The 54,923-nt window shown below is 56.0% G+C and carries 59 protein-coding genes and 5 pseudogenes (1 of these 64 cut by a window edge); 10 read left to right on the plus strand and 54 right to left on the minus strand.

The window, feature by feature from the left end; genetic code table 11:
- Nucleotides 1-308: 308 nt before the first annotated feature.
- The 4 genes from HMPREF1546_RS04370 to HMPREF1546_RS04385 all read right to left on the minus strand — a co-directional run bounded on the left by HMPREF1546_RS04370 (nt 309) and on the right by HMPREF1546_RS04385 (nt 2,376).
- The gene (locus HMPREF1546_RS04370; protein ID WP_021747642.1) at nt 309-767 is read right to left on the minus strand and encodes a metallophosphoesterase family protein; all 459 of its coding nucleotides are present in this window, start codon (nt 765-767) and stop codon (nt 309-311) included.
- Nucleotides 768-783: 16 nt separating this feature from the next.
- The gene (locus HMPREF1546_RS04375; protein WP_021747643.1) at nt 784-1,194 is read right to left on the minus strand and encodes a peptide deformylase; all 411 of its coding nucleotides are present in this window, start codon (nt 1,192-1,194) and stop codon (nt 784-786) included.
- Nucleotides 1,191-1,763 carry an SGNH/GDSL hydrolase family protein gene (locus HMPREF1546_RS04380; RefSeq protein ID WP_036629443.1) on the minus strand — a complete coding sequence of 191 codons (573 nt, stop codon included), beginning with the start codon at nt 1,761-1,763 and terminating at the stop codon, nt 1,191-1,193. Before HMPREF1546_RS04380 ends, HMPREF1546_RS04375 begins: the two co-directional genes overlap by 4 nt.
- A gap of 205 nt (nt 1,764-1,968) precedes the next feature.
- On the minus strand, nt 1,969-2,376 hold the full coding sequence (locus HMPREF1546_RS04385) for an SGNH/GDSL hydrolase family protein (RefSeq protein ID WP_021747645.1): 408 nt from the start codon (nt 2,374-2,376) through the stop codon (nt 1,969-1,971).
- A gap of 258 nt (nt 2,377-2,634) precedes the next feature.
- On the opposite strand from HMPREF1546_RS04385, the gene HMPREF1546_RS04390 reads away from it, so the two are divergent.
- Complete coding sequence (locus tag HMPREF1546_RS04390) at nt 2,635-2,844, plus strand: ATP-binding protein (RefSeq protein WP_025543941.1); 210 nt, start codon at nt 2,635-2,637, stop codon at nt 2,842-2,844.
- Complete coding sequence (locus HMPREF1546_RS04395) at nt 2,841-3,416, plus strand: hypothetical protein (protein ID WP_021747647.1); 576 nt, start codon at nt 2,841-2,843, stop codon at nt 3,414-3,416. Before HMPREF1546_RS04390 ends, HMPREF1546_RS04395 begins: the two co-directional genes overlap by 4 nt.
- A 19-nt stretch (nt 3,417-3,435) precedes the next feature.
- On the opposite strand, the gene HMPREF1546_RS04400 is transcribed toward HMPREF1546_RS04395, so the two are convergent.
- Entirely contained in the window at nt 3,436-4,092 is a 657-nt protein-coding gene (locus HMPREF1546_RS04400; protein WP_021747648.1) for a Crp/Fnr family transcriptional regulator, read from the minus strand.
- 160 nt (nt 4,093-4,252) lie between these two features.
- Between HMPREF1546_RS04400 and trxA the strand changes: the two genes are divergently transcribed.
- Together trxA and trxB are read left to right on the plus strand one after the other, a co-directional pair.
- Nucleotides 4,253-4,576, plus strand: a complete 324-nt coding sequence (gene trxA / locus HMPREF1546_RS04405; RefSeq protein ID WP_025543938.1) for a thioredoxin — start codon at nt 4,253-4,255, stop codon at nt 4,574-4,576.
- A gap of 13 nt (nt 4,577-4,589) precedes the next feature.
- Nucleotides 4,590-5,519 (plus strand): thioredoxin-disulfide reductase, encoded by a 930-nt coding sequence (gene trxB, locus HMPREF1546_RS04410; RefSeq protein ID WP_021747650.1) that lies wholly within the window; start codon nt 4,590-4,592, stop codon nt 5,517-5,519.
- 237 nt (nt 5,520-5,756) lie between these two features.
- Here the strand turns inward: trxB and HMPREF1546_RS04415 are convergent, their stop codons facing one another.
- Complete coding sequence (locus tag HMPREF1546_RS04415; protein WP_021747652.1) at nt 5,757-7,754, minus strand: thioredoxin domain-containing protein; 1,998 nt, start codon at nt 7,752-7,754, stop codon at nt 5,757-5,759.
- A gap of 857 nt (nt 7,755-8,611) precedes the next feature.
- On the opposite strand from HMPREF1546_RS04415, the pseudogene HMPREF1546_RS19520 reads away from it, so the two are divergent.
- Nucleotides 8,612-8,770, plus strand: a pseudogene (locus HMPREF1546_RS19520) (DUF2200 family protein); the annotation flags it as partial.
- A 115-nt stretch (nt 8,771-8,885) separates the two neighbouring features.
- Here HMPREF1546_RS19520 and HMPREF1546_RS04425 read toward each other — a convergent pair.
- The 45 genes and pseudogenes from HMPREF1546_RS04425 to HMPREF1546_RS04650 form a co-directional block, all read right to left on the minus strand.
- Entirely contained in the window at nt 8,886-9,623 is a 738-nt protein-coding gene (locus HMPREF1546_RS04425; RefSeq protein WP_021747655.1) for a DUF5714 domain-containing protein, read from the minus strand.
- 244 nt (nt 9,624-9,867) lie between these two features.
- Nucleotides 9,868-10,746, minus strand: coding sequence for a DUF4261 domain-containing protein (locus HMPREF1546_RS04430; RefSeq protein ID WP_021747656.1), 879 nt, complete (start codon nt 10,744-10,746; stop codon nt 9,868-9,870).
- Nucleotides 10,747-10,928: 182 nt separating this feature from the next.
- Nucleotides 10,929-11,804 (minus strand): hypothetical protein, encoded by an 876-nt coding sequence (locus HMPREF1546_RS04435; RefSeq protein ID WP_021747658.1) that lies wholly within the window; start codon nt 11,802-11,804, stop codon nt 10,929-10,931.
- Nucleotides 11,805-11,821: 17 nt separating this feature from the next.
- Nucleotides 11,822-12,535, minus strand: coding sequence for a hypothetical protein (locus HMPREF1546_RS04440; RefSeq protein WP_021747659.1), 714 nt, complete (start codon nt 12,533-12,535; stop codon nt 11,822-11,824).
- Nucleotides 12,536-12,546: 11 nt separating this feature from the next.
- Nucleotides 12,547-13,326: a hypothetical protein gene (locus HMPREF1546_RS04445; protein WP_021747660.1), complete on the minus strand. Its 780-nt coding sequence runs from the start codon at nt 13,324-13,326 to the stop codon at nt 12,547-12,549.
- 28 nt (nt 13,327-13,354) lie between these two features.
- Nucleotides 13,355-14,014, minus strand: coding sequence for a DUF3885 domain-containing protein (locus HMPREF1546_RS04450; protein ID WP_021747661.1), 660 nt, complete (start codon nt 14,012-14,014; stop codon nt 13,355-13,357).
- Nucleotides 14,015-14,026: 12 nt separating this feature from the next.
- Nucleotides 14,027-14,380, minus strand: coding sequence for a hypothetical protein (locus tag HMPREF1546_RS04455; protein WP_021747662.1), 354 nt, complete (start codon nt 14,378-14,380; stop codon nt 14,027-14,029).
- Between the two features lie 51 nt (nt 14,381-14,431).
- Complete coding sequence (locus HMPREF1546_RS04460) at nt 14,432-14,791, minus strand: hypothetical protein (protein WP_021747663.1); 360 nt, start codon at nt 14,789-14,791, stop codon at nt 14,432-14,434.
- Between the two features lie 18 nt (nt 14,792-14,809).
- Nucleotides 14,810-15,322: a hypothetical protein gene (locus HMPREF1546_RS04465; protein ID WP_036629432.1), complete on the minus strand. Its 513-nt coding sequence runs from the start codon at nt 15,320-15,322 to the stop codon at nt 14,810-14,812.
- 66 nt (nt 15,323-15,388) lie between these two features.
- Nucleotides 15,389-15,739 (minus strand): hypothetical protein, encoded by a 351-nt coding sequence (locus HMPREF1546_RS04470; protein WP_036629434.1) that lies wholly within the window; start codon nt 15,737-15,739, stop codon nt 15,389-15,391.
- Between the two features lie 73 nt (nt 15,740-15,812).
- A complete protein-coding gene (locus HMPREF1546_RS04475; protein ID WP_021747666.1) occupies nt 15,813-16,562 on the minus strand; it encodes an SMI1/KNR4 family protein in 750 nt (249 codons plus the stop codon).
- 37 nt (nt 16,563-16,599) lie between these two features.
- Entirely contained in the window at nt 16,600-22,809 is a 6,210-nt protein-coding gene (locus HMPREF1546_RS04480; protein ID WP_021747667.1) for a DUF2185 domain-containing protein, read from the minus strand.
- Nucleotides 22,810-22,824: 15 nt separating this feature from the next.
- Complete coding sequence (locus tag HMPREF1546_RS04485; protein WP_021747668.1) at nt 22,825-23,175, minus strand: DUF6547 family protein; 351 nt, start codon at nt 23,173-23,175, stop codon at nt 22,825-22,827.
- 2 nt (nt 23,176-23,177) lie between these two features.
- Nucleotides 23,178-23,480 carry a hypothetical protein gene (locus tag HMPREF1546_RS04490; RefSeq protein ID WP_021747669.1) on the minus strand — a complete coding sequence of 101 codons (303 nt, stop codon included), beginning with the start codon at nt 23,478-23,480 and terminating at the stop codon, nt 23,178-23,180.
- Between the two features lie 10 nt (nt 23,481-23,490).
- Nucleotides 23,491-23,754, minus strand: coding sequence for a hypothetical protein (locus tag HMPREF1546_RS04495; RefSeq protein WP_021747670.1), 264 nt, complete (start codon nt 23,752-23,754; stop codon nt 23,491-23,493).
- Nucleotides 23,751-24,191, minus strand: coding sequence for an immunity 51 family protein (locus tag HMPREF1546_RS04500; RefSeq protein ID WP_021747671.1), 441 nt, complete (start codon nt 24,189-24,191; stop codon nt 23,751-23,753). The genes HMPREF1546_RS04495 and HMPREF1546_RS04500 overlap by 4 nt, the downstream gene beginning before the upstream one ends.
- The gene (locus tag HMPREF1546_RS04505) at nt 24,188-24,502 is read right to left on the minus strand and encodes a hypothetical protein (protein ID WP_021747672.1); all 315 of its coding nucleotides are present in this window, start codon (nt 24,500-24,502) and stop codon (nt 24,188-24,190) included. Before HMPREF1546_RS04505 ends, HMPREF1546_RS04500 begins: the two co-directional genes overlap by 4 nt.
- 23 nt (nt 24,503-24,525) lie before the next feature.
- Nucleotides 24,526-24,984 carry a C-GCAxxG-C-C family protein gene (locus tag HMPREF1546_RS04510; RefSeq protein ID WP_301546131.1) on the minus strand — a complete coding sequence of 153 codons (459 nt, stop codon included), beginning with the start codon at nt 24,982-24,984 and terminating at the stop codon, nt 24,526-24,528.
- The gene (locus HMPREF1546_RS04515; RefSeq protein ID WP_036629448.1) at nt 24,972-25,841 is read right to left on the minus strand and encodes an NADAR family protein; all 870 of its coding nucleotides are present in this window, start codon (nt 25,839-25,841) and stop codon (nt 24,972-24,974) included. The genes HMPREF1546_RS04510 and HMPREF1546_RS04515 overlap by 13 nt, the downstream gene beginning before the upstream one ends.
- A 33-nt stretch (nt 25,842-25,874) precedes the next feature.
- Nucleotides 25,875-26,100: pseudogene (locus HMPREF1546_RS04520) on the minus strand (hypothetical protein); the annotation flags it as partial.
- Between the two features lie 2 nt (nt 26,101-26,102).
- A complete protein-coding gene (locus HMPREF1546_RS04525; protein ID WP_021747676.1) occupies nt 26,103-26,702 on the minus strand; it encodes a hypothetical protein in 600 nt (199 codons plus the stop codon).
- A 22-nt stretch (nt 26,703-26,724) separates the two neighbouring features.
- Entirely contained in the window at nt 26,725-27,276 is a 552-nt protein-coding gene (locus HMPREF1546_RS04530; protein ID WP_025543923.1) for a hypothetical protein, read from the minus strand.
- Nucleotides 27,277-27,290: 14 nt separating this feature from the next.
- Nucleotides 27,291-28,778 carry a hypothetical protein gene (locus HMPREF1546_RS04535; protein ID WP_021747678.1) on the minus strand — a complete coding sequence of 496 codons (1,488 nt, stop codon included), beginning with the start codon at nt 28,776-28,778 and terminating at the stop codon, nt 27,291-27,293.
- 22 nt (nt 28,779-28,800) lie between these two features.
- The gene (locus tag HMPREF1546_RS04540) at nt 28,801-29,760 is read right to left on the minus strand and encodes an NTF2 fold immunity protein (protein ID WP_021747679.1); all 960 of its coding nucleotides are present in this window, start codon (nt 29,758-29,760) and stop codon (nt 28,801-28,803) included.
- A 14-nt stretch (nt 29,761-29,774) separates the two neighbouring features.
- On the minus strand, nt 29,775-30,575 hold the full coding sequence (locus HMPREF1546_RS19525) for a DUF4241 domain-containing protein (protein ID WP_301546134.1): 801 nt from the start codon (nt 30,573-30,575) through the stop codon (nt 29,775-29,777).
- Between the two features lie 2,443 nt (nt 30,576-33,018).
- Nucleotides 33,019-33,573, minus strand: a complete 555-nt coding sequence (locus HMPREF1546_RS04555; protein WP_025543919.1) for an SUKH-3 domain-containing protein — start codon at nt 33,571-33,573, stop codon at nt 33,019-33,021.
- Nucleotides 33,574-33,599: 26 nt separating this feature from the next.
- Nucleotides 33,600-34,235, minus strand: coding sequence for a hypothetical protein (locus HMPREF1546_RS04560; protein ID WP_021747682.1), 636 nt, complete (start codon nt 34,233-34,235; stop codon nt 33,600-33,602).
- Between the two features lie 22 nt (nt 34,236-34,257).
- Nucleotides 34,258-34,854, minus strand: a complete 597-nt coding sequence (locus tag HMPREF1546_RS04565) for a hypothetical protein (protein WP_036629453.1) — start codon at nt 34,852-34,854, stop codon at nt 34,258-34,260.
- A 55-nt stretch (nt 34,855-34,909) separates the two neighbouring features.
- The gene (locus tag HMPREF1546_RS04570; protein ID WP_021747684.1) at nt 34,910-35,311 is read right to left on the minus strand and encodes a hypothetical protein; all 402 of its coding nucleotides are present in this window, start codon (nt 35,309-35,311) and stop codon (nt 34,910-34,912) included.
- 14 nt (nt 35,312-35,325) lie between these two features.
- A complete protein-coding gene (locus tag HMPREF1546_RS04575; protein WP_021747685.1) occupies nt 35,326-35,829 on the minus strand; it encodes a DUF2004 domain-containing protein in 504 nt (167 codons plus the stop codon).
- 12 nt (nt 35,830-35,841) lie between these two features.
- Complete coding sequence (locus HMPREF1546_RS04580) at nt 35,842-36,204, minus strand: hypothetical protein (protein ID WP_021747686.1); 363 nt, start codon at nt 36,202-36,204, stop codon at nt 35,842-35,844.
- Nucleotides 36,205-36,214: 10 nt separating this feature from the next.
- Nucleotides 36,215-37,054: a DUF2262 domain-containing protein gene (locus HMPREF1546_RS04585; protein WP_021747687.1), complete on the minus strand. Its 840-nt coding sequence runs from the start codon at nt 37,052-37,054 to the stop codon at nt 36,215-36,217.
- Between the two features lie 14 nt (nt 37,055-37,068).
- Nucleotides 37,069-37,659: a hypothetical protein gene (locus HMPREF1546_RS04590; protein WP_021747688.1), complete on the minus strand. Its 591-nt coding sequence runs from the start codon at nt 37,657-37,659 to the stop codon at nt 37,069-37,071.
- 13 nt (nt 37,660-37,672) lie between these two features.
- Complete coding sequence (locus HMPREF1546_RS04595; RefSeq protein ID WP_036629437.1) at nt 37,673-38,293, minus strand: hypothetical protein; 621 nt, start codon at nt 38,291-38,293, stop codon at nt 37,673-37,675.
- A 4-nt stretch (nt 38,294-38,297) separates the two neighbouring features.
- Nucleotides 38,298-39,377 (minus strand): ankyrin repeat domain-containing protein, encoded by a 1,080-nt coding sequence (locus HMPREF1546_RS04600; protein WP_021747690.1) that lies wholly within the window; start codon nt 39,375-39,377, stop codon nt 38,298-38,300.
- A 7-nt stretch (nt 39,378-39,384) separates the two neighbouring features.
- Nucleotides 39,385-39,729 (minus strand): hypothetical protein, encoded by a 345-nt coding sequence (locus HMPREF1546_RS04605; protein WP_021747691.1) that lies wholly within the window; start codon nt 39,727-39,729, stop codon nt 39,385-39,387.
- 37 nt (nt 39,730-39,766) lie between these two features.
- Complete coding sequence (locus HMPREF1546_RS04610; protein ID WP_021747692.1) at nt 39,767-40,906, minus strand: hypothetical protein; 1,140 nt, start codon at nt 40,904-40,906, stop codon at nt 39,767-39,769.
- A gap of 10 nt (nt 40,907-40,916) precedes the next feature.
- Nucleotides 40,917-41,504 carry a hypothetical protein gene (locus tag HMPREF1546_RS04615; RefSeq protein WP_021747693.1) on the minus strand — a complete coding sequence of 196 codons (588 nt, stop codon included), beginning with the start codon at nt 41,502-41,504 and terminating at the stop codon, nt 40,917-40,919.
- On the minus strand, nt 41,495-41,890 hold the full coding sequence (locus tag HMPREF1546_RS04620) for a hypothetical protein (RefSeq protein WP_021747694.1): 396 nt from the start codon (nt 41,888-41,890) through the stop codon (nt 41,495-41,497). Before HMPREF1546_RS04620 ends, HMPREF1546_RS04615 begins: the two co-directional genes overlap by 10 nt.
- Nucleotides 41,887-42,429, minus strand: coding sequence for a hypothetical protein (locus HMPREF1546_RS04625; RefSeq protein WP_025543908.1), 543 nt, complete (start codon nt 42,427-42,429; stop codon nt 41,887-41,889). The genes HMPREF1546_RS04620 and HMPREF1546_RS04625 overlap by 4 nt, the downstream gene beginning before the upstream one ends.
- Nucleotides 42,430-42,442: 13 nt before the next feature.
- Complete coding sequence (locus HMPREF1546_RS04630; RefSeq protein WP_021747696.1) at nt 42,443-42,676, minus strand: Imm17 family immunity protein; 234 nt, start codon at nt 42,674-42,676, stop codon at nt 42,443-42,445.
- The gene (locus HMPREF1546_RS04635) at nt 42,673-43,182 is read right to left on the minus strand and encodes a hypothetical protein (protein WP_021747697.1); all 510 of its coding nucleotides are present in this window, start codon (nt 43,180-43,182) and stop codon (nt 42,673-42,675) included. Before HMPREF1546_RS04635 ends, HMPREF1546_RS04630 begins: the two co-directional genes overlap by 4 nt.
- A gap of 21 nt (nt 43,183-43,203) precedes the next feature.
- Complete coding sequence (locus HMPREF1546_RS04640; protein WP_025543907.1) at nt 43,204-44,046, minus strand: DUF2262 domain-containing protein; 843 nt, start codon at nt 44,044-44,046, stop codon at nt 43,204-43,206.
- A gap of 10 nt (nt 44,047-44,056) precedes the next feature.
- A complete protein-coding gene (locus tag HMPREF1546_RS04645; RefSeq protein WP_021747699.1) occupies nt 44,057-45,439 on the minus strand; it encodes a DUF6138 family protein in 1,383 nt (460 codons plus the stop codon).
- A gap of 13 nt (nt 45,440-45,452) precedes the next feature.
- Nucleotides 45,453-46,568 (minus strand): hypothetical protein, encoded by a 1,116-nt coding sequence (locus tag HMPREF1546_RS04650; protein WP_021747700.1) that lies wholly within the window; start codon nt 46,566-46,568, stop codon nt 45,453-45,455.
- A 598-nt stretch (nt 46,569-47,166) separates the two neighbouring features.
- On the opposite strand from HMPREF1546_RS04650, the pseudogene HMPREF1546_RS04655 reads away from it, so the two are divergent.
- Nucleotides 47,167-48,037, plus strand: a pseudogene (locus HMPREF1546_RS04655) (DUF6017 domain-containing protein); the annotation flags it as partial.
- Between the two features lie 652 nt (nt 48,038-48,689).
- Here HMPREF1546_RS04655 and HMPREF1546_RS04660 read toward each other — a convergent pair.
- From HMPREF1546_RS04660 to HMPREF1546_RS04670, 3 genes are read right to left on the minus strand one after another with little or no spacing between them, the layout of a single operon-like run.
- The gene (locus tag HMPREF1546_RS04660) at nt 48,690-50,549 is read right to left on the minus strand and encodes a DNA/RNA helicase domain-containing protein (protein WP_036629455.1); all 1,860 of its coding nucleotides are present in this window, start codon (nt 50,547-50,549) and stop codon (nt 48,690-48,692) included.
- 24 nt (nt 50,550-50,573) lie between these two features.
- Entirely contained in the window at nt 50,574-51,383 is an 810-nt protein-coding gene (locus HMPREF1546_RS04665; RefSeq protein WP_036629438.1) for an HNH endonuclease, read from the minus strand.
- Nucleotides 51,380-51,763 carry a (deoxy)nucleoside triphosphate pyrophosphohydrolase gene (locus HMPREF1546_RS04670; protein ID WP_021747709.1) on the minus strand — a complete coding sequence of 128 codons (384 nt, stop codon included), beginning with the start codon at nt 51,761-51,763 and terminating at the stop codon, nt 51,380-51,382. Before HMPREF1546_RS04670 ends, HMPREF1546_RS04665 begins: the two co-directional genes overlap by 4 nt.
- Before the next feature lie 203 nt (nt 51,764-51,966).
- On the opposite strand from HMPREF1546_RS04670, the pseudogene HMPREF1546_RS18155 reads away from it, so the two are divergent.
- The 4 genes and pseudogenes from HMPREF1546_RS18155 to HMPREF1546_RS04695 all read left to right on the plus strand — a co-directional run.
- A pseudogene (locus HMPREF1546_RS18155) lies at nt 51,967-52,725 on the plus strand (macro domain-containing protein); the annotation flags it as partial.
- Nucleotides 52,726-53,526: 801 nt separating this feature from the next.
- Entirely contained in the window at nt 53,527-53,967 is a 441-nt protein-coding gene (locus HMPREF1546_RS19860) for an EVE domain-containing protein (protein WP_021747713.1), read from the plus strand.
- A gap of 409 nt (nt 53,968-54,376) precedes the next feature.
- Nucleotides 54,377-54,588: pseudogene (locus HMPREF1546_RS04690) on the plus strand (helix-turn-helix transcriptional regulator).
- Nucleotides 54,589-54,728: 140 nt separating this feature from the next.
- Nucleotides 54,729-54,923, plus strand: the start of a protein-coding gene (locus HMPREF1546_RS04695; RefSeq protein ID WP_021747717.1) for a helix-turn-helix domain-containing protein. Its footprint extends 255 nt past the window's final position; the window shows 195 of its 450 coding nt (coding positions 1-195); its start codon is at nt 54,729-54,731; its stop codon lies off the right edge, out of view.

A 54,923-nucleotide genomic window follows, 5' to 3' on the forward strand; every position in this document is an offset into this window, starting at 1 on the left:
AAATCAAGTGATTTCAGGCCGCGCCGGCTTGTGTGCAGCTGTGAGGTCTGCAAGAATTCGAATACACTGCCGGTTCCCCGGCTTTCAGCAAGCGGGCCGCCGCAGCGGCACGCTCCGGAACTCCGGCCCGGCGGAGTCTGTTTGAGCCGCCGCATCCCCGGTGCGCCGCCAAAGCCGGCCCCCATCTCAGGGCAGAACTGCCTGTGCCAGGCGGTTGTCAATGCCCTGTCCCCTCCCCCGCCCGGGGTGCGCCGCCCCGCCTCCGCAGACGGCGGAACCGCCGGTGAGAAGCAGTCTTCCCGCCGTTCTCACGCCGTCCCGTGGGGGATGATGACCTTCTCCACCCGGATCTTCCCATCCTCCGCCTCCGCCGTCATCATGGTGATCTCCTGATGGAACCGCCGAGGGCCGCAGGAGCCCGGGTTGAGCCAGAGGACGCCGCCTTTCTCCTCCTGCACGTACTTGTGGGAGTGGCCGAACACCACCGCGTCCACACCGGCCAGGTCCGCCGGGACCTCCTTTCTGTTGTGGACCATGAAAAAGGTCACGCCGCCCAGGGTAACGGTGAGATCGTGCGGGATGGCCTCCGCCCAGTCCTTGTCGTTGTTGCCCCGGACGATGTACAGCGGCGCATACTGCCGCAGCTCATCCACGATGCTCTGCCTGTTGATATCTCCGCCATGGAGGATGGCGTCGGCGGTCTTTAGATGCTCCGTGACCTCCGGCCGCAGCAGGCCGTGGGTGTCGGAGAGAATGGCAAGTTTCATAGGTTTCCCCTCCCCCTCAGATGATAATGCCCTCGCAGTGGTCGATCTCGTGCTGGATAATCTGGGCCGTCCAGCCGGTGAAGGTCTTGATCCGCTCCTGGAATTTTTCGTTCTGCCAGCGGACCTTGATGGACTCCCACCGCCGGGCTCTGCGGGTGCCGGAGAGGGACAGGCACCCCTCCTCCGCCTCATAGGGGCCGGCCCTTTTCACGATCTCCGGATTGAACATGACCATATAGCCGCCCTGGTTGTCGAAGGCGATGATGCGCTTGTTCACGCCGATCATGTTGGCCGCCATACCTACGCAGCCGTCCCTGTGGAATTCCAGCGTCTCCAGCAGGTCCGCCGCCACCGGCAGATCCTCCGGAGCGGCGGGCTCGGCCTTTTGGGCCAGGAAGGCCTGGTCTTTGCAGATGTCCCGAATCATGATGGGTCCTCCTTGTGTCGTTGAATCGCCGCCGCTATGGTCTCCGCCGCAATGCGGGCCCCCTGCCCGCTGGGGTGGACGCCATCGGCGGCGTAGAGGTCCTGCGTGCCGGGCAGCTGGTAAAACCGCCGCCCCACGTCGGCAAGCAGGGCGCGGTTTTCCTCCGCCGCCCTGCGGTACGCCGCGGACAGGTTCCGGGCCATCCCGCCATAGTCCCATCCCTTGGCCGACAGCCGGGCCCCACCCTTCTGATAGGCCCAGGTGGCATAGAGCACCGGGATGGCCCCGTTCTCCCGGATCTGCCGGCAGAGCCGCTCCACGCTGGCGAAAAAGCTCCCGGGAGCGGTGATGGGGCCGTGGCTCATTTCCTGCAGCACCACATAGTCCCACTGCTCCTTTGCAAGCGCCGCCTGCGTTCGGGCGCCCAGCCGGGTGTTCGGGTTCAGATGCTCGGACAGCCGGGCCCCGCCCCGGGTATGGCAGACCACTTCCGCCCCGGTCAGTTCCGCCAGAATGTCCGGCATATCTTGGGCAGAGGTGAGGCTGTTGCCCAGCATCAGAATCCGCATGGTGCTCCTCCTTGTCTCGTTTCCGTGCGCGTCTGCGCGAAAGGCTCCCGCCGTCAATGCTCGGGGCAGCGCTCCATAAGCCCCCTGCCGGATTTGCTGATATCCCCATATCCCGCCGGAGCCGCAGCGGCCCGCTCTGGGCGGCACCGGTTCTCCCATTGATGGTTCCCTCCAGCAGGCGCACGGTGCCGGGGAATGATGCGTTTCATGGGGCGAAATCCCGGCGGCAAGGGCCCTGTGCCCCTGCTCCGCGAAGTGGCACACCGTCATAGGCCGGGGAGACGTTCCACCGCCCGGCAAGGGTCCGGCAGCACCCGGCGAAGGTCCGGGAAGCGGCAATGAGCATTTGGCCCGGCACCCATTCCCCCAGGGACCCGGACGGCAACGCGAACAGAGGGATCTTCCCCCGTGCCAGCTCCAGGCCGGTCAGGAATCGCTCCATCCGCTCCGCCGTGGCCTTGGGCCTGCGGCCCTGCAAAAGGTCATTGGTACCCAGCATCACGATCAGCAGGTCGGTGTCCGCCGGAATGTCAGGTGCCGCGTCGGGGAGCTCCCGGCCGTTGGCGCCCCAGTTGCCCAACACCCATCCGGTTTCGGCCGCCAGGATGTCCACCCATCAGCTGCCCGGGGCACAGCGCCCGCCCAGCCGGGACCGGGGATCGTAGCCCCAGGTGCTGGAATCGGCGAAACAGATGATCTTCCTCACAGCTGTCCCTCCAAGGCACAAGCCCCGGACGTGCGCTCACCTTCCCCGCATCCCGTTTAGGCCGGTGCGTGCGGTGCTATTCTGCCTGCGGCATTTGTGATTTCATCACGGTGCAATTCATAGATATGCGGTATGATGAACCCACTCAATTTAGGGAGGCATGCTATGAATTCCGTGAAAAAGCGGCGCAGAGCCGTGGTGGACCCGTCAGCCTGTGTGGCCTGCGGCTGCTGTGTGAAGGTCTGTCCCCTGCAGGCCATTGAGATCGTGCGGGGCGTTATGGCCCAGGTCCGGCAGGACAAATGCGTGGGCTGCGGCAAGTGCGCCAGGGAGTGTCCGGCCAGCGTCATCAAAATCCGGGAGGTAGAGGCATGAAGAAGCACTGGTACGACTATCTGTGGATCGCTTCGCTCCTGTACCTCCTGCTGGGATTTTTCAACATTCTGTTTGCCTGGCTGGGCCTGCTGTGCTTCTTCATCCCCCTCATCATCTCCGTGGTCAGCGGGACCAAGAGCTACTGCAACCGCTACTGCGGCCGGGGCCAGCTGTTTGGGCTGCTGGGCGGGCGCTTCGGGCTGTCCCGCAGGAAAGACATCCCCAAATGGATGAAAAGCAAGGCGTTCCGATACGGATTTCTCGCCTTTTTCTTCGCCATGTTCTTTCTGATGCTGTGGAACACCTATTTGGTGTTCGCCGGTGTGCGGGATCTGGGGCAGGCGGTCACCCTGCTGTGGACCTTCAAGCTGCCCTGGAACTGGGCCTACCACGGCACCCTTTTCCATCCCGGCGTGGCGCAGTTCGCCTTCGGCTTCTACGGCGTCATGCTCACATCCACAGTCTTGGGGCTAATCACCATGGTGCTGTTCAAGCCCCGCAGCTGGTGTGTCTACTGCCCCATGGGCACCATAACACAGCTGATCTGCAAAGCAAAGAGCAGCCGCACATGACCGTGCCGTATCACGCCGCTCAATCCTGCAGCTGCCGCAGCCTGTCCTCATCAAGGAGCCGGACCATGCCCCGGGAGAGCCGCACCATGCCCTCGCTCTGAAAATAGCGCAGCATCCTGGTAATCACCTCCCGGTGGGTGCCCAGGTGATTGGCAATGGCCTCATGGGTGATCTTCAGCACGCTGCTCCCCTCGATGGAAGCCTCCTCCAGCAGAAAGGCCGCCACCCGCTTGTCCAGGCTCTTCCACATGACCTGCTCCATCAGCCACATGACCTCGGAGAACCGGCTGGCCATCAGCTCGTTGGTGTAGTTGGCCACAGGCGCCGACGTCTCCATGATGTCCTGGTAGACCTCCGCGGGAATGACCCAGAGGTCCGTGTCCTTCTCCGCCTGGATGGTGACCTCAAACTGGATGGAGCGCATGATGCAGGACGCAGAGAACAGGCACAGATCCCGGTCGAACAGGCGGTAAATGGTGATCTCCCGCCCCTCGTCAGAGAGGATATAGGCCCGGAGCTGCCCCGCCTTCACCAGGAGGAGTCCGGTGCAGTCCATGTCCCCGTTGTGCAGGATCGTCCCCTTCTTCACGGTTCGGAAATTCAGATTGCTGCGGATCCGGTCCTGCTGGTCTGTTTGGAGCTTGTTCCAGATGGGAAAATAGTCCTGAAAGGTCATTCCGTGTCCCTCCTCATCGTGTTCTCAGTATAGTTGACAGGAGCTTTGCTGTCAACCGGCCCGCTTTTCGGAAAATCCCGTGTTTTGGGTGATGTCGTCACAGAAAAATCGCGGACTTTCGGTTATACTAGGACCAAACCAAGGAAAGGAGCTGACCAGCATGGCGGCTATCAATCTAAACAAGGAACAATTCCAGCAGATGGCAGAGGGCGGCAAGCCCATCCTGGTGGATTTCTGGGCTCCCTGGTGCGGCTACTGCCGCCGGATCGGGCCCGCGTATGAGAAGATCGCGGACGAATACGGCGACCGTCTCACCGTGGCGAAGGTAAACATCGACGAGGAGGCCGCGCTGGCCGAGGCGGCGCAGATCGAGGTCATTCCTACGCTGGTCCTGTATCGGGACGGGAAAGCCGTGGATTCTATCGTCAACCCCGGGTCCAAAGCGGCCATCGACCAGTTCATCCAGGAGGCTATGGCGAAGTAAGGAGGCGGAATCCATGGGCGAAACTCGTGTCTACGACATGATCGTGGTGGGCGGCGGGCCGGGCGGCTATACGGCGGCGCTCTATGCAGCCAGGGCCGGGCTGGATACACTGGTGCTGGAGAAACTCTCGGCAGGCGGGCAGATGGCCCTGACGGAGGAGATCGACAACTATCCCGGCTATGAGGACGGGATCGACGGCTTCACCCTGGCGGAGAAGATGCAGCGGCAGGCAGAGCGGTTCGGTGCGCAGACAGCGTACGCACAGGTGGAGCGCATGGAGCTGACCGCTGCCCCCAAGGCGCTGAAGACCAGCGAGGGGACCTTTTATGCCAGGACGGTAATCCTTGCCACCGGAGCCAATCCCAGGGAGCTGGGCCTTGCAGGCGAGGAGGCCCTGGTGGGCCGGGGTGTGGCCTACTGTGCCGCCTGCGACGGGATGCGTTACAAGGGCAAAACGGTCGCCGTGGTGGGCGGCGGGAATTCCGCCGCCGGCGACGCCCTGCTTTTGAGCCGTATCGCCGAAAGGGTGGTCCTGGTGCACCGCAGGGACCAGCTGCGGGCCACGAAGATCTACCACGAGCCACTGATACAGGCAGAGAACGTGGAATTCCGCTGGAACAGCACTGTTACGGAGCTGCTGCACGAAGAGAAGCTGACCGGCATCCGGCTGCGGGATGTGCAGACCGGGGCGGAATCCGTCCTTCCCTGCGACGGGCTCTTCATCAGCGTCGGCAGAAAGCCGGCCACGGAGCTGGTGAAAGGCCAGCTGGAGCTGGATGCCGGCGGCTATGTGACGGCGGACGAAACCACAAGGACCAATCTCCCCGGCGTCTATGCCGTGGGCGATGTACGGACGAAGCCGCTGCGCCAGGTAGTGACGGCCGTGGCCGATGGGGCCATGGCGGTCCACATGGCGGAAGAATATCTGGCAGGCGGCGCCTGATCGAAGAAATGCGGCAGAGAACGGCTGAAGTCCTCCCGCATATATGCCCATCCCGTTCAAAATGCAGGCATCCGGGATGCAGGCGGCCTGAAAAGAACACAGCTGCCCGGAGTATCTGATGGAACAGATTCCTCCGGGCAGTTTTTGTATCCTTGTTTTGCAGAGCGGCAGGCCACGGAAAAGGAACCCGTCATGCGGCAAACCGCGCGGTCCGGCGGAGCCCTTTGGGCAGGATCCTCAGTTCTGTTCCAGCAGCCGTCTGACTTCTGAAATACTGTCCACCGGCCGGGCACAGGCGCCGTTCCGGCATAGATAGTACCGGACGCCTGTCTCCGGAATCGGATAGGCCTCCGTGAAGGGGGCAAGCTCCTCCAGCGGCTTTGCCGTCTCCGGCGTTTTCACCAGCACCGTCAGTTCGGGCCTGGAGGCCTCCCGCAGAAAAGCCGCCAACTCCTCCGGCATGGTCCGGGCCGCGCAGACCAGCTCCGCCGAGGGCCACAGCTCCTCCAGAAACACCAGCATGGCAAAACCGTGTCCGGCGGGATAGGTCCGGGTGGCCCCAGCCAGATAGCCCAGCTGCAGATCGGCGGCGGTCCGCCAGCGGGCCTCCCCGGTGAGGCGGGCCAGGCGGGAGAGAACCAGCGCCGCTGCCGCATTGCCCGACGGCATGGCCCCGTCATAGGTCTCCTTTGTCCGGGTGATGAGCTGTTCCCCATCCGCCGCGTAGGGGTAAAAACCGCCGTTTTTCCCGTCAAAAAACTGCTCCAGCAGCCGTGCCGTCAGGTCCCCGGCCTCCGCCAGATAGGCGGTCCGGAAGGTCACGCCGTAGAGTTCCAGCAAGCCCCAGGCGCAGAAGGCGTAATCATCCAGCTTTCCGGGGTGGGCCGCCTGCCCCGCCCGCCATCTGGCCAGCAGACGACCGTTTTCCTCTGTGAGGCTCCGCTTCAAAAATGCCGCGGCTCCCACGGCGGCGTCCCGATAGCGGGGCTCATCCAGGGCCAGTCCCGCCCGGGCCAGGGCCGCAATCATCAGTCCATTCCATGCGGCAAGCACCTTGTCGTCCCTGTGGAGGCAGGTCCGTTCCAAGCGGTAGGCATACACCCTCTCCCGCAGGGGCCTGATGCGCACCGGCTCCCGCTGGACCTGTTCCCGGCCGATTAGGTTGAGGATATTTTTCCCCGCAAAGTTCCCCGTCTCGGTGACGCCGTACCAGCCGCAGAACGCCTCTGCGTCCTCCGGTCCCAGCAGGTCTCTCAGCTCGCCTGCGGTGAATACATAGTATTTCCCCTCCTCGCCCTCGCTGTCCGCGTCCTGTCCGCAGTAGAATCCGCCCTGAAAATCACGCAGCTCCCGCAGGACGTAATCCAGCGTGCGGCGGACGATCTCCCCATAGAGCGGGCGCCGGGTCTGCTGATAGGCCTCCGTATAGGCCAGTGCCAGCAGGGCGTTGTCATAGAGCATCTTTTCAAAGTGGGGCACCAGCCACATTTCATCGGTAGAGTACCGGGCAAAGCCGCCGCCCACATGGTCGAACAGGCCGCCTCGGTACATGCTCTCCAGCGTCTGCTCCGCCATGGCCCCGGCCTGGGCCTCCCCTGTGCGCCGGGCGTACCGGAGCAGGAAGATCAGATTATGAGGCGTGGGGAATTTTGGCGCGTGCCCGAAGCCGCCCCAGCGGGTGTCAAAACTCCGGGCGTAAAGGCCCGCCGCCATGCCTGCCAGTGCCCGGTCTGGAAAGCCGGTGCCTGCGCCCTCCGCTTCCCTGAGCCGGTCGGTCAGCGCCTCTCCGGCGGTCAGCAGACTGCCCCTATCTTCCCGCCACAGGCGCGCCGCCTGCTGCAGCAGGGACAGCAGCGCCTGTCTGGGGAGGTACGTCCCCGCCCAGAAGGGCTTCTGCTCCGGCGTGAGCAGCACCGTCAGCGGCCATCCGCCGGAGCCTGTCATAGCCACGCAGGCGGCCATATAGACCGCGTCCACATCCGGGCGCTCCTCCCGGTCGACTTTGATCGGGATAAAATCCCGGTTGATCGCCTCCGCCACCGTCTCGTCCTCAAAGGACTCATGGGCCATGACGTGGCACCAGTGGCAGGTGGAGTAGCCGATGCTGAGGAACACCGGCTTGTCCTCCTCCCGTGCGGTCTGGAATGCCTCGCTCCCCCAGGGCCGCCAGTCCACGGGATTTTCCCGGTGCTGGAGCAGATACGGGGATTGTTCAAATTGCAGCCGGTTGGGCATGGGTCGTCCTCCTTTGACCGGGCGGCGCACTGCCGCCCGCATGGTTCCGCAGGTTTTCCGTCCAGTGCCGCGCTTGCCCCCTGCTTATACAAGGCGTTTTCCCCATCCGGCACGGGCCGGGGGCCGCAGTTTGTTCCGCGGACTTCCGCCTCAGCGGGCCAGATCCGGCGGGAGCGGCCGGGCAAAGCGCGCCCCTGGTGTCGGACCGGGCAGGTAGATTCCGGCAAGTAGCGCCCTGGCCCGCCAAGGTATCCAGGTCGTCATGCCTTCCCCCGCCAAAAAGTCTTGCAGTGGGCCTTTTCGGTGCGGTTGAAGGCGATCATCCGGCGCAGCAGCGTGTAATCCACGTCCCTCTCCCACGGGATGCGGAACAGCATTTTGCCCCGGCATAGCCGCCCCGGGCGATTTCCCGGGAAAATCCCTCCAAGCCCGCCCCGGAGAAACGGCCAGATGCCCGGCGGAGACGCTGATCCCGATGATGAACGTCCCATGATCTGTGAACACGGGCTGGTTCCATGCAACCCTGGGCTCCAGGCCGGAAAACGTCCGTTCCGCCCACTCCACAGCACCTCCGCCATACGGACGCGGCGCTGCGGCGCTTTCGCCTGCGCCAGATAATCTGCTAAGGTCTCCAATCCACCCGCCCCTTCACATCCAAAGAGCAGAAATAGTCTGTGCATTTCAGGAGGGATTATCACCCCTCGCCTCAAGCAGCGGCGCCCCGGGCGGCCGCTCTTCCGTCAGGACCTGCAGCCTGTTCCGGAAACGAGGGCCCCCTTCAGGTTCATTTCCTGCCCTCCTTGCCCAGGCTGATCTTGTATCCATCATAAGTGAAAAAGGGCCGCACCCGGGCGGAGGTGGACCAGGTAACTGCCTGTCTCACCGGGTACACGCTGGCGGACCTCGCCCGGCTGGAGCGGTCCAGCGTCACCTGCGCTCACTTTTTTCAACGTGCCCCCGCCATGAATCCTGACCGTGCCCTCATCACCGACAAGGTCTGCGGTGTCCGGGTATGGGACCTGCTGATACGGGATATCCGGTATCTGGGCAAGCTGGTGGACGAGCTGCCCAAGGGACCCCTATGGAGCAGATTCTCCGGAAAAACAAGTATGTCCCGGAGCTTCTGGCCTTTCAGAAACTCGGGGCTGTTTTCGCCTCGAGAGCCCTTTGCTTTGCCGCCGAGAAGGGGCAGCGTTTTCCGATGCACTGGCTGTTTCGGGCACTGTAAGAGCAGACGGGCACGCTGTGCTGCATCTCCACCCCCAGGTGCTCCCGGACAAAGTCCACGGCGGCCTGGACGGCCAGCCAGGAATCCCGTTTGCAGCACCGGGGGCCACCCACCTTGCCGATGCTATCCAGGGCCCGGGCGGTCATCTGGTTGCTCAATCCCCAGGGCTCCCGGGCCAGGGGCGTGGATGCCGTGGCGATGGCCAGGAACTGCCCCGCGCTGATCCCCGCCCCGCAGGCGCCCCAGAAGCCGCAGGCCCCGCCGGGGACAGCTTTGCCCCGGCTGTACATCTCCCGGAGAGCGCTCTCCAGGTCCAACTTGCCCCCGGCATTTTTATAGGCGGTGAGCAGCGCCGCTCCCACCATCACATGGTGCTCTGGCCCGTGCATATGGCAGAAGGACAGGTCCATCATCCGGCGGAGGATAGCGGCGGGGTCGGCGGAAGTCTCCGCCAGGCACAGGCCGAAGATGGTGTCCATGCCCTGGGTATGGCAGTCATTGCAAACATAATGGCCGTTGACGCACCGGGTCTTGCTGGATTCCTTTTTATGGCAGATGGCGCACTCCATGTCCTCGTCCCGGACCAGATATTCCAGCGGTGCCTTGCAGATCAGGCATTCTTCTGGATGCAAATCGATCACTCCTCCCTTATCCGCAGCGCAGGAAGTCACGCGGCTGCGCAGTCCCGACGCCCCCCACAATATGCTGTGGGGAAATGTTCTTTCTCATAAATCGGCTCCCCCCGATGCGTTCATCCACACATCAGCTGTGTACTCTCTCCTGTTATTTTCTATCATACAATAGCCAAGATAACCCGCTGAATGTAAAATCCGCTTAAGGGGAGCAAACATTTTCTCCGGCTGTACATGCAGTCATTCTATCCGTTCAGCGTTTTCCGGAAGCATAGTCGCCCATATGGATGTCCACCACTCCCCTGGGCGGCTGGATCAGGGCATCCTCGTACTGGCACTTCCACTGAATCTCCCGGCTCATCCGGCCATTCTCTATGCCGTCAATCGTTTCCCCATCCCCAATGGGGTTATCATGCTCCAGTATGTACGACGCCGCATTATAGGCGTGGTTCACTACCCAGTTGGGATCCATGCTATGGAAGTGGTACTGGAGGTCCGGCAGGAACAGGGTGTTCATGCCCACTGTGTCGATGAGCATATCCTCGGTGCCCTCAATGTTGAAGAAGCGGACATTGACACCAAATCGGATGAAGCGGTCCGAGCCCTCGATCTGGTGGGAACGCACATCTTCCGCCAGCAAGAGCTTGCCGCAGTTCTGGAAATAGAACGCCTCACAGGTGGGGTACAGCTCTGCCAGGGCCTCCACGAAGTCGGCGTCCAGGTTGGCCCTCTCCAGGGCCGGAAGCGCCGCCGCCAGCATATCAGTGGCCACGACCTGATACCGGCACTCCCGAAAGATTCGCTCTCGGTCCTCCCGGCAGTCCCACATCTGGCTCATAAGGAACGCATCGAAGCCCTTGCCCTTGAATTTCTCACATCCCATCACCATCAGCTGCACCGGGCATTTGCCGTCCTGAAATTCCGCGATATGATCCAGGGCAGCAAAGCCTGCCATCTTTTTATCACGGCAGAAACACTCTACCGCGCCGATGTGCTTTTTCATCCCAGCGGTCATCTCATCCTTGTCCGGCATGTCTACCGGCTCTTTGAACAGCATTTGAATGAGATAGGGGCCGCCGGGCTGGGGCCCTTTTTTGTCATCCAGGTTTTGCTGGAACACTTGATTGCTCATTTTTGTCCTCCTTATAGCAGCAGACCATGTAACAACGGGCGATCGCTACTTTGTATGCGGGGTTACTCCAAAAATCAAAAAAAGAGCCACACTAAATAGAACCAATCCGATGAAGTTGCGCTCTATCAGCAGTTTTATGGCCAAGAGAAGCAGCAGACCACAAACCAGAATAATAATACCATTCATTTCTTTTTATCCATTTTGTCAGGGAACAGCTTGAACCGAAACGCCAGTTCCTGATTAACGATTTCCTTGGGCAGCTTTCGGGGATTGGCGATTAGATACCAAGCCCGATAAGTCCGCTTTTCCATGTCCTGCTCCTGAAGGTAGATCTGATAGCCCGCTTCGTCCTCCTCCGTCCAAGTGTCATACTGCTTCTTGGCCTGGACATGGTTTCCCACGACCACGTCCAATTCCTCCACGGAGCGGCTGGCGGCCCAAGCATGGTCCACATCGCCAGCATGGGAGAAATAGAAGATTTGCATCCCCATCCACCGGCGCACCTTGCTTTCCGGCGTTCCACGCAATTCCGCCTGACGGCGGTACTCCGCCAGCTGCTCTGGTGTTCCGTATCTTTCCACCGCCTGCTCCTCCACATGAATACGCCAACTGTAATCCTCCGGCTGGGTAAAGGGGGCGCAGACCGGCTGTAACGCCTCTGCCGGGTCCTCCTCAAAGCGGTCGATAAAGTCAAGGTAGCGGGCTTTGATTAAGGGCAGAAAAGTGTCCAGCAACCCGGTATCCAACCGCAGGTCCTCTGTCAGCATCCGGAAGAACGAACCGCCTGTTATCGGTTCTATTTTGAAAGAGTAGAGAAAGTCATCCCCCTGCTTAATGAAGCAGCTGAATCCCACCTCCACATTTCCATGGCCGATTTCGTAGTCTATGTAGTTGTAGCGGCTCCGTTCAAACCAGATCAGGTATGTCAGGCCGTTTTTCGTTCTCTTTTTGAAGGCGCCCTTTTTCAGACGCTTCCAGCCCTTTTCCTCCAGCCCCAGCCCGTTCCACAGGTAGTCCAGAAGCTCCTGAAATATATCTGCCGGGCGTTTTTGTTCCATAAAATTCTCCCAACCGCTTATGCTTGTTCCTCACTTTTTCCAATCACATCCGCTAATTGAGTACTGACAGTATCTATGTAGAGATACACCCCATCCCGATCACAGTGGTACAGGTTTGAGTAGCTTGTACTCTCATTAGGGCGGATAGGGTTAGGCTCCACCACCTCGGTAGCTTCCAGCAGACCGACACCCAGTTCCGCCGCGGCAGTGAGAGCCTTTTTCAGCACGGCAAGCTGTCCGTTACTCCAAAGTCCCTCCAAATCCTCCAGCACCTTTGGGTCCTGCTCCAGATCCCGGAGAAGCTGTGTAACCTGCTTTGGAGACAGGTACACGCCGGAACAGTAGTTTTCAATGATCTGATTTTCTGCCGGATTTGGAAAAGCTGTTGGTGTCACCTGTGCCCATGGGGTGAAATACCGGGCATATTCCGGCTTTTCTTCCACCAGGAAAGAAAAGGCACTGCCTCTGGTGTAATAGTAATCCCGGAAAAAGCCCTGGATCACCGCAATATAAAAGCCGTGGCTCTTATCAAACAATTCATCCGGCTCTGCCCCCGCACCGACCCGCAGAGTATCCAGATATTTTTCCGCATAGAAGTCCTCCATTCCGTGCTGTGCGGCAAGGGCCAGCACCTTTTCCTCCTGCCCCTGCTGTACCCAGGAAAGCGGGGTAAAATACCATTCCCGCATTTCTTCCGGCGAAATCGGGTGAAAACTGACATCGTATCCCATAAAGCTCCTCCTTAATAATCCAGTAAAATGGGCACCTGCTGTTCCTCGGCAAACCGCATGGCCCGCCAGAACATGGAGAAGGCGAACTTGGCAAGGGACTGGGTATCATACTGGGTATGCTCCGGGATGTCCGCCTTGCTGTACTGTCCATCCGGGCCTACGGTTCCGTCTGCCGGGTATCCCTCCGTGTCTGCCCAATCAAGGATGGTATCCTCATCGGCCTGCCACGCCAGCTGGTTCAGCTTCTCCAGCTCCTTCCGCAGTCCGCCCACCGTGCCGATGGCGGCGGTGTCGTCGGTAGGCAGAGGTGCTTGGAAGAAGAAGGCGTCCGGCAGAGGCAGCCACCAGGTAGCCCCACGGAACAGGGACCATACCCGCTCCTGGTCCGCCGCAAGGCGGGCGACCAGGGGATGCTCCCCGAAGTTCCAGTCCTTCTCCACAGTGGGAGGCACCGGTTCCTCGTATGTATGGCAGGCGGCCGCCAGCAGCATGGCGCCGAAGGCATCCCAATCCGGCTTGTCGGTGTAGTAGGGGCTCTCGTTATTCTCCGGCCAGGGAGCGTAGGGGGGCTGGCCCGGCTGAGAAATGGCGTTCAGAATCTGATCCCGCCAGTTCTCCACCGCCGCCTGGACCTCGGCCGGGGACAGTTCCTCCTCGTTGTCAGCGGGTTCCCCGTCCGGGGTGATGCGGTTGAAGGCGTATCCGTTTTCCTCCGCCCACTGCTGAACAACGGTTTTCCAGTTGTGAGAATAGTACCGGGTCAATGTTCCGGCGTAGATATCAAGTCCCATTATGATGCCTCCTTTTTTGTCTGTACGGTCATTCTTTTGCCGGAGCGAACAGTCGGTCAATCTTCTCCAGATTGTATTCCAAGATCCAGTCATTGAATTGATGATAGAGCGGCAGTAGCAGCTCCCGTGAGCCGCCCAGTATATCCAACCCACGGTCATCGTACAGATGGTAGAGGAATGGCCCCGGCCCGGTCAGATAGACGCTGGACACAAAGCCGTTCCAGCCGCCGATGTCTCCCAGAATGATCTCCTGGAGAAGCCGCTCCGGTTGAAAGCTGATTTTGCTGAGATCCCAGTAAAACTGTACTTGTGCATATGTATCCCCGTCCTCGTCCATCATGGTCGCTGTGACCTGCTCATGCGGGGCAGGAAGTGCGGCCCTCTGCTGGATGGCCTTCAGCAGGGACTCGACAGGTTTTTCTTCGGGATACCCGTCAATCCGCAGAATACCCGGCGGCGCTGGAAGGTTCCGGTAGATCATAATCGCCCGCTCCAGTGCGCCTTGAACATAGGCGGGGTTTGGAGTTGGTTTCTCGGTGTTCTCGTCCAAATAGGTGCATTCCACATAGACTGGTTCATCTCCGCCGATTTCAAACCGGATGGCGACCGGGGCATGATGGAACAGCGGATGTTCCAGCCACGCCATACCAAGATTATGTAAGATGGTGTCAAAATCCTCCGCCAGCATTGCACACCTCCACTATTTCCACTCAAAGGGCTCCTTTAAGTGGTATTTCTCCATAATTTTCTTTTCCAAAGCTTCATAGGCATCCATATCCTCTGGCTGCGCTGGAATACCCTTTTCCCACCAATAACCGTTCCCATAGCAGAAAAACATGGCCCAGTAATAAGGCCGGTCATGGCTGAATATCGCCACTCCCACGGCATCGGCCACTGGCTCTGCCAGCGGTGAGCGTTCCACTGTCTGAGAGGCTTCCTCATAGGAGATCCCCACCAGCTCCACCAGCAGGTGCTTCACCAGTTCGCAGAAGCTATACTGGTTGAAGATGACCTGACCATTCTCATCTTTGAACACAAGTCCATCTCTCACCATAGTATTTCTCTCCGTTTCTTAACCTGCATCCTTGGCATGGGCATAGTCCCGTCAAGTCATCTCATACAGCAGGGCAGCGTCGCTCTGCACCAGCTCCAGATGGGAGCGCAGCGTTTCAAGTCCGCTTTGCACCGCCTCGGTGGGCAGCTCCCAGTCTGCGGCAATTTCGGCGGCCAGCTCCGGGAGGCTCTGCTCCCGCAGAGTTGCCAGCAGTTCAGACGCCAGCTCTCCCTCCAGCAGAGCGCAGTCCAGAGTGTTCTCCGTCTGGGGAGCGGGAAATCGGACATCCAGATCCAGCTCGCTCTCACACCAGTCCCAGATGGCCATGTAGACCGCGCCGGAGCAGTCACCGTTGGACAGCTCCTGCCGCTGACCGTCTTTGAGCAGATAAAAGGATGCGATCTGTGACATGGCAGTTCCTCCTGAATGTTATTCTTTCTCCATCAGCCCTTCGGCCTGCATCCGGATCACATAGAAAGCCCGTACCCAGTCCAGTTCCTGCTCCATGGATTCCTCCAAAGCCAGCAGGCGGCGCTTTCCCAGCCTGCGGTCCAGAAGGGCGAGGATGCGGACAAGGGGATTCTTGCTGACAAGGCTTTTCTCAATGCTCTGGTTGTCAAATTCATGAAATGCCTCATAGAAAAAACCGTTGTCAAAACAGCCATCGTTCAGTGTCCCTTCATGGGCCAGCCGAAAAGGGGCCGTTCGATCGTCCTGGCCGATGCCCTCCCGCCGCAGGGCCTGATATCTGTTCCAGTAGTTCTGTTCATAGGCATAGTAGTTACTTCGCAGCACCTCCACGCCGTCCAGTCGAATGGCTGCCCGGCCTGTTTGGTCATGGCTTTCCCAGTAGCTGGCGGCAAAATACTGGATGTGCCCACGGAGCGTCGGGCACAGGTAGTCATTCTCCAGCTTGTTTCGGATTCCGCTCCAAGTTGACACAGGTACCGCCTCCTTTCTGATGCCACTGCGGGTAAGGTGGATTCCCAATAAATTGAAATTTGAAAATTACATATAATCCTCGATATATGATCGTTCTATAAATTCTTTTACTGCAAATAGATCTGCAAACTCCTCATACTGGGGAAATCCGTCCGCATTATGTGCTGAGTAAGTTAAATGGAACAGATAGTAGATGTCTCTTCCTGTTCCGTTTCTGAGAACATATAACACATCATCATTGGATTCACACTTCGCAACCGCCAAGATTTTTTTGCCGTATAAGAAGTGGTCTTGTCCTATTTCTTTGTTTAGTTCTGCAACAAATGCCCCGTCCGCCTGTGCGAAGGGGATCATATACCAGTTAAAATCGTTACCATATTTATCATAGAGATCACGGAACATTTCTTCTAATGTCATTTTCATTCTTCCTTCGCTGATTTACAGTTCAGCCATCAACCGCCGCGCTATTTTCTTTTTATAGGCGATATTTTCATTGCTCATTGAGATACCTCGCCAATTTCTTCTCCAGCAGTTCTGTCATATCATTGCAGAGTCGCTTGACCTTGTCCTGCTCATGGGCGTAGTACCAGATGGTTTCCTCTCCGGGGCGGAGCAGGAGCTGGTCGCCATCCGCTTCTTTCCAGAACTCGCCCAGCACACAATACCGCTCTCCATGGATGGTTAGATCAAACATCCCGGAAAGTGAAAGGATCACGCCTGTGGATACCTGGATGCCAGCGGTCAGCAGGAAGAACTCTCGCACCTGGGCCGGGAGCGTGAAGTCCAGCACGCTTTCTTGACTTGCGATCTGCTCCTCCGTGGCGGCAGGCTGGATCTCGTCAGATGGCTCCAGCGCCTTTGCCAGCGCCTTGGAGAACTTGGGGTAACGGCAAAACAGCTCAGGATTGTTGGCCTTGAATTCCTTTTGCTTTTTCCGCTGTACTCGCTCCTGCTCCTTGCAGAAAGCGTCCAGCTCCGCCAGATACCGCTCCTGGTAGAGATTGCTGACCTCAAATGCTGTGCCGCTCTTTTCCAGAATGGCGATGGCTCCCTTTTGGCTGGTCAGCACCGGGACCCATCGGAAGTCATGCCGGCAAGGTTTCAGTTTCAAAAATTCGCCTCGGCTCAGCAGGTTTTCCAGCTCCGGCTCATGCTCGTCCCACCAGCTCCGCCAGCTTTCGGGAGTTTCCCGTCCCTCGGCCAGGTCCAGGAGTTTTATTGCCAATACTTCACTATTCATAGGTCAATTCTCCGTTTCAAAGGGTGCAGGAATCCCGTCAATCCCACCAGAAGTACCAGACAGTGGACTGCCGCAGGACATCCGCCAGATTGCCCACGGTGGGATCATCCTGCTCCTGATCCACGATGTCCGGGCAGAAGCCATATTGCTCCACAGCCAACTCCACAGCTCTTTCCTTGGGGACAGGAACCGGAAGTTCAAACTCCATCTCATCGTGGCTCATGGCGGCAGGGATGGCGCCGTACTGCTCAAACCAGTATTTTGCCACTGCCATCAGTTCCGGCGTGTTGGGGCACTCATTCCAGTTGCCGAAGGGCAGGTAGGCGAAGATCTCCCAGGGTTTTTTCACCGGGATCCTGGCCAAAACGAGGGGGTGGGTCATGTGGCTGTCCGAATCCCAGTAGCAGGAGAAACGGTCATTGTCATAGCCGCCAGCCATCTCGCCCAGAATCTCCTCCTCCCAGTCCATATCGTCATCTTCGGCCTCTGCTTTGCGCTGGCCGATCAGTTCCTCCAGAACCGCCTTGCTGTCCTTGATGGGGGCGGAGAGCATCTTCTTCCGGTACTCCGTTACCGCTTTGAGGTCAAATTCGTAGCAGTCCGCGTCATGCTCCGGGTCAGCGTTCATCACCAGACACTCCAGCAGTGTTTCGTCATCCGCCTTGATGAGCACCGGTACAAATCCCTCTTTGACACTTTCCCGTTTGGCATAGCTGTACGCCGACATGATGGGGTCATCATCTGCCATGGATGGGAAATAGGTGCACTCGCAGTCCAGATACTCCATCAAAGCATCCGCCACCTCGGAGGGCTCCAGCGTGTCTTCGTCAAAGTCCTGTCCCTGCCAGTTTTCAAAGCGTTCCCCGATCACCTTTGCCATAGCCTGATAATAATCCTCGTCAAAGGGAATGAACAGGTAGGCTTCGTCCCGGAACTCCTCGGAGTGATACCGCTCCGGGCCGAAGAAACGGAGTGCGTTATCGTCAACATCGGCAGGATAGTAGGGGCTGTCGCCCTCTCCGTAGTAATAGCCTGCAAAGGCACGGCCTTGCTGATTGAACAGCACAGAGAACAGACAGCCGTCCAGCTCATCCCGGATAAACTCCCGCAGATCCACACTGGCAGGATCAACTTTGACCTGTTTGGCCACTTCGCTGTATTCTTTTAAGAAGTCCTCGCCCATCAGGTCGTGTTCTATGCACCAGCGCAGGTAGATGGCCATGTGGTTATAGGCATTGATGGGGTCAATAGGCAGTTCCTTTTCCTCAATGCTCTCAAGGTGATAGGAAGCGTCATCCATCTCACCGTCAAAATCATCATTGGAAAGGGTGCCACGAGTGACAGCATCCTGACGGGTGGGATTTACGACAAAACTGATCCCCCTCATCCTGTTCAGCAGAGCGTCAGCGTCATGTTCCAGTTTATAGTCCAATTCATCCGCATAAAGAGGAATGACCTGATAGAAGTTGACCTCCTCGCCGCCCGGCAGAGTGCAGACCTCACTGCCGTCCTCCGTACCCTGGGGATCGATCAGGGTCGCAGTGCACAGTTTCGTGTTTTCCGCAAAGGGTTCCCGGTTCTCCACTGTATGACCATGACCCAACCAGCTGTCACAGTTGATGGGCAGACGGGCCAGGGACTTCAGCAGGCGGATGGGCCAGTACCACCGCTCATCTTTCATGGACTCCTGATCCAGCTTCCAATCCGCAGGCAGTGCAATGGCCAGCTCCGCCCGCTCCAGCTTGTATTCCGCCAGTTCCTCCGGAACATTCATCCGGTGGGCGCCCATGCCCATAGTGACCAGCGTGTAGTAGTCCCGCTCCCGGGAGGGCGGTATCACGCAGATGTCCACATGGATGTCCGGGGAGACCAGCTCATGGAACACATTCTCGAACGGGCCGAAATACTGCTGGATGTGCCCCTCGACGGCTTCCATCTCCTCCTCGGTGTAGACCTCCGGTTCACTGGATTTCTCGTCTTGAAAGCATTCCTCGTCCGGGCAGTTATCCCCGCCGCCATTCGGGTCTTCACCGCCTCCGTCCGGTCCATCCCCGCCGGATTCCCAGGAGATTTTCAGCGTCATCTGCTCCTCCGGCAGAGAGACACCGGGACTACGGATGATGGCATGCTTATCGTCCGCAGAAAAGCCGATAGTCTCCCCATCCTTCAGCGTAACATCACACGCCAGCACATAGGAGGCAAGGCTTGCCAAAAAGTCCCGCAGCTTCTCCGGCTCGGCGTCAGCGTTCAGCACCTCCATCTCCTCCTTGCCGAACACATCCATGCCGTAGGTATAGCCGTTCAAGCCGCCCCCGCTCCGGTACAGGCCGAACCAGATCCAGTTGAAGATGGGCAGTTCGTCCTCTTTCATCATATCAGCAAAGCCCTCGTAGAAGCGGGGCTCAAACACCACGCCGCTGGTGTAGATACCGGTGGCGTATTGTTGGCGGCAGCAGGCAGCCGCCAGCTTGGCGAAGAGCTTGCCCTTCTCCAGAACCTTTTTCTCCTTGCCCAGCACCGCCACCATGATATGGGCGCGGTGCTCCCGTGCGACTTGGACGGCATCCTCCCACATGTAGTTGTTCTCTGCGTTTATTTCCGCTTCGCCGTCGGGGATGGGATAGGTTGCCAGACTGACAGCAGCGAGCATATCACCCACCTCGAACACCAGCGCATCGTCATCCTTCTCCTCACTGGCGTCGTACTCCTCCACAGAGATGTCCCATTTTTCCTTCATGTCCCGGATGAACTGGTCCTTGTCCCATTCTCCCTTGGACAGGAGAACAAAGCCGGTGAAGACGCCTGTGCGGTCGGTTTCCTCCCCGTCAGCATCATCCTCCTCGAAATCGCCCTCATTTTCATCCGGATCGTAGAGGGCTTCATGCTCCAGTCCACGGACAAATTCCTCAAAGCTGTCTGCCAGATGGGTGATCTTGTAGTCGTTTTCCTGATCCACATGGACTACCGCAGGCTCTCCCTGGGGGCCGCAAGCCCGGTAGTCCAGAAAGATCATATCATGTCCGGCGCTGGGACAGTCACAGATGGCCACGCCGATGGCAGGATACGCCCACTCGTCGATCATGAACTGGCTGCCCAGCTTTCCGCAGAGGGAGCAGCTTTTTTCCCGTCCGATGCCGAACATACCGGTGATGGCCACATGGTCCTCTGCCCAGCAGGTGGGCTCATCGCAGGGATAGCAGGTGTTCACCGGAATGCCGCCGTTGTGCTGCTTCATCAGCCAGATGTAGGAGGCGGGAAGTTTGTAGCCCAGTTCCTCCTCCACGCTGGCGATCAGCTCATCGGAAGGCGGATCACTGACGTACTCTTTCAGCGCATACATACTGTCGTCCCAGAAATTGGTGAGGTCGAAGCCCTCAAAGGGGGTATCACCCGGCACGAATTTGTCCTTCTTATTCCGGCTGCTCCGGCGTTTCCGGATCTCCGCCTTGCACTCCCGGATCACCACCGGAGCGTCCTCGTCCTCCGGGTCCAGCTCCGCCCACCGCCGGGCATAGGGGATGGCCTCTTCCTCCTGACCGTGGAGATACTGATATCCGTAGGCCATCCGCATATTCCACTCCGCCTTGTCCCGGCCTTCCTCCCGGACGGACTCCAGCACCTCGATGGCTCGAAGCAGAGCCTTGTCCCCCTTGTAGCTGGGGGTTCCCTCATTGTGGTCGCCCAGAATTGCGTAGTTCTCCAGCGCCCGGGCCAGGGCGTAGGCGGTGCGGTAGTTCCGCCAGTCCTCCGGGATGGCATTCAATGCCTGAATACAGCGGGTGTACTCGTCCTCGTCGTTCCACTGCTGGATCTGTGCGAAGAATGCCTCTGCATTCTGCGGGGTATAAGGGATATAGTCCATGCCCGTCGGCGTCTCGTCCAACTCGGCGGCCTGCGCCTCACCGTCCGGCTCCTCATCGGGCGGATTTTTCAGACTCACAGTGCCCGCTTCACGGCGGAAGGTATGGAAGCTGGCCCAGGGGATGTCGCTGTCCTTGAAGAATTCCTTTGCCATCTGGAGTGCCGCCCGGATGTCCCAGGCGATGAAGTCCACATAGCCGCAGTAGAGTCCGGTGGCTCCGCCGGTGAGGGTGACCACCTCCGGGCCGTCCCCGGTGGTGAACACTTCTTCCAGTTTGTTCCGGAAGTCAAAAATCTTCTCCGTTCCTTCCTCCTCCCGCAGGGTATCCAGGGGATAGCAGAAGAAGCCCGCCGCTGCGCCGTCGGCATGGAGCTCGTCCATAAAGTCATTGTCGGCATTCAGATAGCCGTTGATGAGCGGCACACAGTTGGTGGAGCCAGCCATCACATCCAGCCGCCAGTCGGCGTCCGGGTCCTTGTTGGGTTCCATTTTGTAGCCAAGGTAGCTCTCCAGATAGGCTTCCGGATCGGTGGAAAGTTCCAAGCCCCGCTCCTTCAACGCGTCAGGAAGCTGGGACATAAGAATGGACGGCTCTGCCTTGGGCTCCTCCAGCACATCGAAGCTGTCTATGTATCTCATGTGGGGGATCTCGCCCAGCACCTGGTCGGTGAGGGTGGTGAGCATCCACCAGACCCGGCCTTCCTCCTCCCGGAGCATGGGCAGCAGCTTTTCGCAGTAGGCGGAGATGGCGAAGCTGTTTTCGCCCTGTTCCTCCAGCCAGATCTGCACATCTTCCCCGGAGATATCCCAGCCGTCGTCGGTCCGCAGGCCGATGTTTTGGCTGGGCTGGCGGCCCACCAGGATGTTCCAGTGCTCCAGCACCTCCTTGGGGGCGTGCTTCCGGAAGTAGACCAGCTCAAACAGCTTGACCTCGTCGCCCTCCGGGGTGAGGATCAGCTCATGCTTTTCGCCATTGAAGCCCATCTCGAAGGAAATCTCGTCAAAGACCAGGTTCAAAGTATCTTCCATTTGGGCCACGATCTCCGCGCCGCGGGTGTGATCCTTGTCGTCGTCCATCATCTGGCGCAGCTGGGCTTCCATTTCGGCAAAGGTTTCCCACCAGTCCACTGTCCGCTCCCGGAAGCACTGTGAAAACTGAGGCAGAGAAATGCTCTTCTTGCACCAGTCGATCAGCTCTATGGTGTCCTCGTCACCAGGGCGAGCCTCCAATGCCTTTTCAAAGTATCGCAGAGCCCGGCCCTCCTGATCCAGATAAAAGTAAGAGTAACCCATGCGGAAGTTCCAGCAGTGGTCTCCCTCGAAGTATTCCCCATGGGGGCTCAAGAGAGCGATGGCCTTTTTGAGCAGCGCACGGTTGGAAGGTGCCCCCAGATTGTTGTAGGCCCGGGCCAGCTCGCTGTCCATCTCCGGGGTGCGCTCCTGGGCTGGAATGGTCTCCAGCGCGTCAATGATCTTCTGGTACTCGCTCTTTTCATTCCACTTCTGGCACTGCCTTAAAATGTCCATATCTGGGTCCTCCTCGTCCTCATCCGTTTTCCAGTCTTTGATCTGCTGGAACACGCCATTCTCATCCCGCTCAAAGGCGCAGGGGGCGGGCGTATGTAGCAGGGGAATAATGTCGGGATCGTCGTTGCAGATGGAGTTGAGGCCGTAGATCCCGGCGTTGTTGGGGTCGTCCATGTACTCGTCGCTCTCATCACCGGCGGTAAAGCGCCAGCCGCTGTCCCAGTCGCCGTCCGGCTCCTCCCGGTAGCAGTAGCCAACCTTGCAGCCCTCCACCGTAATGCGGCTCGTGGCGATGCAGCCATTGGCTTCCTCCCAGTCTGGGAGCAGATTCTGCATGTCCTCTGCCTTTACATAGTAGTCCCGGTTGCGACCGGCGGCCTCATACAGCTCCTTCCGCAGCGCCTCTATATCCCGAGCCATCTCCCGGATCTCCTCGTCATCCATCATTTCGTGGAGATCATAGGACAGAGGATTTTGGGCAAAATCCGCCAGGGCCTTGTTCATTGCGTCATGCTCCTCTGGCGTGGCGGTGATGCGGATACGGCGGTGGGGGGTGTTATACTCGTCCAGGTCGTGGAGGTCCACGCCGCCGCTGACGCTGCACTCCAGCAGGATGGCGGCCAGATCGGTGACCACATCCATGGCGAAGTGGAAGTCCATCTCCACGCCATTGGAGTGGGTGAATTCCAGATACCCCACAGTCTGGCGGAAGTTCCAGTTCTGCTTGTCCAGCCCGATCTTAGCGAAGATCTCGCTGAGGGGCATCTCCTCTTTCTTCTGGTCTTCTAAAAAGGCCACAAGGTTCAGGCTGTCATCGGAACCTCCGATAAAGTTGCCCCAGTATTTTTTGATATACATTTGTCACGCCTCCTGTTATTCCGGCCACTCATCGCCGTCACACCGGCTGATGAAGTCATAGTGCAGGCTCTCAAAGTAATCGTTGGGAATGGATTCCCCGTCCTGACGAAGCTCCAGCCCATCCAGATCCATCATCTCATTGATATATGCCAGGGTATCGTGGATACCCGCGATATGCTCGTCCTGGAGCATCTCGGCCAGTACACCTTTCTGCTCCGGGGTCAGTGTGGCGAGAAGCTCGTTTTTCGCCTTGTTGTCCTCTGTCTTGGGAAAACCATCGCCCTTGACCCACCGGGCCGTTATGCTGTCTTTCCGCTCCACAAGGCCGTCAATAAATGCTTGATATAGTTCCAGTTCCTTACTCATGTTCAATCCTCCATTCCCAAGCAATAAAATTGGCTCTCCCAGATGGCCTCAAATTCCGCTTTCTCTATGGCGCAGGCGCGGAACTCCTCGCCCCAGATATGGGCGTTCAATTCCTCCACGGTTGGGATCGGCGTGATCTCGATAGCGCCTTCATAAAGGTCAAGGATATTGCGGGTGCGTCCATCTGCAAAGATGTCGATGGAGCGGAGGACCAGCCGCTCATTTTCGGTATCCACTTCATAGAGGATGACCGGTGGTTCTCCCTCTGGTGCGCTCTCCCAAAAGAGCTTGATGTACTCGATCATTCCATTGTCCTCATTTGAACCAATGCCACCCCGTCATGGTGCCGGTTACCTCATCTATCTGTATTGCAATATCATCATTGCCGCGACAGCCCAGCAAGGCCGCGAGATGATCGTTTTCCAGAATCAAATCATAAAACTCAACCGCTATACCTTGGAATTCCTTTGGAATCTTCAGCGCAGAAAAGGAATCCGCTGACTGAGCATTTTGGAAAAATTCAATGGCCGTTTTCCTGCATTTTACTATGATTCCTGTTTGAGTGGTCAACTCTTTCATGTTTTCTCTGCCTCGCTCATGTTCAGATACATCCCCATCGTTTTTTCATCGGCACAGGCCGCCCGGATCAGTTTGGCCAGCATCATCAAATCGTCGATGTATTGGGAGTACACGCAGAACACATCCTCGTCGGAGTCGAAGTGAAACAGATCCCTGCCGCTGTTGTTTTTCTCGAACTCCCGGATCACGCCCCGGACCAGCCGCTCCCAGTCTTTGCTGCTGCCAGTCCGTCCCAGCCGGCAGAATTCCTCCACCTGGAACCCGTCGCTGATCTTCAGCAGGAGGGAGATCGCATAAGGGTGGTGGGGAATGAGAAAAAAGGGCGCGATCTGATCCGGTTTGACCCAGATCTTGAAGGGCGGGCGCGGGTCGGGGATCCAGGGCAGGATCTCCCATTCCTCCTCCCGCCGATTTCCGTATTGAAAAAGGTCCTTCACGGCTTCACCTCCTGTTCCAGCTTTTTTCTGCATTTCTCAATGTGGGCCCGCTTGGCGGCCAGAATCTCCCGCACCGTCTCCGCCTCCATCCGCAGCAGTAGGGCAATTTTCTCCGGGGGCATCCCGTCCGCCGCCAGCATACAGAGAATCTCCTTCTGCGCGGAGGCTTTGCCGGCCGCGAAGCCGGTATCATAGTCGTAAGACAGCAGGGCAAGGAATTGCTCCGGCGTCAGAGTGGAAATTAGTCCCTGCTCTCCGTGGCAGATCCTGCTACGAAGTGATTGTACTTCTTCCTGGGATAGTTTAGACATGGACTCCCCCCCTTTCCAGCATATCAGGAACCAATCTGTCCCGCATTTACCGGGCGGAAGATCCTGCGGCCCGCCAGCAGCTCCTCCAGCTTTTTGGCCAACGCCTCCACAATGGTGTGGCAGGGATTCTCACCCCCCACGATCTCCAGCTTTTGCAGCTCGACACAGTGGAGCGTTCCATAGACGCCCAGCGTGAAGTCTGTCAAGTCAGCAATCATTTGGTAGCCCTCCATGTTGCTCACATCGGTCTGGCCCTCTTTGGCGGTCATCAGCCCAATGATCCCCACCGCCACAGTGAAAGCACCGCAGCAGGACTGCTCGGTCTGCATGCCCAGGCCCATGACAGAGAACATCTTCCGGGTCTCCTCGGACAAATTCAGATGGTAATACTCATTGCAGGCCATGAACACGGCCTCGGCGCAGGTCAGTTCCGTGCCGATGTGGTAGTGGTTGACCAGTTCATAGAGTTTCATTGTTGCCATACCATACTCCAATCGCAAAGCATTTCATTCTGTGTCACTCTGCGCAGCTCGTCCCGCACCTCCATCAGCGCAAAGCCAAGTAGGTTCCGTCCCCGCCACTTCATCGGGTCCTGGGCCTCCGGCGAACTGGCCGCGAGGCGGATGCCCCAGATGGCATCGTAGGGGCTGGCCTCCACCAGCACGCTGTCCCCGGTGGAAAGGAGAAACTCCCGCAGTTCGCGGTTCTGGCTGAATTTGTGCCAGTTGCCAAGTAGCACAATGGCGTACTTGAACTTGTCCCATACCTTCTGCTCAAAGCCCCGCACCTTGCGGCCCAGGGCCTTGATCTGCTTTTGGTCGCTGCATTTCAAAATCTGGTCCCGGATTTCTTTGTCGCCGAACAGCTCGGCCTTGGCAGCCATCATGTATTGCTCCATGCAGAGGTAGGGGGCAGCCGTCGTATAGAAGTCCTCCATCCACCACTGGCTGAGGTAGCTTTTTGTCAGCTGGCCGTCCTGGGAAGGCTGATGGCCCCAGAACAGGCACAGTTCCCGCTTTCGCCCGGCGGCAAACTCCTGCTGGAGCCACTGGCGGGTGTACTTTGGCCGGCCTTCCGGCTGCCACGCCTCCACCAGGAAGTCACCGTGTACCAGCACTTCGCCGCTGTCCTCGTCCTCCCACCAGCCCTTCCAGGTTACCGGCTCGGGAAAGAGGGCGCGGTATTCCGTCCGCTCCTCCGGGGAGAGGGTGTCCAGCCAATCGCCAAATCGGTATATGTAATCCTCCCCATAGCCCATGTGCCAGCCAATGGAGTATCGCTCGATCTCCGGGAAGGCCATCCAAGGGGGAGGCATGATTTTCTTATCTTGTAGTGCCATAGGGTTGTCCTTTCCTGTTAGAAACTGTCGAAGTTCTTCTCTCACATCCAGCGGAGCGCCGTCCAGGGATGTGATCTGTGCCAACTCTGTTTCCGTCAGATTTTTCAGGAAAATGCAGTATTCATCTGGGGGCCCCCACAAGCTCCATTTTAGGCATCTCGATCTGCTGTGGGTCGGTGATCCACAGGCAAGGCTCTTCCGTTGCCCAAAACCGGGTCAGAGTAAAAACTTGGCCGTTGAAAATAACTTTCTGTTCCATCCTCATCCCTCCTGTAACTTCTTCAGCAGCTTCACGATCCGCTCCCGATTCTTTGCGGTTTTCATGAAGGTGGGGAGATGATCGGCCTGAGTCTTTTTCGCTCTTCCCAGCGGCTTTTCCCGCAGGTCGGCGCTGAGATAGTCGATCAGATAGGCAAGGTGCTCCCGGTTGAGTGCCCAGACCGGTTTGCCCTGGAAGGAGGTCAAAAACCACAGTTCCAGGCCGAAATAAGGTTCTCGTCCGTCCTGAATCTCAGCAGTGTAGGAAAATGCTTCAGCTGTTTTATGAACTTCTCCCGACATGGTTGTCCCACAATAGGGACAGGCCACATGGAGAACAGAAAAGTGCTGCTTTTCCCCATCTTCAATATCCACCCGATAGTATCTGCCGCAGTTTTTGCACTGGTTATGGACATCGTAGCGGTAGATCGTCCGGTCACGGGTCTCCTGATGGCCGCAGCTCAGGCACCGGAAATAGGCGTTGTCATCATCCGCTGTCACCATACCTGCGCCGTGGCACTTGGGGCATTTCACCTGAATGCCGGAGGTCAGGGCGTTGTATGCACTGTATGTAAAGTAGGGTTCATCAACAATTCGGCTCATGCGCCCACACATTCCTTTCTATCTAAGGCCCGGCGGACAGCGTTTTCTTCATGTCCGCCAAGCCTTTTTCATCTAACCCGTATGCCTGCTCAATCAAAGTCCCATACCGACCCGCATACTGCGAGAACTCTGCTTCACAGTGCAAATCATACAGCAGCAGGCAGCCGTTGTGGAATACAACAGGGTCGGGCTCCGCTTTTCCTTCCTCCTCTGCTACCAGACGAAGCACCTCATCGGCAATGGCAAGCCGCTCTGATCTGCCTTTGAGCTTTGATAATGCCATTCGTACAAAGGCGGCAATCACCTCCTGTTCCTGTAGGGCAATCGCGGTCAGTTCTTTCTGAACCAAGAGGAGGGCTTTTTCATCCCACATCTCGGCGCTGCGTAGAAGATCCGCCACCAGCGTTCTTCTGTTGAGATCCCGATTTTCCCAGGAACCAAGCTCCAGTAGCAGGTCTCTTTGCTTTACCTGATCCGGTTCGCGGCTCCAATCAAACAGCCTTGCCCGAAAAATCTGGTAGGCTGACATCAGTTCCAACCACGCCGGGCTGTGATCCTTGCCGAACTCTATCATGCTTCTCATTCTCCTCAAAAATCCCGCAGCTGCTCAAACTTCTCAATCAGGGCATCTTTTTGGAGTGTGTTGTCCGGCAGTGCGTCCAGAATCCCCCGCAGGGCCATGTAAATTTCATCCCGCTCCTCGGTTTCGATAAAGCCCATCTTGTTGAAGGTCTGGGTGTATGCTGCAACCGCATCCAGCGCCTGGGCCTGGGCCTGGGCGTCCTCGCCCGGCTCAGCGGCCAGTTTCATCAATTGGGAGCGGGTCTTGCGGTATTGATTGGCTGCCTTTCTCGCGGCACTGACAGGAATATGCTCCGCACCGTCCCAGCCCCGGAAGGGATTGCCCAGGTTTTGCGCCAGCCACTCCGGTTTCCGGGGCTTGGTGATCCGCAGGTCCATTCCCGCCTTACCTTTCCAGAGCTGCTTTGCCGCTTTTGCTGCCGTCTCCGGCAGGCTGGTCATCCAGAACCAGCGAAGCTCCGGCATCTGCTCCGGGGTGGGGATGTCGTCCGCCCCGAAGCCGAACAGGTCGAAGGTGGAAAGGTGCGTCAGCTCCCGGAACTCTCGCACAGCAGAGAAGTTTTGCAGATTTCCCGGCGCGCCCCAGAGCCTCAGCTCCTTCAGGTGGGGATGGACAGCAGCCAGTCCGCTCAGATCAAAATCTTTCAGCTGGATGCCATGCAGTTCCAATAGGTTCGGCAGTTCCGTGTGCGGGCGGTATTCCCCGATAAATTGGAGGGTCAAACCGCTGCCATCTTCGGGGGCATGGATGGTACAGGCGTCCGGCCCCTTGTTCTGGAACAGGAGCTGCTCTGTATCCTCACTCAGCCACAGTTCCTGAAGGCCTGTCATGTCCAACATCAGCTTTCTGATGCTGGTGCCCCGCAGATCAAGTGTCCTCTGACCGTGGTCCAGCAAAGTCAGTTCATCAACGAAGGGGGTTCCCCGCAAAAACTCCAGCAGATCCGGGTGCCACCGCTGGCAGATGAGGTCGGAGAGGCAGGGCAGCGCCTTTAGTTCCAGCGCCGAATCGAATGGTTCGTACTGGTCCATCACCCGATGGCTGCTGACCTTCACCGGGATGCCGCCGATCTCTGTTTCCCCGTCGCTCTCCATGGCCTCCTTGAAGGCCCGCCGCCGCTTTTCCGGGATGGCCTGCCATCGGATCTGGAGGTACACATCGTAGCCGTCATTCCAGCCGCCGTAGGAGTGGCAGGGCTGGTCGGTGAAGGGCGGCAGGGTCCCCACCAGCGTATACTGGGGCGGGACCTCCATCGGCACCCGCAGCAGATGGAGGTCCCGGGGCCAGTACATGAAGTCCTTGTAGAGCGGGCGGAGACGGGGCAGTTCCTCCGCTGTCAGAGGGGCGTCACCTGCCCAGTCCAGAGAGAGGATCACTGCCCAGGACTCCCTGCTCACCGTGCCCGGCGGCGCGATATAGGCCACCTGGCAGGCGGTGTAGCATTTCAAGTATCGATTGTAGACTGTATAGACCTCTCCGGCTTGTGCTTTCATACCTGTGCCTCCCCCTGATAGCTTATAGTCCTGTTCTCTGCCAGCCGTCCAGTCGCTCCTGCACCCCGTCGATCCTCCAGCCCTCGCCCACACGCTTCATGAGGAAGCGGCGGACAAAGCCGGTGTTTTTCTCTCTGGTGTAGATGTAGAGCTTGTTTCGGGTGATCTGCTCCGCGTCCAGGAACTGCTCTCCCTTGTAGGTGCCCTGGGCGCTGTACGAGAGGCCCAGGGGTCGGAAGCCCATACGGGGCTTTTCGCTCACATACTTCTCCCAGATCACCAGCAGGCGGGGCACAGCCTCAGCATCTTCAAACCCGGCCTGTTCCATGTACTGCTCCCATTCCGTCATTTCAGCAAAGAAGGCAGACAACACCCTGCGGCATTCCACCGCCGCCTGCCCGTCCAGTTGGACGGGCTTTTTTGCCTTTTCCCGCTGGAGCTGGGAGAAGTGTTCCATCTGCTCCTTGGTGAACTGCACATGGGCCACCGGCTCGATGCGGTTGTTGCCGGCGATGGCCAGCAGACCCTCGTATGTAACGGCGGTATGGTCGATCTGGATGTGGGAGAGCTTGGGAATGGAGGCCGCCTGGAGCAAACCGGCGTCGTCCAACCCGGTGCGGTTGAGGGTGAGAAGGTCCAGCTTGCAGCTTTGCAGGGCGGACAGGCCGCTGCCGTGGATGGCGGCGTTGCCGTCCAACAGCAGATAGCGGAGCTTGGGCATAGCGGCAAAGATGAGGAAGCAAGCATCGGTGAGCGTGCCGTTCTCCACACCGAAGTTGACCATGCTTTTGTGTTCGGCGAAGGGGGCAAGCAGTTCATCCGTCACCGAATAGCCTTTCACATGGAAGCCTACCAGGGTGTAACCAGCCAGTCGTTCCATGAGGGCCATGGTCAGCTCCGGGATCTCAAACTTCTTCTCTCCATCCAGGGTCAGGACACCGTTTTCCCAGTCCGCTGTCCGCGCCCGTTTCGGCCATTCCATAGCTGCTTACCCCCTTACGCCTGTTCCTGGTAGCTGGCTTCAATGTCGATGAAGCGCACGTACACGGCGCAGACTTTGCCCTTTGCGTCATAGCCGAAGTAGACGGGATAGTAGCCGTCACCCCAGCCGGAAGCGAAGATAGGCAGATTGCAGTCCGTGTCCGGCACCGTCCAGTTGAGCCAGTCGCCGTGGCTCAACTGATATTTGGGACAGGCTTTGGCGTTTTCCTCCAGCAAGTCACAGAACAGGTCGTTGTACGGATCAATGTCCGGGTCTTCCTCCAGCCGCTTGGCCCAGTATGTTTTGAAGGCCGCCTGGGTCTGAATGTCCGCAACACAGCCCATCCCGGCGTCTACGCCAAAGCCAAAATACTCGTCCTCATCCAGTTCCTCGTCCAGATCCTCTTTGCCCGTCATCCCCAACTCATAGCGGACAGGCTTTTCCCGGCTGACCTCCACCTTGACGCAGGCGTAGCGGTCGCCGTATTTCTCACTGGGCACCACGCAGATCTTCACGGGATAAGTTCCGGCAGGGATCGTCTGTATAAAGGGCGGTGTATCCTCCAGCTCCACCAGCGGATCGCAGGCAAAGATCGTTCCGCTGGGAAAATGGACGGCGCCGATGTCCAGCACATCCACTTCCCTATTCCCAATCACTTTCTCTGTGAAATGAGCGTCCAGGTCTGTTTTGCAGGCCAGTTTGTCTTTGATGGATTCGTATTTGTTCAGCCATTGTGTTGCAGGCATTTCGATTTCTCCTTTCTTTTCCAGCGGTATCCGGACGATGGGCCGGTAAAAGTCATAGTTGCCGTTCAGCGCATTATCCTCCTGCACTTCCGGCTTGCAGTGGGGCGAGCAGGGCAGGAAACCAAGGAACGGTCCCAGCCCGCCGCAGATATTGCACCCGCCGTCGCCGCCGCAGGTGGTGAGCCTGTCAGCCTGTACCACTTCCCGCATATAGGGATCGTAGGCGATGGACAGGCCGAAGAAGTTGGGTTCCTCCATGTCATAGGGCCGGTTCTCATCCTCATCCATGTCCTCAAACCAGTGCAGACGCATGGAGTAGTCTAACCCATCTCCCCATGGAAACAGGGTCCGACATCCGCCGCCACACAGGTAGGCCCACTCGTCCGCCGTGGGCAGGGAGAAACCCTGTTTTTGCAACCGGTTTTGAAAGTCCGGATAGTCTACCTCGTGATAGAGGCTTGCCTGCCAGCTGTCGCCATCCCGTTCGAAACGGGCACGGCCTACCAGAGTAAGACTGTTCCTGTCAGTCAAAGCGAATTGGCGAAAATCTTCCAACCATTCCGGGCGCAGCCGTGGGTCATCCAGCTTGACCGGCTCCCAGTTGATCTCCTCCAGCTCCCGGCCCACCAGCATGGGGCCGATGGCCGCCCGCCGGACAGGGGCCATGCTCTCTCCAATGAGTTCTGTCGGGTCTCGCTCCATTTCCCATTCCCGGAACAGGTACTCCAATTCCTCGCGGCTTTCCTGATTCAGTCCTGCGGCAAACTGTTCCCAGCCCAGTATGACGGTATCGCCGGGGACAAAGACGAACTCCCGGCCATCTTTTTTGAAGATTCCGGTGGTGCAGTGCTGTCCCCAGCGGCCAAAGTGCTCCATCCGCACAAAATCCAGGCGATACTGTGCTGCCAGCCGCTCCATTATGGGCCGCTTTTCCTCCGGGGAGAGTCGGTCAAACTGAGGGCGAAGCAGGAGGCTTTCGGTATCGGAAATGCTGTTTGCGCCATCCTTCGGCGGCTCTGGTTCTTCGCCCGGAAGAAAGATGGGCAGATTCGGGTACACTTCTTTGTACTCTCGCCAAGGTTCCAGCTTTTTGGGCTTGTTTGCCGTCCGAAGAAAACCCCAGAAGTCGATGGGATAACGAAACACCGGCCCGACCCTATCCCGCCGGGTGACGATGACCACTGTGCCATCGGTGAGTATTCCAATGTGCTGCATTTTCTCCCCGCTGAACATTCCCGGACGGATACGCAGCACTTCACGGGTGTTCATGTTGATGAGCTGGGCAAAGTCATCGGAGAGGATTTCGCCGTTTCCCTGCACCAGCAACCAGTCCCCGGTAAACCAGCGAAGTTTCAGCTCCTCGCCCAGGCCGGGCAGAGGGGCGATGCGGCACCGCCCGGTGTCCATATCCAGTTCCAGCAGGCATTCTTCCATCCGCCACTTGCCACTGACAGAGTGTATCATATAGATACAGTTGGTGCCGGGAACGGGAACGGCCTCGGAGAGATGGTCGTATCCATCCAGAGAGAAGGTGTGTTTTGTTACCTTGCCGTTTTCCCAGCGGTAGATCTGTCCCTTGTACCACTCGTTGGAAAAGTAGACCCAGCCCAGCCCGTCTGTCACGATGCCACAATGGTATTTGGTGCTCCATCCATCTTCCGGCAGGGGCCAGTTTTTCACATCCTGACAGGTGCCCCGGTCGGTGAGTTCAATCCGTGTGGCATTGGTGGGATCGCCCACCCAGAGGGAGTTTCCCACCCACCGGAGAGAATGGGGCGCCCCCTCGTATCCGATGGGAGAAGGCTCAAAAAAATTAAGTGTACTGGGGTTTTTGCCAAGCAACACCTTTCCGATCTGCCCGCTTGCAGAGGCTCCGGAGGCGGCATACACTCCGGCTTGATCCGAATAGGCGAGGTGCCCGAACTGGTACAGGCTCTTGGAGCGGGTCACTTTTGGCGGGCGGCAGCGCAGATCTGCCACACAGCCGTATTTCCATTCCTCCGAATGGCTGCTTTTCCATTCTCCCGCTGCAAAGTCTCCTGCCAGAGAGTTGAAGAAATAATCGTACTCATCTTGGAGTATGTATTCCTCGCAAGGCATCAGCTTCCCAGGGTCCTGCTCCTTGGCATGGTCGCCCCATTTTCGCCCTTGCTGTTTCATCAGGTGGCAATATTGCCCCTGCTTTTTGCAGTAGCGTTCCCATTTGTTGCGTTCTTCCGCTGGAATCAGGACAAACAGATACTCGTCCTCCTCGTCCAGGTCATACAGCGCCCAGCCGAAAGTGGACAGCTCCTGTCCCAGCGCAGCCACGCCCATTTCGTGGGGTAATTTCATATACTGAATGCCGAGCGTATCAAAGCGTTCCTCCAGCAGCGCCGGGATCTGCCCGCTCCATTTCCGCCGAAGCTCCGCCAGCGTGTCCTGTACGGCTCCGTCAAATTTCAGAATGTCCAGCGCATCGGATATAATTTGTGCCCAGTCTGACATAATAGAGTCTCCTATTTCGAGCGATTCAAAGTTTTCCATCCAGTGCCTCCACAGGTTTCATGGCAGCGGAATCCAATTTGCACTGCCGCAGTTCCCGCTCAATCAGGGCAAACACATCCGGAAAGCACTCAATCTCATCCTGATATTCATATTTCGCGTACAGTTTCCCGCACTCGGAGATCCAAACCTCTGCCGGGTAGTAGTAGCCGATATGACCGATGGGCTGACATTTTTCACCGGCAGCCTGTTCGATCTCTGCCAGTTCACAGCCGGACATATCCCGAAAATAGGCTTCTTCCAAATGGTTTTTGATTCCGTTGACCAAGTAAGGAAACAAAGCGAATTGAAAATCAGCCGCCCAGTTCAGTTTTCTCTGCTCCAGGTACCACTCACAGCACAGGCCGAAATATTTACGGTAAAACCGCTGGGTTGTCTTCATCATCGGGACGCCGTGGTCGGCGTAATACTGCTCCGCAATGGAGATGTCCACTTTTCGCCCTTCCTGCCATCCGGCGTACTCCATCAGCTGCCTGACCTTGCTTTTGAGGTCGCCGGAGATGGGGATGCGTTCTTTAATCATTCGAATCATCTCCTGTCTGCTGCCAATCAAAGATCCTTTGGATATCCGATCTTATCCAAGCCCGCCTTGATTTCCTCCCTCTCGCTGCGCGTAGGGTTCAACGCAGCGGCCAGTTCTTTTGTCACCGGCACCCCGTCAGCAAGCTGGCGCACAGCTTCCAAAGGCAGGTCGGCGTGATAAAACCACTTTCCGTACTCCACATAGGTCTGTGGATTGCCATCAATCGTGGAGAGCAGATCTTTGGATGCGTCCTCGCCGTCTATGGGGTTGCAGTGCCAGGTGGCGCCATCCTCCGTCCAGACGCAGAAGGTGCTTTTCATCTTTTTGACCTCTCGGCTGCCCATGAGTTTTTGCAAAGCAGAGGGCATCCCATCTGTCAGGTCTTCGACACGGGGAAGTTTTTCCTCCCAGTCATAGAGTTCGGAATCCACACCGTTGATTACACAGCCTTCCGGCGCAAACATGACGATCATGCTCCGGTCACTGCCATCAGTGGCAAAAAACGCCTCTTTGCCCTTTCGCCATGCGGGGTTGTAGGTATAGTGGCGGATGAAGCTCCATTCCTCCTCCAGCATGATGATGTCCAGAGCCGCCAGTCCTTTGCAGAAGTTTTTCAGACGCTCCGCATTGGGCAGGCCGGATAAATCTTTTGTGGAAATCATGTGGCTATCCTCCTGTCTTTCGTCACCACAGCCGGGCGATCCGGGTATATATCTTATTAGGTTCTCTGTCCGTAAAACTGGTCAATGAGTCGGTGGGTTCTGTAAGCGGCATCACATTCAAAATGTCCAGCACATAATACCAGATTCCTGTATCCCAGTCCCGGAACCGCCCATTGCAGACAGCTCTCCCATACTCACCGGGAGCCAAATCCAATGCCAGCTCATTGAGGGGCTGTTTTTGCCCGGTCTCATCGTAGGTATATCGCTCCGGCATTGCACCGATGTGCCAATCATTGCGGTAACGCACATGGAGTCCGGACTCCTTCTGAATCAGTTCAAAAGGATGAATTCGCATTGAGCCATTCGGCTTCCATTCCATCAGCCTGCGACAGTCCTTATCGATCTGAAATCCATTGGGCCTCTGTAAGATCGATACAAAGTGTGTAGGCAGGCCAAAGGAATAATACGAGAAGAAGTCTTTCGGCAGCCGCATGGCTCTGGGATACTGGTTCCGCTGTGCGGCCGCATTTCCGCCCTGGCAGTCTTTATACCATTGCAGGCGGATCTGCTGAACCAGAAGTATGGGCAGATGTTCCAACTGATGCTTATTCTGTTTCATCACCATACCTTCTTCCTTGATAGATCCTTCCAATGGTCTTCCATGTTTCAGGCATTTACAACTCTGCCGCAAACTCATAAGAAATCGCAATGATGTTGTAAACATCATCGTATGTAAACAGCCGATAGATGCCTTTGTCAAAGTCCTCCCGCACCGGCAGAGACTTCAGCCAAGTGCTATCCTCGATCAAATCGAAAGAACTGCCATCCAGATGCCCCATCCAAGCCAGATTTTCATAGGTGCCCAATTCGCAGGCAAAATAGGCCAGCACCCGCCGGAAGGTGAGTGTGTAGGGAAACCAGTCTTTTTCGTCCCTGTGCTGGGAGATCAGATGGCCATCGATGTCCCCCGTAAAGGTCAGATTGTTCAGAGCATCCTGTTTCACCTGGTCCAGATAGATACAGTCCCGTCCCATCAAAACACCTAAGCAAGTGTTAACAGCAGTCGCTTTTTCCATAGGTAACTCTCTCCTCAGCTCTCGTGGGTGATACAGAAAATCTCCTGGTTCAAGTCAAAGTAGACCACCATCAGCTCGTCGGTGATCTCTGGGTTGAAGGACAGGTCCAGAATGAAAACTTGCTGATTCATCTCGCTATCCACCAGGCTGCCGAACCGCTTGAGCCGCAAAAAGTCCGCCATCTCGGCAAAGGACAGCTTGGCCGGGTCGGTTCCTGGAAAAAGTTCCGCCGCAATATCCGGGCCTACATCGTCCCGGTGGAACTCCATGAAAAATACCACGGCATCGTGGTAGGGGCTGCCCTCGTCCGCCAGCGCCGCTTTGATGGCAGCTTTGGCCTTTTCCGCCAATCTCTCCGCCTCATCCAGCATTTCTCCTACCGCATCCATGGCAGCAGAATCAGCGGTCAGTTCTTCCTCCACATCGAAGAGAAAGGGCAGCCCCGATTCCTCGGGAAAGTTGAATATCTCCTCGCCGGGTGTATATGTAAAATCAATGCGTTTACAGTTCAGCTTCACAGGGATGCCTCCTCATTGGTTTTCCAGATGGGGTAATGGAATTGGCGAATAGACTACTGTATCTCCATCATGATCCATCTTGAGAATGACAGCAAATTCCGCCACATTGCTCTCCTGTCCCTTTGGGAGAGGAAAGATCATTGGGAGGCAACGCAGGGCAGCATGGTTCGTGGTTTTATTCCAGTCCTCCATGGCCGCAGATAAAATGGCGTCAATGTGTGCCAATACCTTCTCAATAGAACCCGCTGATATGTTGTAAAAAGCGGGGTTTTTATGATACTGCTCTGTGATGAAGTTTTTATAGGTTTGGACTGGCATAAAGCAAAATTCCCAATCAAGGGGATACAACCCAAGCCAATACTCATACAGTTTCATAGGCGCCTCCTTACCCCTCAATGTTGGCAGCTTTGAGGCCCTTTTTCAAGGAGCCGTAGACCGTCACCGCATGGTCGGTGAACATCTCGTCGCAGTCAAACCAGGCAGTGAAGCTGCCGCCGGAGGTGACGGACAGGCTCGTCATGCTGATCCGCCGGGCAAGTTCTTCCTCTGTGATGGGGTCTGTTTCCGGGTCACGGGGGTTTTCCTCATCCTGGGAGAGCCAGTCGTTGGCCAGCCCGGTCAGGTTCTTTGCCGCAAGCTCCCGCATGGCCTTGTCCCAGGTCTCGCAGTCGGCCAGCAGCTTCTTGGCGGCACTGCGGGCACGGGTCCAGGAGGGCTTGCTCTCGGCATTGACTTCCAGAGAAAGGCTCACATCCTTTCCGCACCACTGGATCTCGCCCTCGAAGGTATCATAGTCCTTGTCCAGCTTCAGCTCACCCAGCACCTCGTCCTGGATCACCACCGGCTTGTGGTACTCGTCCAGAACGGTCTGAAGTTCCGGGCAGTCCTCATGGGCATTAACTATCTCGGAGATACACCAGGGCCACGCCACCAGATCCTTTGCCCATTCTTCCTTCATTCGGCGGATCTTCAGGCGGCAGATCTGCTCGTTATGAAAGCGTTCCCAGCCCTTATCACTGTTTCGTTCCTCGTCGGTGACTGGCCACTCCAGCCGCTCCTCTTTGGTGCTGACCTTGCCGGTGTCACAGAACACCATGCCCAGCGTCACAACGGTCATTTCCCAAAAGTTGCCCCTGTTGTTATATCCGCCCCCAATGCAGCGATTAATCAGAGCGACCACTTCCTGCTCCTCGGGCTCGTACATCTCATAGAATTCTTCAAACATCGGCGTGACCCCCTTTACAGCAGTTCCAGCACCGCGGCGGCGGGCTTGGCAAACTCTGCCGGGACTTGCTCCAATATATCCCGGTAGGCTTCCACCGACTGCCAGGAGTCATAATAGAAGCTGTAAAACTCGTCTGCGGGGAAAACCTCGTCCTCCTCGTAGCGCATCTCATCCGCTTCCCCGTCGTATTCTTCCGACCACAGATATTCTTCCCGGAGCAGGTCGGAGAACCGCGGCAGCGGCTCGGCGTGCTCCATCTCATCCCCGTCGCGGAAGCACTGGAGGACGCAGGCAAAGAAGTCCAGCAGCTCCCCGGCCAGGAAATGGGCCACAGGATTCCGGCCGCTCTCTTTGAGTGCTTTGCCCAGAATCCGGCACAGGAACACCATGCCGAAGGGGGTAGTGTGCCACAGGGTACTCTGGTGCTCCATGTTGGTGGTGAGTTCATAGAGGGACTTTTTGACTGTCTCCATATCCTCCATCTGCTCCAGCACCGCCAGATGCGCGGGAAAGTCCGTCCCCCGGCCATAGGCGGTAGTGAGCCGGTGCCACGGGACATCCGTGACCTTGAGATGGGTGATGTAGGTCCTGTTTTCCTCTGTCATGTTGCCGCCCTCCTTACTCTGTTGTCTGGCTGCGGTACTCCTTCTCCAGCGCGGTGTACCACCGATTTAGCATGGTTTCCAGGCTGGTTTTCCCGCCTCGGTCTGTAAAAGCAAGGAACTTTTGCATCAGTCTGGGGAATAGATATTTGCCCGCTTCTGTCAGATCCTGATTGAGATAGACCATCCGCAGGATACGGCCCTGTCGATCCAGAGGGTTCTTTTTCAGCAGTTCCTTTTCAAAGCAGAAGCGCAGGAATACTGCATTCTCGTCGTAGAAGTCCTCCACCACAGCCGCGCCAATGCTGGTATATGTGATGTCGTACACCAACCGGCTCCAGTCAAATTTCTCGGCATAGAGCAGTTTCAGCGCCTTCTCCCAATGTTCCTCCGGGATCACCAGCATCCTGTGCTGGGCGGTGCTGGAGTAGCCGCAGCAGACGGGTTCCGGCCGCCCCAGCAGTTCACTCACACTGTCGGCGTAGACGAAGCACAGCTCCTCATCGAACAGGCCACCGATGAAGCTGCCGTTGCAGTACAGCATGAAGTTTTTGGACTTGGCCGGCGAAAAAGAGAGGCTGTATTCCTGTGAATCCAGGCTTTTATGTACCTTGTTCAGAAAGTCTATGGATGTCACGGCCTTACTCCTCAAACTCGCCCTCGATCATCCCGTTCAGATACCGGCCGGGGTCTGCGATGAAATCATCCCATTTGGCCAGAGGGTGGAATTCCTCATGCTCGATATCCAGATACCACAGCTTTTTATCCCTGGGGCTCCACAGCAGCAGATAGTCGCTGTAGTTGTCCATCTGCACCATCAGGGAGAGCAGCTTCTTCCGTTTCCAGGTCAACTCCTGCACATCCATGAAGGAGTAGAGCTCCGCCCACTTCACCCATTCCTGATCCGGGAACTCCAGCCGCAGGGGGCCGGTCTTCAAGTATTCCACCAGCTTGGCGGGCAGCTTGTAGGGCATGAGCTGCCGGATCTTTTCCTGCTCGTTGTGCCATTCTTCCGGCTCCAGGGCCTTCAGGTAGTCGGCCAGCTCCTGATCCTTGTTCTGCACCGCCACGGTGTAAGGCCGGTCGCCGTATTTGTCAGCAATGGTGATGTCGGCTCCTTGCTCAATGAGCCAGCGCACCATGGGAAGATTTTTGTGTCGGACAGCTTCGGTGACAGCGGTGGAGGCGTTCGGAAACACCATGTCCGGCTTGTGGTAATTGATGTCTGCCCCTTTTTCCAGAAGCAGCCGGGCAAGTTTGGTATTGCCATCGGACACAGCGGCCCGGAACGCCTCGCCGCCAAACTTGTCCACTGTGATCCCGGCTTGTTCCAACACCTGGATGTTCTCCGGGCGTTTGCCCCAGCGCACTTCCTGGAAGGCCCGCTCTTTCTGCTTCAGGCTGAGTTTTGCGGCCTGTCCAGCAAAGAGCGCCACCACCTCCGGCCCGCAGCAGCGGGCGGCGGTGAGCAGCAGGGGCTGTTCCTCTGCCAGACTGGGATCAGCTCCATGCTCCAGCAGGAAGTGGATCATAGGCACATCATTCCGAAAAACCGCGATCTCCAATGGCATCAGCTTGATGTATTCGCTGAGCTGGATGGGAACATCCAAATCCAGACCGCCCTGGAGCAACGCCTCCAGCTTGGGAGTATCATGGTCACAGATGGCGGCAGCCGTTTCCGGGAGAGTCTCCCAGCGGCCAATATATGCGATTTGGTACATAAGGTACCTACTTTCGTTGTTGTTTCACTTGATAGGGGACGGTCCGGCCCAACACCCGGCCCTTGCCAACGGCATTGGCTCCCTCATAGATCAAAAATTCCGCATTGTTTTCCAGTGGAGCGTAGTCAATAGTATCTGGATAGAGGGGCTGAGCATTCCCCAAAGCCGTTTCATCAAATGCACAACGCTCCGTTCCATCCAGAAAGCACACACCCAGATATTCAGTGGTTCCTGTGACAACAAAATGGGGACTATACTTTCCACTGACCAGGCTGGGGGGAGCCTTTCTCTTGCCGCCCCAGAAGATGACCTCCACATGGAGCACCGCCCGGTTTTCATCTGTCCCAATCATGCTGTATCACTCCTTTGGCCAGTCCCTCTATTCTCGCTTAATCGCCAAACCGCTTAGCAGCGTCTTTGTAAACCGTAATACTTTCTTCCACTTTCACTTTTTCGCTGCGAATACGGAAGTATTCCCGCAGAATGCGCTTCAGTTCCGGGTTTTCCACCTTGCGGGGCAGCAGACTGATGAACATTTCGTCATAGCTCCCATATAGCGAACCGCCCCGGTTGTAGGTCTGCCATGTCACCGTAGGCTTGCGGCCCTCCGGGTCCTTGGCCAGATCAAAGAGCCACCGTTCATCCAGATCCACATAGCGTTCAATCATAAACCTTGTGTCATAGGTTCCATAGCTATAATAACCCCAGAAAATCAGAGCAATCATTCCATCCGGGCCCAGGCGTTCATAGGTCCAGCCTTCCGGATAACAGCGGTAATGGAGCATTCCCAGCGCATGGAACAAATAGGCTTTTTGCGGCGTATCCAGAAGGGACGAATAGGTCTCATACACCTGCTCCTTGGGCTGGGTGATGATCGCCTTCATAAAGACCGGGATCATCCAGCTGCCGCCATAGCGTTCATTCAGTTCATCGGCCAATGCCTGCAACCGCTCATCCGGATTGCGGATCAGGGAGGCGGTCAGCACCACAGCGGGAATTTTCGCTTTTCCCTTGGGTGTGGCATCCCAAATGCGAAGCCCATCCGTGATCCACCAGGAGGTGCAATCATCATCCGGATAAACAGGCGCGCGTTTCAGCTGGGCGATCCGCTGGATGTTTTCCGCCAGAAAGCGGTAGACCTCCAGCATTTTGGGCGAGGCTTTCCCCAACATCAAATGGAAACAGAAGTTCAGTTGTTCTATATCCAGTGGCTTTGTATCCCCCTCGTCCAGCAGCTGGGAGAGAGTCTTTAAGATGACCGGGGCGATCTGCTCCGATACACAGTCGGAACAGGCATCCGACATGATATTGCTGCCCATCCATTTGCCCTTGACCAGTTTGGCCCACAGTGGGGCAGCAGGGGCATACTCCAGCTGCGCCAAAGCCTTTTGAGCAGCCGTTTTGCATTTGCCCTTTTCTGTATTCACAAGCTGGAAAAGCAGTTCGCCGTTTGCTTCATCCTTGCCCAGCTCCAAAATGGCCTGTTCTCGCTTGACCCCCTTGGGGGGCAGTTGTTCCAAAGTCATCATTCATTTTCTCCTATCCCACAATGGTGGTTTCCTTTACGGCCAGATTGTCATAATCCATAGCGATCAGCTTCCCGGCGGCCTCCGGGGTACACATGAACCAGGTGCTCACGCCCCAGGCGTCCATCCTTGTGACGGTGAAAAAATCGGTTTGGGCAGAAGCAGGTTCTCTTGCATCAATATAGCAGTCGGAGTAGAGATACACCAGCTCCACCTCCCGCTCCGGCAGCCACCTGGCCCGGCGCACGCGGGGCTTCCCATTTTTCAGCGTCCTTTCCCTTGGGTTCTCGAACCACGCCAGTTCCTTGATCTTCAGGCCGGTGAAGGTATCCATGAGCCGCTGAGCGATCTCCCGGTGGGTAAACACCCCGTAGTTCCAGGAGCCCATCAGCCATGTCTGGATAAAGTCGCCCACCTTGCTGCCGGGAGCAGGCGGCCCGTAGACGCTCGCATCCGCCCACATGACCTCCATCGTTTCGCACTGATCCGGCCGGGGACAGGGCTGCTTGTTGCCATAGCGGTACATAATATTCACATAGCCGAAGTCATCGCCAGTTCGGTCATGTCCGACTGCTTCCACTTTATAGGCAGTTATGGACATTGCAGTTCCACCCCCTGGGCCAGTACAAATCCGCACAGCCCAAGGGAAGAGTCGATGGCAAATACCCGGATGTGCTCCCGATCCATGCGCTCCCGCAGTTCCTCGATGCTGCAACAGGCGGGAAAGCCGTAAGAGACGGCCCCGCCCAGCAGGTCTTTGTACTGTTCAAAAAAGCCGTCCACGGTGATCTCATCCATGCCGAAGAGGATGTTGTCCCGGATCACATTCTCAAACCAGTGGGCCAGCAGGCCGGTGAAGTGAACGGATACGTTCTCTCCGGCCTCAGTCCGGGTATCCACATGCAGGATATGTGCTTCAAAGTCAGCGCAATAGCACAGGACCCTGTTGTCGTGCAGATGGTCAAAGGATTGAATCACCATACTCATGCCAGCTCTGCGTCCAAAATCCGGACTTGCTTCCCTTCCTCGTTCACATAGTAAAGGGCGATATAATCAATGCCGTCCCGCCTGACCTGCTCCCAAGGCATCCGCTCACCGTTGATCAGTTCCACGGTATCCGCCCCATCCGGTTCGAAGTCCTCTTTTTCGTCCTCATAGTCAACGCTGTAACCCAGCTCCACCACCAGCTTGGAGGCAGGGATCCCATACCGCTTGAGGGGACGGTGCTCCAGCTTGGATGGATCGTGTACATCGCAGAACAGATTGTTGTAGCCATGCCGCCCACCGTCAAAGATGACGAACTCCTCGCCGCTCTCCGGATCACGGGCTGCCACCAGTCCGGGGACCTCATCCCCATCTACGATATAGGATTGGGGCTCTCCCTTCACCGTGAGCAGATCTCCGCAATACCAAACCTCCAGCAGTTCCTTGCCGGTGGAGGAGCAGAGTGTCACGGTGGGCAGACGCTTCTCCGTCCACTCTTTCACATGGCCTTCCAGCCAGGTGGGATATTTTTCAGGCATCATAGCCATTCTCCTCCTATTTCAATTTCAGCACAAATCCCCAGATACTCACCACGATCAGGAGGACACCCAACAAAAAGAAAACCACCCGCCGGTATCCCCTGCCGTGGCGGTGGGCATCCCGCGTACCGGTGGGGTCGCAGAGCCAGTTCCAGTTGCGGATCGCTCCGATCAAAATCACTGCACCGATGATTACCGAGGCAATATACCAATGCTCCTGTAAAAAAGCCGTAATCTGCCCGCTGTTCATTTACATATAACCCTCTTTCCATCATCGGGAGTTTCCCGCCGGATAATCTCCTCCCGCTCTTTCTGATCTATCTCCAAGGCTTTTTCCTCCTCCAGATATTCCTCGCAGTCCCGGACCAGCTTTTGGGCATTCGGGTCCTCCGGGGCCAGGTCCAGCCAGTGTTTTGCGTATTCATAGGCGGTGGCGGCGGAGGGGTATGCCATCAGACAGGAATAGCCCATCCTAGCGTTCCAGTAGGGGTCGTTCTCCCCCTGGGTGCGGACGGACTCCAACAGGTCAATGGCGTGCCGGATGAGAGCCCCGTCCACTGCACCGTCGGTCTCATGCGCTCTATGATCCCCCAGCACCGCCAGATTGCTGTAAGCCCGGCTCAGCTTGACGGTCAGAAAATAACCCCGCTCCTGCTCCGGGATAGCTTCGATGGCCTCAATACATCGGGAGAACTCGTCCGCATCATTCCACTGTTCAAGCAGCTCCGACAGCTTTGCTGTTTCCGCCTGATTCATGACTTCACCGCCTTTCCCGTATCACCCCTGTATATCCGCACCAATGGGGCCTTTTTTCAGTGTTCCATCCACAGTGACCACATGGCCCCAGAACATATCATCGTCCTCATACCAAGCGGTAAAACGCCCGCCGGGGGAGACCGAAAACTCAGTGAGGATGATGCGCCGGGCGAACTCATCCCCGGTGATGGGATCTTTCTCCGGGTCCCGGTCGGTCTGGTCATTGTCCGCCAGCCATTCGTTGGCCTGAGCGGTAAGCTTCTGGGCAGCCATCGCCCGCAGGGACTTATCCCAGACTTCCTGATCTGCCAGCAGTTTCTTCATCACATTGGTGGCGCGGGTCCAGGACGCTTTCTTTTCAATCTCCACATCCAGCGAGATCTGGACTTCTTTTCCCATCCACCGGCAGGTCCCGGTGAACATACTCATTTCACGATCCAGCGTGAGGGTTCCCAGCACCTCGTCCTCCAGAAGAATGGGCTTTGTGTATTCCGCCCAGAGCTCCTCCAGTGCCGGACAGGGTACGCCTTCCTCCAGTATCTCCGTGACATACCACTGAGGTTCGCTGAGGGCATCGCCTTTCCAGCCGCGGGCTTTGATCCGGTAGATCCGGCCCTTGGCAAACCGCTTGGAATAGCCGCCGGATTCCCGCTCCTTGTCCGTCAGCGGCCAGCTCAGGTAGCATCGGCCGGAGATCACCTGTCCGGTCTGGACATCCGCCATGGCAAGGGCATGGGTATGCGCCGTCCAGAAAGTATCCAGAAAGGTTTTGTCCGCGCTGGTACCGCTCTGGATCAGCACCAGCTTTTCCCCATCTTCCTGGGCGTACAGGGCAATAAAGTCCTTGACCGTTCTCTTTTTCATGACGTTCTCCTTACGCAAATACCTGCTGGTATTTCTCTTTCAGTTCCTTTGGCACCGTCTTGATGACCTTGCTGCCGCCGTTTTCGGAGGACGGGCCCCAGATGGCCCAGAGCAGGCTCTGCCAAGCGATGGCCCGGAATTTCGGGTCCTTGTCCTCTTCCGGCAGGAGATACGCGGAAAAGCGGCGCTTGACTGTCAGCAGCGCATCCAGGCTTTCCGCATTGGCAATCAGGCTGCGGAACTCCTTTGCAGGCTTTAGATTCTGCATGGACAATGCGCCCCGTACCAATACGCCCAGTGTCCATGGTTGGAAACCAAACTTCCGGATCAAGGCATGAAGGAATTTCTCTTGCAGGGAGGAGTGCTCGTCATCGCAGAGATCCAGATACTCCGCCACCAGCGGCGCCCACTGTTCTCCTTCCAGCCCCAGAGCGAACACAGCAAAAGAGCCGGGCATGGCGCAGGCTTCATCCGCGAGGTTTTGGTACCACTCATACTCCCGCATAGCCAGACGAGCGTATCGCTCTATAGCCGGATGCAGATTGGGGTGTTGCACAGCGCAGGCAAAGAGCTGATTGACTCCCTTCTTGGGCAAGCCGGGAATGGGCAGATAGATTTTCTCCTTTCCTCTGCACTCCACCGAGTAACTGCGGGGGAATTCCTCCTGCTCCAGCACCGCGCACAGGTAGTCCAGGATTTCAGCATAGCACTCCTCCGTGGAGTCCCTGGCGGTGATGCGGATGGTGGCAAAGGCGTCATTGGCCGATGCGGTGAAATGCACCGTCTTACGTTGTTGGATGTCCTTTGGCAATTTGCCGCTGCCGTTGGTTTTCAGTTCCTTTACCATGTCGGGACGGATTTGGGAAACCAAGCCGAGAATGTGTTCGGTGGTGAGGGATTCAAAACTCTGCCCATACACGGTATGGCAGACAGCCACATAGCAGGCAAAGCGCAGCAGTCCTTCGTCCACATCCTCCGGACGCAATTCCGGCCGCACTGCGCAGGGCGGAAAGACGGTAAAGCCATCTTCCCGCTCTCCCACAAGGAAGCAGCGTTCCTGCACCTGCTTTTCTATGTACTTCTCCAACTCATAGCGGATCTCTTCCCAGCCCACCAGCCGCCGCATGGCGTCGCAGATGGAAACCGCATCCTCGCAGGGAAATTCCTTCAGCGGCAGCCGGGAAAGATGCCGCTCCAGCAGCTGATTGGGGAGAAAGGGCGTTCCGTTATGATTTCGCACCACGGTCGGGTAGGCGGCGTGATTTTCACGGGCGGCGCCGCTCAGCACATCCTGAATGCAGAGATCCGCTTCCACCAGCACCTCAGGGTCAGTATCCGGCTTATGGATCAGATAATAACGGCCATGCACGCCGTCACGCTTTGGCAAACTCATATAGGTTCTCCCCTCAGGTCTGCTGGTGCTGCATGGATACGATCTGGCAGTCCGGGCAGAACTCCACATAAAGCGCGCCCTCTGCACAGTCAAACACCGTATCCCACTGGATCTGGGCCAGGTACTTCATGGGCTTCCCACAGTGGGGGCAGGTCGTATATTCCGCGTCCTGCACCCAGTTGGCAAAGCCGCCGATGGTGTTCACATCCTCACAGGCCGCGCCGTAAAACAGGGGCACAGGCGCTTTGCCCAGTACAAAGGGATTTTCGGTGAGGGCCTTGTAGTCCTCGGGCCGGACATAGCAGTCCATCTTCTCCGCCCCGTCAAAGAGTTCGGAGGGAAAGACCTCCACGCCGCCATCCAGAGAAAAGCGGTTGAAGGCGGGGCCTTTCAGGAATCCCACGCAGCTGGGGCAGCAGGTGGCGGTCAGGATACCATCCAGCCCCAGGAACCGGAGCCGCTCATCCCTGCCATCCAATACCAGCATGTCCACCATACGCCCGCCGCAGTGGGGACAGGTGTCCTCCCGCGCCCGGCCAATGCGGACGGGAGATTTCTCGCCAGCGGTTCCCTTGACCATAGGATAGCAGGTGTCGAAGTTGAGTTGGATTTTCTGGCCCTCCTTGTTGAAGGTCCAGCCCCCGATCTGCGCATAGCTGGATGGGTCCACATAGAGGCCCTTGCGCCAGGGCCGGGGATTTCGCTCCAGCTCCAGCAGAGTCTCCATTGCCTTGTCATCTCCCTGCATAGCAAGGCAACTCATCAGGTTGGATGCCTCGCTGGAATATTCCGCGGACAACAGCGCATGAATCAGGCCATCCCGCACATCGGCGGGAGCGTGATAATAGATCTCACAGGGCCAGAACACCTCTGCGGCCAGTGCCGCCCGCTGGATCTCCGGGGCGATGGCATCCCGGTCCCCCAGCAGCTGCCAGAAGTCGGTGAACTCCGGGTCCTCCATCTCCGCCAGCCTCTGGATGTTCTGAATGAGATTTTTCTGCTTTTCGCCAATTTGTTCCGGCGTCCAGGCAAGAGCAGCTTGCCGATCCTGCTCGCACTTACATTTCCAGCACAATCCCTCATAGCCCAAAGAGGTCCCACAGCCGGGGCAGGCGTATTTCAGGCTCATATTCGTTGACTCCTTTCCAAAGACAGAAAGACGCCCCGCGACACCCTGTCACTTGGACAGGCTGACGCAGGGCGTGAAAAGGCCGCAAGAAAGAAGCCACATCTACCCCCAGATGTGGTTTCCTCCACAGGCAAAATCCATTTTTTATATAGAATCAAAGTTATCTTTAACTGATTCGTGTGCATCTCCAAAAACTTCCGCCTACATCACGCATGATTCCACGCGTACAGTGTAAGTCGCTTGTTGCTCTCATAGTCATCATGCAGTTGTGTAATTGAAACATGCTTATACTGTTCTATTGATTTGTAAGTGTTAGTCTTATCATATCATATATTTTGTTATACCATAGTTTCCTTAATTTATCAATAAAGCTCTTGCATGCCTGTGATGTTTTTACCCATTTCTGTCAAAGCACTTTAGCAACTTACGTAAATAGAGAATTCCAAAACAGTCTAAAACTACGCCAAAAAGTAGAAATCCCTATATTTTTCAGCAATTTGCAGGAAGGTCCCCACCTATAGTTTTTTACTCTGGGTTGCCCAAGTGGCATAGAGACCGCCTTTCCCCTAAAATGAACAGTTCATAAAGAGGTAATACTATGGCGGTATTTCGCATTAAGAAACCACGAGACTACACGGTGATGTCCAACCATCACCCCCGTAATACTGGGTTATCGCTGAAATCCAAAGGGCTGCTCTCCACGATGCTGTCTTTGCCGGAGGACTGGAACTACACCACCAGAGGCCTTGTAAAAATCTGCAAGGAGGACACGGGGACAGCATCGGATCCTCCCTAAAGAAGCTGGAACATGCCGGTTACACAGTTAGTAATCGACTCCGAGGCAGCAAGGGCAAGATCGTAGATATGGCGTATGTTATCTACGAGACACCCCATCCTATGGACACGGACCAACCGTGTGAGGACGAGTCAGATACGTCTTGTTCAGATACAGAAAACCCGGATATAAATAACCCATGTCTGGAAAACCGGCCGCAATTAAATAAAAAGGAAAAGAACCCCTGAAGAACAAAATACTGATTCAAAAAGTACGGAAGGATCAAATCATATCCAATCAAGCCCCCCGTAGGGGCTAAGCGAACCGGACGGGACTAGATGCGAAAGCGAGAGCTTATTTTGGAGAACATCGAGTATGACACTCGTATAGAACGAGCGCATGGGCCTGGGCCATGACCGTCTGGATGAGCTGGTGGAGCTCATGCTGGATACTGTCTGTTCCCGCAGGGAGACGATCCGCATTGCCGGAGACGGCTATCCGGCTGAGGTGGTCAAATCCCGGTTTCTGGAACTGAACAGTTCTCACATTGAGTATGCACTGTACCGCATGCAGGACAACACCACCTATATCCGCAACATCAAGAAATAGCTACTTGCTGCCCTATATAACGCCCCGGCCACCATTGACAGCTAACTATGCATCCCTAGTGAACTACGACCTATACGGAGCAAAAAATAGATGGCAGCTCGTTGAGCTGCCATTCCTGCTGGAGGTATTGAGGTTCATATTTAACAGCAAATTAAATGCTGACAAACAGAAAAATTGATGCTTTACTCTGCGTTGCTGTACTACATCTCGCATGAGAGCGAGGTACGAGCTGATAAATCCGGCAAAGGCACTTCGTGCTTCCAGATGTGAACCCGTAGTTGCCATAAAGCATCACCCCCTTCCCAGTTGAAGCTAATCATAACATATCTTGTTCATTTATTTCAATTTAATAGGAAGTGATATATGCAGGAAGAAAGCCCCCAACGTACTGTTTCCATCTGTATACTAGCCACCAAGCTATCCGGCAGGAGACGCTGCACAGACAATAAAAAAAGCACTGAACGAGAAGGTGAAGGGTATAGCTGGCCACAAGGTCAAGCTGCACCACGGCAAATAGGTCCTCCAGCAGCTTGTGAAGCGCATCATCGGCGACACGCTGAATAAAGCAAGGCAAATCTAGGAGTATATGAAGTTCCATCCCGACGAAACGAATTACTCTACCATCGCTAAGGGCACTAAAGTGACTAAGCACACCGTGGCTAAGCACTTTGAAATGATCCAAAAGATGCTGAAAATAGACGGGTAGCAGTCCGTGGACTACTACCCGTCTGCGTTTTTTATAATTCCTCCAGACCAACTCTACGAAGCAGGTCATAGATGGGAAATAGCTTTGATTCTGGAGGTACAAACACAAGGAGACCATCTCGACCTCTGGTCAACAACACCCGATAGCTATTAACACGATAGCGGTTGTCATTGCTATCTGCCGACTGCATTGGGCGATAGAGATTCCACGCGTTTCCATTCCAAATCATATCTGGGCCCCAGCACAAAATCGGGAGATCCACCTCTAAACCCTGGCAGCTGAACTCGGTCACTACCTGGCGAAAACTACAGCAGGATTTTGGACTTTCAGGCGGATCATTATACCATGCAGCAATATCCATGTTGCGCATGCTGGTAGCCTCATAGCTATTATCTACACCATGGTGTCTCATCAGTGCGGGATCTGCTTTCGAGGAGACTAGAAGTCCATATCGCTTCGATGTTTGCCCCTTATAGCGAGTCGTACAATACGCCTTTGCCGCATCCAGATCCTGTGTCATCAGCATCGTATAGCCCGCAGATTTCAAAGATGGAACAAGCGATTTTGCCTGGTTGATCTCACCCGAAATCAAATGGTTTATAAAGGTACTGGCGTCTTGAGCCAAATGGTTACGTAGGGATATGTTGAGGTCCAATTGGTCCCGCGCATGAAAGCGACACATCGTCTGCAGAGGTTCAAAGGAGACGGTCAGCTTTGAGGGTGCAACAATTTCCCATGCCCGTTTTGACCGTGAAATGGCGGTCACCCACTGGTCGACTCCTGCGGATTCACCCTTGTAGATTTCTTGCCCCTCCCCGATGAGCACAAGAAGGACACACCATGGGAGCCGTGCCTCTGCCAGTTGGAGCATTAATTCTGCCTCGGAACATTGGCGGCCAGGGTTCCGCTGGGCCATGCGTTCCTGTGTCCAAGCCCGCTGCCCCTCATCAAACACAATGATGTTTTGGTGAAAATCCTTGGCCTGATAGCGGACAAACTCATCGATCTGTTTATGGAGATCCTTCACAAACACATGACTCCCCAAAGCAGATGAGAGAACTTTCACCAAAGGGCCGTTGCCTGACAGATACACAGAATGCACTTGCTTTTCGGCTTGGAAGGATTCATAGACATACTGTAGACCCAAGTAAGTTTTCCCGGCGCCAGGCACACCCGTGACAAAGGCGAGCATATGCTTGCCCTTCTTGTGCGCATAGGTAGCAATACCAGTAAGGCATTGCAATGCCTGCGGAATTCCCGCACTGTCAGCGCTGCGGATATGAGGGAGTGCCTCCTTGCGCATGATCCTTTGGGCGGCCTCCACGATGGTGGGAAGGGGCTCATAGCGGGAGGACATCCAGGCGGCGGCATCACAGGCTGTTGTGTCCTCCCGCAATGTGTCGAGTAGGGCTTCTTGCAGGCAATCCCCAGAAGTGACAAGGACAGAACCTCTGGACTCTAATGTATGCTTCATACGGGTAACTACCAGCAAAGGAGTCACTTTGCGGTTTCTGGATTCAAAGTGATATTCCTGGAGATCCCGAGCATAGGCAGCCACCTGGTCCACATCGGCTCTGAGCACACGGCATTTCATTTTGAACTCCAAAATCACGACCTGTTCTTTGCTGAGGAGGATCACATCCGGGCGACGCCCTGCTTCATAAGGAAGTTCGTATTCGAAGATTATGATGAGCTCCGGATGCTGCGCTTGAATGGCCGGTAGCGTATGTAGGAGCACATCGTAACAGTCTGCCCAAGCAGCAATCTGTTCTTGATGGAGAGGGCGCCCCGACTCCCGAGCCTCCATTCGGGCCAACCATTCTTCTTTTCCGGTGCTGAGGAAGGTATCCAGTGAGGATGCGAAGCTACAACGTGGATGATCCAGACGCATAAGAACAACCTCCCTCAAACAGTTTTATATAATTGCTGCACGCAGTTTTTGAACGTCCTTGGGGTCATTGACAATGTGCATCTTCTTGTGGCAGTTGGGGCAGAGTGCAGCAGTATTGCTAGTGGTATCTGCCCCGCCCTGCGAGAGCCACTCAATATGATGGCTTTCTAGGTAAGGGCGCCCCTTCTGGTCACAAAATGGGGCTGGCTGGCCACAGAGCTGACAGATGCCCTTGGCTCTACGCTTGGCATACTCTGCAACATAGGGGTTCCGAACATAGACAGAGGAAGTTACATCCCGTTGGGCAGCCTTTTGTTTTTCAGTGTCGTTCAAGTGGCGAGCAAGGGCTTCATCAGAAAGCCTTTCTGCTCGCTTTTGCTGGGCTTTCGTATAGAACTGATACGCTGCAGAGTCGACCGAGATCGGGAACGCAGGTTTTACTGGAAACATCCAAACCTTGCGCATCACCCCGTCCTCATCGGCCTGATCTTCCTGATATGGCTTGCCGGCAAGGGATACAACACCGTGGTAAATATACTGTGTCGGGTGCAGCACCTCAAAGAGGTGCACTTCGACTCCATTGTGATCCGACTCGTTCAAAGTACGATTATTTTTTGTTAAGGTCTGATCTCCACGCTTGCCCTCTCCAGTATAGTGAAGAGTGTCTCCGTACCACTTGTCATCATAAAGCGCCTTTGTATGGTCCGAGATGATAATGAGGGTATTAGTTCGCTTAGAGCGGCGCATACCACCCATATTGCCACACTGAAAGGCAGTACAAATTTCCGGGTGGGTTACGGTGGAACCCACTACAAATGGTGGCCGAAAACTCATCGCAATACCTCCAAAAGTTTTTGAGAGATCAGATAGTCCGCCGGAAGCTGGTCGTGGTCTAACAACTTTGAAAGCGGAACCCACTCCATCTGATCATGGACGGTCAACTGGATTTTCCCTTCATACCGATTGACACGATAAGCATGCAAATGAATTGTTTTGGAACCCGTCTCAAAAGTGCTCTCCGCCATCTTTTCACCAATTTCTGCGTCAATGCAAAGTTCCTCATTTAATTCACGACGCAGACACTGTTCACCGGACTCGCCAGGCTCTATTTTTCCTCCAGGATACTCCCAACCGCCAGCAGCACTTTGGCCTGGGGCACGGCGCATAAGCAAAATACAACGATCTTTCACGAAGATGCCCGCAGTTACTTCCATGATGAATTCCTTTCTACAGAAGGATAATATTGTACCAGATTTGGGTATATTTTCAATGGCTGTCTAACATATGGTGAATACCTATTTTTATCAGTTACCGGCAAAGGAAAAGTGCTGGAATGAACCTGCCCCTTGTATTCCACAAGATTGCTGCACAGGGGTACTTGTGGTATGATGACACTAGAAAGCAAGGAGGTGCTGTCATGCCCCTGCAGATTGTACGAAACGATATTGCCACCATGAAGGTGGATGTTATCGTCAACGCCGCCAACGAGAGCTTGCTGGGCGACGGAGGTGTGGACGGCGCCATCCATCCTGCCCCCGGGCCGGAGTTGATGGTTGAATGCCGCACCCTGGGCGGCTGCAAAACAGGACAGGCCAAGACCACGAAGGGCTACCGCTTACAGGCAAAGTTTGTCATTCACACCGTTGGCCCCATCTGGCGGGGCGGCAACCATGGAGAACGGGAACTGCTGGTATCAGCCTACCGCGCTCTCTGGAACTAGCCCTGAGCAACCGTTGTGAAACGGTGGCTTTTCCTCTGATCTTCTCCGGGGTGCATGACTATCCTAAGGATCAGGCGTTGAAGGTAGCGGTGGATACCATCGGTGATTTCCTTCTGGCCCACGATATGACGGTGTATCTGGTGATCTTCGACTGAGCCGCCTATACCATCGGTGGAAAACTCTTTGCTGACATCGCATCCTACATTGACGATTGCTACGTGGCCGCCCATACCGACAGCAGGGAGACTCAGCGCCGCCGGATGGCCATGGCCTCCATGCCTACCGCCATGGCCTATTACCCCTGGATGAAGCACGGGAGATGCTGGGGAAAGCCGGCTTTGCTTTCTCCCATGCCAGCAAATTTGATATCATTGTGGAGTATCTCATTACCACCGGAACTACAACATCTTTGAGATCAACGAGGCTCTCTTCGCCTTTGACCAGAGTCTGCTGGGCGAGTATTGGCGAGGAGGGCAGAGACATAAACAAGAAGGAGATTTACGCTCTTCTCAGCGCCACAAACATCTGGCATGAGGTAACGGGGCACAAAGGTGTTTACAATATGGCAGAGGTGGCGGAGATCCACCTGCCCTACCCGAAGGCCGACGCCAAGAATCTCTTCATCCGGGACGACAAAAAGCGCAATTTCTTCGGTCTTTGATATAGACCTTCTCGCCATTTATGTTTTTTCGCACAGTAAAAACTGTATTTTCCTAAAAAGAAAATACGGCTATGGTGTTTGTCAAAAACCGTAACATAGATTTCATTAGTTGGTTCGTTGACACCTACCTTATCACGAATTCGACGGCGAGCCGCAATTATCCTCGGCTTCTCAGTCAACAAGATTATACTTTTTGGCATGAGTGTTGCAAAAGTATCTCTGGAAATACGCTGAACTTTACCAGTTCCATCAAGCAAGCAAAAATATCCATCTAAAATAAAGTTCTGGCCAGTCGCCTTACGTTCAGCCACAGCCTGAAGAAGATACGGTTGGTTGTCTTCAATATCTGGAATAAGCTTATTTTGTGAGAATTCGATCTGCTTTTTTGTGCAATCAATTCACTGGTGGAGTAGCATTCTATACCGGTAGCTTCTTTGGCGAGTCTACAAAAATGTAATTTTCTGACTCCATGGACACCACTCAAAAAAATCATAATTGCCCCCCGAAAGAAATGCTATAACTCTGGTTCTGTCGCACTGTCCAAAAGAATTTGTGAAGCGACTGGCATTACCCCGGCCGCACGGAAAGATGGCTCAATGCAATGGTGGACTGTCCTGTATACGGGCCGTGATGCCGAGCAAGATGAAGAGGGCAGCTTTATATGGAAACTTAGAGATGAGCTTTCCTCCGTCCTCGATAAAGCAGATTTAAGCGGAATTGAATTGTATGTGAATACAGCTTCCGGTGAGGCTGATCGCAGATATTGGTGGCTAAATGCAAATCCGAAGATCTGGAGCTTTTCTGACATTGCTGTTGGTGAGGTTCAATCCTATACGCTCTACAATGAAAACGGGAATAAACGCCGCATCTTCCAAAACTTCCTTGATGCAAAAGCTGGTGATATGATCATAGGATATGAATCCAATCCAGTAAAGCAGATTGTAGCAATCGGTCGTATCAGCGCAGAACAAGATGGTGAGAAGCTGTTCTTCGAAAAAGTTGAAGGACTACTTCACCTATCGACTATGAGACACTAAAAGGATGCCCAGAACTGGAGCGTATGGAGTATTTTCAGAATCTACAGGGCAGTCTATTTAAACTTACCAGAGGCGAATACGATTTTATCCTCGATATAATCCGTGAAGAGAATCCTGTGATCGATGAGACTTCTATTGATACATATACCAAGGATGATTTCCTCAATGAGGTCTATATGGCTGAAAAACGCTACCAGAGTCTTGTGGCCGTTCTACGAAGCAAGAAGAATATCATTCTATAGGGCGCTCCCGGTGTTGGTAAGACATTCGCCGCAAGACGTCTAGCATAGTCCGTGATGGGTGAAAAAGACGATGGCTGTATTGAGTTCGTGCAATTCCATCAGAATTATTCTTATGCTACCATCCTATCAAGAAGTGGAAGTTTTTTCAAGCTAGGAAGTACATAATCATGAAAGAATCGATCCACAAAAACTACGACGACCCGCCGCTGTTTCTCAATGCAAAAATGGCGGCACAGGTTCTGGGAGTGTCGGTGTCCAGCGGATATGAGCTGATGCACGATCGGACTTTCCCACACTGCGGGTGGGCAGCCGCATGGTGGTTCCCAAGGAGCAATTCATCCAATGGGTAATCGCCCACGCGAAAGGAGGTGGCAGCTGATGCTCTGCTTCCCCTGTCAGCGTGACTCCAGATCCTTCCGCTTCCCAACCAGATCTGGAAGTACCATTTCAAGTACCCGGCCTTCTCCGTGCTGGCCTATCTCCACTACTGGTGTCATCGATCCCATTCTGGCAGAGCTGATGCAGCAAGGCCTCATCACACCGGACCTCATCCCGGTAAGTACCAACGAAAAGTTTTTCTCTCTGCCGGATGAAGTCTTCCACCTGAACCTTGGATGCGCTGCCATCGCCATCTATGCCTTCCTGCTCTATCGGGAGAACCGGAAGACCTATCAGTGTACGCTCAGCTATAAGACCATCGGACAAGCCATCGGT

The organism is Oscillibacter sp. KLE 1745 (assembly GCF_000469445.2).
GTDB classification, from domain to species: Bacteria; Bacillota; Clostridia; order Oscillospirales; family Oscillospiraceae; genus Oscillibacter; species Oscillibacter welbionis.

Bases quoted from the DNA above. Each gene is read 5' to 3' on its own strand.
- HMPREF1546_RS04580 (WP_021747686.1), bottom strand. From the start codon at position 36,204: ATGAAACTGTATGAGTATTGGCTTGGGTTGTATCCCCTTGATTGGGAA.
- HMPREF1546_RS04400 (WP_021747648.1), bottom strand. From the start codon at position 4,092: ATGACCTTTCAGGACTATTTTCCCATCTGGAACAAGCTCCAAACAGAC.
- HMPREF1546_RS04505 (WP_021747672.1), bottom strand. From the start codon at position 24,502: ATGTCTAAACTATCCCAGGAAGAAGTACAATCACTTCGTAGCAGGATC.
- HMPREF1546_RS04640 (WP_025543907.1), bottom strand. From the start codon at position 44,046: ATGAAAAAGAGAACGGTCAAGGACTTTATTGCCCTGTACGCCCAGGAA.
- HMPREF1546_RS04455 (WP_021747662.1), bottom strand. From the start codon at position 14,380: ATGGTGAGAGATGGACTTGTGTTCAAAGATGAGAATGGTCAGGTCATC.
- HMPREF1546_RS04560 (WP_021747682.1), bottom strand. From the start codon at position 34,235: ATGATTTCCACAAAAGATTTATCCGGCCTGCCCAATGCGGAGCGTCTG.
- HMPREF1546_RS04535 (WP_021747678.1), bottom strand. From the start codon at position 28,778: ATGAAAGCACAAGCCGGAGAGGTCTATACAGTCTACAATCGATACTTG.
- HMPREF1546_RS04605 (WP_021747691.1), bottom strand. From the start codon at position 39,729: ATGATTGGGACAGATGAAAACCGGGCGGTGCTCCATGTGGAGGTCATC.
- HMPREF1546_RS04525 (WP_021747676.1), bottom strand. From the start codon at position 26,702: ATGAGCCGAATTGTTGATGAACCCTACTTTACATACAGTGCATACAAC.
- HMPREF1546_RS04660 (WP_036629455.1), bottom strand. From the start codon at position 50,549: ATGCGTCTGGATCATCCACGTTGTAGCTTCGCATCCTCACTGGATACC.
- HMPREF1546_RS04445 (WP_021747660.1), bottom strand. From the start codon at position 13,326: ATGGGACTTGATATCTACGCCGGAACATTGACCCGGTACTATTCTCAC.
- HMPREF1546_RS04430 (WP_021747656.1), bottom strand. From the start codon at position 10,746: ATGAGCAATCAAGTGTTCCAGCAAAACCTGGATGACAAAAAAGGGCCC.
- HMPREF1546_RS04650 (WP_021747700.1), bottom strand. From the start codon at position 46,568: ATGAGCCTGAAATACGCCTGCCCCGGCTGTGGGACCTCTTTGGGCTAT.
- HMPREF1546_RS04395 (WP_021747647.1), top strand. From the start codon at position 2,841: ATGAAGAAGCACTGGTACGACTATCTGTGGATCGCTTCGCTCCTGTAC.
- HMPREF1546_RS04665 (WP_036629438.1), bottom strand. From the start codon at position 51,383: ATGAGTTTTCGGCCACCATTTGTAGTGGGTTCCACCGTAACCCACCCG.
- HMPREF1546_RS04565 (WP_036629453.1), bottom strand. From the start codon at position 34,854: ATGAAACAGAATAAGCATCAGTTGGAACATCTGCCCATACTTCTGGTT.
- trxB (WP_021747650.1), top strand. From the start codon at position 4,590: ATGGGCGAAACTCGTGTCTACGACATGATCGTGGTGGGCGGCGGGCCG.
- HMPREF1546_RS04495 (WP_021747670.1), bottom strand. From the start codon at position 23,754: ATGAAAGAGTTGACCACTCAAACAGGAATCATAGTAAAATGCAGGAAA.
- HMPREF1546_RS04590 (WP_021747688.1), bottom strand. From the start codon at position 37,659: ATGACAGAGGAAAACAGGACCTACATCACCCATCTCAAGGTCACGGAT.
- HMPREF1546_RS04635 (WP_021747697.1), bottom strand. From the start codon at position 43,182: ATGAATCAGGCGGAAACAGCAAAGCTGTCGGAGCTGCTTGAACAGTGG.
- HMPREF1546_RS04380 (WP_036629443.1), bottom strand. From the start codon at position 1,763: ATGCGGATTCTGATGCTGGGCAACAGCCTCACCTCTGCCCAAGATATG.
- HMPREF1546_RS04470 (WP_036629434.1), bottom strand. From the start codon at position 15,739: ATGACATTAGAAGAAATGTTCCGTGATCTCTATGATAAATATGGTAAC.
- HMPREF1546_RS04480 (WP_021747667.1), bottom strand. From the start codon at position 22,809: ATGTATATCAAAAAATACTGGGGCAACTTTATCGGAGGTTCCGATGAC.
- HMPREF1546_RS04585 (WP_021747687.1), bottom strand. From the start codon at position 37,054: ATGTTTGAAGAATTCTATGAGATGTACGAGCCCGAGGAGCAGGAAGTG.
- HMPREF1546_RS04435 (WP_021747658.1), bottom strand. From the start codon at position 11,804: ATGGAACAAAAACGCCCGGCAGATATATTTCAGGAGCTTCTGGACTAC.
- HMPREF1546_RS04485 (WP_021747668.1), bottom strand. From the start codon at position 23,175: ATGAGTAAGGAACTGGAACTATATCAAGCATTTATTGACGGCCTTGTG.
- HMPREF1546_RS04600 (WP_021747690.1), bottom strand. From the start codon at position 39,377: ATGTACCAAATCGCATATATTGGCCGCTGGGAGACTCTCCCGGAAACG.
- HMPREF1546_RS04510 (WP_301546131.1), bottom strand. From the start codon at position 24,984: ATGGCAACAATGAAACTCTATGAACTGGTCAACCACTACCACATCGGC.
- HMPREF1546_RS04515 (WP_036629448.1), bottom strand. From the start codon at position 25,841: ATGGCACTACAAGATAAGAAAATCATGCCTCCCCCTTGGATGGCCTTC.
- HMPREF1546_RS04540 (WP_021747679.1), bottom strand. From the start codon at position 29,760: ATGGAATGGCCGAAACGGGCGCGGACAGCGGACTGGGAAAACGGTGTC.
- HMPREF1546_RS04610 (WP_021747692.1), bottom strand. From the start codon at position 40,906: ATGATGACTTTGGAACAACTGCCCCCCAAGGGGGTCAAGCGAGAACAG.
- HMPREF1546_RS04555 (WP_025543919.1), bottom strand. From the start codon at position 33,573: ATGATTAAAGAACGCATCCCCATCTCCGGCGACCTCAAAAGCAAGGTC.
- HMPREF1546_RS04570 (WP_021747684.1), bottom strand. From the start codon at position 35,311: ATGGAAAAAGCGACTGCTGTTAACACTTGCTTAGGTGTTTTGATGGGA.
- HMPREF1546_RS04615 (WP_021747693.1), bottom strand. From the start codon at position 41,504: ATGTCCATAACTGCCTATAAAGTGGAAGCAGTCGGACATGACCGAACT.
- HMPREF1546_RS04475 (WP_021747666.1), bottom strand. From the start codon at position 16,562: ATGAATAGTGAAGTATTGGCAATAAAACTCCTGGACCTGGCCGAGGGA.
- HMPREF1546_RS04375 (WP_021747643.1), bottom strand. From the start codon at position 1,194: ATGATTCGGGACATCTGCAAAGACCAGGCCTTCCTGGCCCAAAAGGCC.
- HMPREF1546_RS04415 (WP_021747652.1), bottom strand. From the start codon at position 7,754: ATGCCCAACCGGCTGCAATTTGAACAATCCCCGTATCTGCTCCAGCAC.
- HMPREF1546_RS04620 (WP_021747694.1), bottom strand. From the start codon at position 41,890: ATGAGTATGGTGATTCAATCCTTTGACCATCTGCACGACAACAGGGTC.
- HMPREF1546_RS04625 (WP_025543908.1), bottom strand. From the start codon at position 42,429: ATGATGCCTGAAAAATATCCCACCTGGCTGGAAGGCCATGTGAAAGAG.
- HMPREF1546_RS04440 (WP_021747659.1), bottom strand. From the start codon at position 12,535: ATGGGATACGATGTCAGTTTTCACCCGATTTCGCCGGAAGAAATGCGG.
- HMPREF1546_RS04460 (WP_021747663.1), bottom strand. From the start codon at position 14,791: ATGTCACAGATCGCATCCTTTTATCTGCTCAAAGACGGTCAGCGGCAG.
- HMPREF1546_RS04390 (WP_025543941.1), top strand. From the start codon at position 2,635: ATGAATTCCGTGAAAAAGCGGCGCAGAGCCGTGGTGGACCCGTCAGCC.
- HMPREF1546_RS04670 (WP_021747709.1), bottom strand. From the start codon at position 51,763: ATGGAAGTAACTGCGGGCATCTTCGTGAAAGATCGTTGTATTTTGCTT.
- HMPREF1546_RS04645 (WP_021747699.1), bottom strand. From the start codon at position 45,439: ATGAGTTTGCCAAAGCGTGACGGCGTGCATGGCCGTTATTATCTGATC.
- HMPREF1546_RS04450 (WP_021747661.1), bottom strand. From the start codon at position 14,014: ATGCTGGCGGAGGATTTTGACACCATCTTACATAATCTTGGTATGGCG.
- HMPREF1546_RS04530 (WP_025543923.1), bottom strand. From the start codon at position 27,276: ATGATAGAGTTCGGCAAGGATCACAGCCCGGCGTGGTTGGAACTGATG.
- HMPREF1546_RS04370 (WP_021747642.1), bottom strand. From the start codon at position 767: ATGAAACTTGCCATTCTCTCCGACACCCACGGCCTGCTGCGGCCGGAG.
- trxA (WP_025543938.1), top strand. From the start codon at position 4,253: ATGGCGGCTATCAATCTAAACAAGGAACAATTCCAGCAGATGGCAGAG.
- HMPREF1546_RS04490 (WP_021747669.1), bottom strand. From the start codon at position 23,480: ATGATCGAGTACATCAAGCTCTTTTGGGAGAGCGCACCAGAGGGAGAA.
- HMPREF1546_RS19860 (WP_021747713.1), top strand. From the start codon at position 53,527: ATGCAATGGTGGACTGTCCTGTATACGGGCCGTGATGCCGAGCAAGAT.
- HMPREF1546_RS04630 (WP_021747696.1), bottom strand. From the start codon at position 42,676: ATGAACAGCGGGCAGATTACGGCTTTTTTACAGGAGCATTGGTATATT.